The organism is Salsuginibacillus halophilus (genome assembly GCF_003014715.1).
Taxonomy (GTDB): domain Bacteria; phylum Bacillota; class Bacilli; order Bacillales; family Marinococcaceae; genus Salsuginibacillus; species Salsuginibacillus halophilus.
The window spans coordinates 114,422-172,092 of the sequence record NZ_PYAV01000008.1; the positions used below are offsets into that span (position 1 = coordinate 114,422).

50 protein-coding genes and 2 other annotated features (2 of these 52 running past the window's edge) are annotated in these 57,671 nt (G+C 45.1%); of the genes, 38 read left to right on the plus strand and 12 right to left on the minus strand.

Annotated features, from left to right (window positions below; genetic code table 11):
* Positions 1–322 carry the 5' portion of a tRNA 5-(aminomethyl)-2-thiouridylate-methyltransferase MnmM gene (gene mnmM, locus B0H94_RS09300; RefSeq protein WP_106588982.1) on the minus strand. Its footprint begins 251 nt before the window's first position, so 322 of the gene's 573 nt are visible here — the first part of the coding sequence; the start codon lies at positions 320–322; its stop codon lies off the left edge, out of view.
* 134 nt (positions 323–456) lie between these two features.
* On the opposite strand from mnmM, the gene B0H94_RS09305 reads away from it, so the two are divergent.
* Both B0H94_RS09305 and leuS read left to right on the plus strand, forming a co-directional pair.
* Positions 457–1,656 (plus strand): MDR family MFS transporter, encoded by a 1,200-nt coding sequence (locus B0H94_RS09305; RefSeq protein WP_106588983.1) that lies wholly within the window; start codon positions 457–459, stop codon positions 1,654–1,656.
* Positions 1,657–1,723: 67 nt separating this feature from the next.
* Positions 1,724–1,965 (plus strand) — a binding site (T-box leader).
* Positions 1,966–2,037: 72 nt separating this feature from the next.
* Entirely contained in the window at positions 2,038–4,458 is a 2,421-nt protein-coding gene (leuS, locus tag B0H94_RS09310; protein ID WP_106588984.1) for a leucine--tRNA ligase, read from the plus strand.
* Between the two features lie 537 nt (positions 4,459–4,995).
* Here the strand turns inward: leuS and B0H94_RS09315 are convergent.
* The gene (locus tag B0H94_RS09315; protein ID WP_106588985.1) at positions 4,996–6,273 is read right to left on the minus strand and encodes a BaiN/RdsA family NAD(P)/FAD-dependent oxidoreductase; all 1,278 of its coding nucleotides are present in this window, start codon (positions 6,271–6,273) and stop codon (positions 4,996–4,998) included.
* A 139-nt stretch (positions 6,274–6,412) separates the two neighbouring features.
* On the opposite strand from B0H94_RS09315, the gene B0H94_RS09320 reads away from it, so the two are divergent.
* The 5 genes from B0H94_RS09320 to B0H94_RS09340 all read left to right on the plus strand — a co-directional run bounded on the left by B0H94_RS09320 (position 6,413) and on the right by B0H94_RS09340 (position 11,317).
* On the plus strand, positions 6,413–6,814 hold the full coding sequence (locus B0H94_RS09320) for a secondary thiamine-phosphate synthase enzyme YjbQ (RefSeq protein ID WP_106588986.1): 402 nt from the start codon (positions 6,413–6,415) through the stop codon (positions 6,812–6,814).
* 191 nt (positions 6,815–7,005) lie between these two features.
* On the plus strand, positions 7,006–8,634 hold the full coding sequence (locus tag B0H94_RS09325; RefSeq protein WP_106588987.1) for a putative polysaccharide biosynthesis protein: 1,629 nt from the start codon (positions 7,006–7,008) through the stop codon (positions 8,632–8,634).
* A 104-nt stretch (positions 8,635–8,738) separates the two neighbouring features.
* Positions 8,739–9,914 carry a putative lipid II flippase FtsW gene (ftsW, locus tag B0H94_RS09330; RefSeq protein WP_106588988.1) on the plus strand — a complete coding sequence of 392 codons (1,176 nt, stop codon included), beginning with the start codon at positions 8,739–8,741 and terminating at the stop codon, positions 9,912–9,914.
* Between the two features lie 13 nt (positions 9,915–9,927).
* Positions 9,928–10,602, plus strand: coding sequence for a hypothetical protein (locus B0H94_RS09335; protein ID WP_106588989.1), 675 nt, complete (start codon positions 9,928–9,930; stop codon positions 10,600–10,602).
* Positions 10,592–11,317, plus strand: a complete 726-nt coding sequence (locus B0H94_RS09340; RefSeq protein WP_106588990.1) for a pseudouridine synthase — start codon at positions 10,592–10,594, stop codon at positions 11,315–11,317. Before B0H94_RS09335 ends, B0H94_RS09340 begins: the two co-directional genes overlap by 11 nt.
* A gap of 68 nt (positions 11,318–11,385) precedes the next feature.
* On the opposite strand, the gene B0H94_RS09345 is transcribed toward B0H94_RS09340, so the two are convergent.
* The gene (locus B0H94_RS09345) at positions 11,386–11,607 is read right to left on the minus strand and encodes a DeoR family transcriptional regulator (RefSeq protein ID WP_106588991.1); all 222 of its coding nucleotides are present in this window, start codon (positions 11,605–11,607) and stop codon (positions 11,386–11,388) included.
* Between the two features lie 227 nt (positions 11,608–11,834).
* Here B0H94_RS09345 and B0H94_RS09350 point away from each other — a divergent pair, with 227 nt between their 5' ends.
* Entirely contained in the window at positions 11,835–13,235 is a 1,401-nt protein-coding gene (locus B0H94_RS09350) for a Sapep family Mn(2+)-dependent dipeptidase (RefSeq protein ID WP_181315339.1), read from the plus strand.
* A gap of 636 nt (positions 13,236–13,871) precedes the next feature.
* Here the strand turns inward: B0H94_RS09350 and cysK are convergent.
* The gene (gene cysK / locus B0H94_RS09355; RefSeq protein WP_106588993.1) at positions 13,872–14,807 is read right to left on the minus strand and encodes a cysteine synthase A; all 936 of its coding nucleotides are present in this window, start codon (positions 14,805–14,807) and stop codon (positions 13,872–13,874) included.
* 147 nt (positions 14,808–14,954) lie between these two features.
* Between cysK and B0H94_RS09360 the strand changes: the two genes are divergently transcribed.
* Genes B0H94_RS09360 through B0H94_RS09380 form a run of 5 tightly spaced genes read left to right on the plus strand, consistent with a single transcriptional unit; the run spans position 14,955 to position 18,207 of the window.
* Complete coding sequence (locus B0H94_RS09360; RefSeq protein ID WP_106588994.1) at positions 14,955–15,608, plus strand: HAD family hydrolase; 654 nt, start codon at positions 14,955–14,957, stop codon at positions 15,606–15,608.
* 1 nt (position 15,609) lies between these two features.
* Positions 15,610–16,185, plus strand: a complete 576-nt coding sequence (gene thpR / locus B0H94_RS09365; RefSeq protein ID WP_106588995.1) for an RNA 2',3'-cyclic phosphodiesterase — start codon at positions 15,610–15,612, stop codon at positions 16,183–16,185.
* Positions 16,182–16,553: a CidA/LrgA family protein gene (locus B0H94_RS09370; RefSeq protein ID WP_106588996.1), complete on the plus strand. Its 372-nt coding sequence runs from the start codon at positions 16,182–16,184 to the stop codon at positions 16,551–16,553. The genes thpR and B0H94_RS09370 overlap by 4 nt, the downstream gene beginning before the upstream one ends.
* A complete protein-coding gene (locus B0H94_RS09375) occupies positions 16,550–17,239 on the plus strand; it encodes an LrgB family protein (protein ID WP_106588997.1) in 690 nt (229 codons plus the stop codon). The genes B0H94_RS09370 and B0H94_RS09375 overlap by 4 nt, the downstream gene beginning before the upstream one ends.
* A 29-nt stretch (positions 17,240–17,268) precedes the next feature.
* Positions 17,269–18,207: a nuclease-related domain-containing protein gene (locus tag B0H94_RS09380; RefSeq protein ID WP_106588998.1), complete on the plus strand. Its 939-nt coding sequence runs from the start codon at positions 17,269–17,271 to the stop codon at positions 18,205–18,207.
* On the opposite strand, the gene purU is transcribed toward B0H94_RS09380, so the two are convergent.
* Complete coding sequence (gene purU / locus B0H94_RS09385) at positions 18,200–19,069, minus strand: formyltetrahydrofolate deformylase (RefSeq protein WP_106588999.1); 870 nt, start codon at positions 19,067–19,069, stop codon at positions 18,200–18,202. The two genes, B0H94_RS09380 and purU, sit on opposite strands and share 8 nt — an antisense overlap.
* A 489-nt stretch (positions 19,070–19,558) precedes the next feature.
* Between purU and B0H94_RS09390 the strand changes: the two genes are divergently transcribed.
* The 7 genes from B0H94_RS09390 (at position 19,559) to B0H94_RS09420 (ending at position 27,758) form a co-directional block, all read left to right on the plus strand.
* Positions 19,559–20,362 (plus strand): phosphotransferase family protein, encoded by an 804-nt coding sequence (locus tag B0H94_RS09390; protein ID WP_245893947.1) that lies wholly within the window; start codon positions 19,559–19,561, stop codon positions 20,360–20,362.
* 167 nt (positions 20,363–20,529) lie between these two features.
* Positions 20,530–21,375, plus strand: a complete 846-nt coding sequence (locus tag B0H94_RS09395) for a PRD domain-containing protein (RefSeq protein ID WP_106589053.1) — start codon at positions 20,530–20,532, stop codon at positions 21,373–21,375.
* A gap of 232 nt (positions 21,376–21,607) precedes the next feature.
* Positions 21,608–23,044: a sucrose-specific PTS transporter subunit IIBC gene (locus tag B0H94_RS09400; protein WP_106589001.1), complete on the plus strand. Its 1,437-nt coding sequence runs from the start codon at positions 21,608–21,610 to the stop codon at positions 23,042–23,044.
* 11 nt (positions 23,045–23,055) lie between these two features.
* A complete protein-coding gene (locus B0H94_RS09405) occupies positions 23,056–24,015 on the plus strand; it encodes an aminoimidazole riboside kinase (RefSeq protein ID WP_106589002.1) in 960 nt (319 codons plus the stop codon).
* Positions 24,012–25,427 (plus strand): glycoside hydrolase family 32 protein, encoded by a 1,416-nt coding sequence (locus B0H94_RS09410; protein ID WP_245893949.1) that lies wholly within the window; start codon positions 24,012–24,014, stop codon positions 25,425–25,427. Before B0H94_RS09405 ends, B0H94_RS09410 begins: the two co-directional genes overlap by 4 nt.
* Before the next feature lie 70 nt (positions 25,428–25,497).
* A complete protein-coding gene (gene trmB / locus B0H94_RS09415) occupies positions 25,498–26,139 on the plus strand; it encodes a tRNA (guanosine(46)-N7)-methyltransferase TrmB (RefSeq protein WP_106589003.1) in 642 nt (213 codons plus the stop codon).
* A gap of 773 nt (positions 26,140–26,912) precedes the next feature.
* Positions 26,913–27,758: a YtnP family quorum-quenching lactonase gene (locus B0H94_RS09420; RefSeq protein ID WP_106589004.1), complete on the plus strand. Its 846-nt coding sequence runs from the start codon at positions 26,913–26,915 to the stop codon at positions 27,756–27,758.
* A gap of 44 nt (positions 27,759–27,802) precedes the next feature.
* Here B0H94_RS09420 and B0H94_RS09425 read toward each other — a convergent pair whose 3' ends face one another.
* Entirely contained in the window at positions 27,803–28,108 is a 306-nt protein-coding gene (locus B0H94_RS09425) for a PepSY domain-containing protein (RefSeq protein ID WP_106589005.1), read from the minus strand.
* A 235-nt stretch (positions 28,109–28,343) separates the two neighbouring features.
* Between B0H94_RS09425 and B0H94_RS09430 the strand changes: the two genes are divergently transcribed.
* Positions 28,344–29,420 (plus strand): M42 family metallopeptidase, encoded by a 1,077-nt coding sequence (locus B0H94_RS09430; protein ID WP_106589006.1) that lies wholly within the window; start codon positions 28,344–28,346, stop codon positions 29,418–29,420.
* Positions 29,421–29,466: 46 nt separating this feature from the next.
* Here B0H94_RS09430 and B0H94_RS09435 read toward each other — a convergent pair whose 3' ends face one another.
* Positions 29,467–29,913: a YtoQ family protein gene (locus B0H94_RS09435; protein ID WP_106589007.1), complete on the minus strand. Its 447-nt coding sequence runs from the start codon at positions 29,911–29,913 to the stop codon at positions 29,467–29,469.
* Between the two features lie 149 nt (positions 29,914–30,062).
* On the opposite strand from B0H94_RS09435, the gene B0H94_RS09440 reads away from it, so the two are divergent.
* From B0H94_RS09440 to B0H94_RS09490, 10 genes are all read left to right on the plus strand, one after another.
* Entirely contained in the window at positions 30,063–31,073 is a 1,011-nt protein-coding gene (locus tag B0H94_RS09440; RefSeq protein ID WP_106589055.1) for a PTS sugar transporter subunit IIC, read from the plus strand.
* Between the two features lie 67 nt (positions 31,074–31,140).
* On the plus strand, positions 31,141–31,938 hold the full coding sequence (locus tag B0H94_RS09445; RefSeq protein WP_106589008.1) for a DUF1444 family protein: 798 nt from the start codon (positions 31,141–31,143) through the stop codon (positions 31,936–31,938).
* A 110-nt stretch (positions 31,939–32,048) separates the two neighbouring features.
* On the plus strand, positions 32,049–32,660 hold the full coding sequence (gene ytpR / locus B0H94_RS09450) for a YtpR family tRNA-binding protein (RefSeq protein WP_106589009.1): 612 nt from the start codon (positions 32,049–32,051) through the stop codon (positions 32,658–32,660).
* A 236-nt stretch (positions 32,661–32,896) separates the two neighbouring features.
* Positions 32,897–35,659 (plus strand): DNA translocase FtsK, encoded by a 2,763-nt coding sequence (locus tag B0H94_RS09455; RefSeq protein WP_106589010.1) that lies wholly within the window; start codon positions 32,897–32,899, stop codon positions 35,657–35,659.
* A gap of 131 nt (positions 35,660–35,790) precedes the next feature.
* Positions 35,791–35,976, plus strand: a complete 186-nt coding sequence (locus tag B0H94_RS09460; RefSeq protein ID WP_106589011.1) for a hypothetical protein — start codon at positions 35,791–35,793, stop codon at positions 35,974–35,976.
* 57 nt (positions 35,977–36,033) lie between these two features.
* Positions 36,034–37,146 (plus strand): nicotinate phosphoribosyltransferase, encoded by a 1,113-nt coding sequence (locus B0H94_RS09465; RefSeq protein WP_106589012.1) that lies wholly within the window; start codon positions 36,034–36,036, stop codon positions 37,144–37,146.
* Positions 37,147–37,173: 27 nt separating this feature from the next.
* Positions 37,174–37,854 carry a hypothetical protein gene (locus B0H94_RS09470; protein WP_106589013.1) on the plus strand — a complete coding sequence of 227 codons (681 nt, stop codon included), beginning with the start codon at positions 37,174–37,176 and terminating at the stop codon, positions 37,852–37,854.
* A 492-nt stretch (positions 37,855–38,346) separates the two neighbouring features.
* Positions 38,347–39,654 carry a UDP-N-acetylmuramate--L-alanine ligase gene (gene murC, locus B0H94_RS09480; protein ID WP_106589015.1) on the plus strand — a complete coding sequence of 436 codons (1,308 nt, stop codon included), beginning with the start codon at positions 38,347–38,349 and terminating at the stop codon, positions 39,652–39,654.
* A gap of 212 nt (positions 39,655–39,866) precedes the next feature.
* A complete protein-coding gene (locus B0H94_RS09485) occupies positions 39,867–40,310 on the plus strand; it encodes a DUF948 domain-containing protein (protein WP_106589016.1) in 444 nt (147 codons plus the stop codon).
* Positions 40,311–40,333: 23 nt separating this feature from the next.
* Positions 40,334–40,777, plus strand: a complete 444-nt coding sequence (locus B0H94_RS09490; protein ID WP_106589017.1) for a YtxH domain-containing protein — start codon at positions 40,334–40,336, stop codon at positions 40,775–40,777.
* Between the two features lie 57 nt (positions 40,778–40,834).
* Here B0H94_RS09490 and B0H94_RS09495 read toward each other — a convergent pair whose 3' ends face one another.
* Positions 40,835–42,988, minus strand: a complete 2,154-nt coding sequence (locus B0H94_RS09495; protein ID WP_181315340.1) for a cell division protein FtsA — start codon at positions 42,986–42,988, stop codon at positions 40,835–40,837.
* A gap of 189 nt (positions 42,989–43,177) precedes the next feature.
* Here B0H94_RS09495 and B0H94_RS09500 point away from each other — a divergent pair, with 189 nt between their 5' ends.
* The 4 genes from B0H94_RS09500 (at position 43,178) to motS (ending at position 47,123) form a co-directional block, all read left to right on the plus strand.
* A complete protein-coding gene (locus B0H94_RS09500) occupies positions 43,178–44,254 on the plus strand; it encodes a bifunctional 3-deoxy-7-phosphoheptulonate synthase/chorismate mutase (RefSeq protein ID WP_106589019.1) in 1,077 nt (358 codons plus the stop codon).
* 222 nt (positions 44,255–44,476) lie between these two features.
* Complete coding sequence (gene ccpA, locus B0H94_RS09505) at positions 44,477–45,478, plus strand: catabolite control protein A (protein WP_106589020.1); 1,002 nt, start codon at positions 44,477–44,479, stop codon at positions 45,476–45,478.
* Positions 45,479–45,535: 57 nt separating this feature from the next.
* Positions 45,536–46,342, plus strand: a complete 807-nt coding sequence (gene motP / locus B0H94_RS09510) for a flagellar motor protein MotP (RefSeq protein ID WP_106589021.1) — start codon at positions 45,536–45,538, stop codon at positions 46,340–46,342.
* Entirely contained in the window at positions 46,332–47,123 is a 792-nt protein-coding gene (gene motS, locus B0H94_RS09515) for a flagellar motor protein MotS (protein WP_106589022.1), read from the plus strand. Before motP ends, motS begins: the two co-directional genes overlap by 11 nt.
* Positions 47,124–47,199: 76 nt before the next feature.
* Here motS and B0H94_RS09520 read toward each other — a convergent pair whose 3' ends face one another.
* From B0H94_RS09520 to B0H94_RS09530, 3 genes are read right to left on the minus strand one after another with little or no spacing between them, the layout of a single operon-like run.
* The gene (locus B0H94_RS09520; protein WP_106589023.1) at positions 47,200–48,363 is read right to left on the minus strand and encodes an acetoin utilization protein AcuC; all 1,164 of its coding nucleotides are present in this window, start codon (positions 48,361–48,363) and stop codon (positions 47,200–47,202) included.
* On the minus strand, positions 48,360–49,004 hold the full coding sequence (locus B0H94_RS09525) for an acetoin utilization AcuB family protein (protein ID WP_106589024.1): 645 nt from the start codon (positions 49,002–49,004) through the stop codon (positions 48,360–48,362). Before B0H94_RS09525 ends, B0H94_RS09520 begins: the two co-directional genes overlap by 4 nt.
* Before the next feature lie 18 nt (positions 49,005–49,022).
* The gene (locus B0H94_RS09530; protein ID WP_106589025.1) at positions 49,023–49,655 is read right to left on the minus strand and encodes a GNAT family N-acetyltransferase; all 633 of its coding nucleotides are present in this window, start codon (positions 49,653–49,655) and stop codon (positions 49,023–49,025) included.
* A gap of 245 nt (positions 49,656–49,900) precedes the next feature.
* Between B0H94_RS09530 and acsA the strand changes: the two genes are divergently transcribed.
* Positions 49,901–51,619, plus strand: coding sequence for an acetate--CoA ligase (gene acsA, locus B0H94_RS09535; protein WP_106589026.1), 1,719 nt, complete (start codon positions 49,901–49,903; stop codon positions 51,617–51,619).
* Between the two features lie 113 nt (positions 51,620–51,732).
* On the opposite strand, the gene B0H94_RS09540 is transcribed toward acsA, so the two are convergent.
* A complete protein-coding gene (locus tag B0H94_RS09540; RefSeq protein WP_245893951.1) occupies positions 51,733–54,801 on the minus strand; it encodes a transglycosylase domain-containing protein in 3,069 nt (1,022 codons plus the stop codon).
* 140 nt (positions 54,802–54,941) lie between these two features.
* Positions 54,942–55,153, plus strand: a binding site (T-box leader).
* Positions 55,154–55,209: 56 nt separating this feature from the next.
* Here B0H94_RS09540 and tyrS point away from each other — a divergent pair.
* Both tyrS and B0H94_RS09550 read left to right on the plus strand, forming a co-directional pair.
* The gene (gene tyrS / locus B0H94_RS09545) at positions 55,210–56,484 is read left to right on the plus strand and encodes a tyrosine--tRNA ligase (RefSeq protein WP_106589027.1); all 1,275 of its coding nucleotides are present in this window, start codon (positions 55,210–55,212) and stop codon (positions 56,482–56,484) included.
* A gap of 82 nt (positions 56,485–56,566) precedes the next feature.
* Positions 56,567–57,671: the 5' portion of a Bcr/CflA family efflux MFS transporter gene (locus tag B0H94_RS09550; protein ID WP_106589028.1), read on the plus strand. 86 nt of this gene lie beyond the right edge of the window; only the first 1,105 of its 1,191 coding nucleotides appear in the window; the start codon lies at positions 56,567–56,569; the stop codon falls past the right edge of the window.

Sequence of the window (57,671 nt, forward strand, 5' to 3'; positions counted from 1 at the left end):
CTGGCATGTAGCCAAGGTTAAAAACAGCCGCGCGCACTTTTGTTAACTCGGTTGGGCCGAGCTTCCTTACCATGTCAGCGTGACTAACTGCATGAAGTTCGATGTTTTCTAATACTTCGTGATCCACTGCTCTTTTCCGGGTTGCTTCGATCGCAGCTTCCTGAACATCAAAGCTGTGCACCCGTCCTTTTGGTTTCACAAGATCAGCTAAAAAAACGGTGTCATGACCTTTTCCGGCGGTGGCATCGAGCGCCGTATCTCCAGATAGCAAATGTTGAGAGAGCAGGTGGCGTACAAAGGGGAGTATCTGATACAGAGTCAAAGCGTCATCTTTCCTCTCCAGTAAATTTACAGCATTATTATAGCATAAAAATTTTCATAACAAATTTCCGATTGTATGAGCGGCTGAACTCCTCTACAATTAATTCGGGTATCGAAAAGAGAGGAGGTGCGGCTGTGCCAAAAATTTTATGGTTAATTATTTTAGGAATGGCTGTTAACGTAACGGCAGTATCGTTTCTCTGGCCGATGAATACAATCTTTATCCATCAAGAACTCGGTCAGCCGCTCGCAGCAGCAGGTATTGTACTGATGTTTAATGCTGGTGCCGGCGTAATCGGTAATTTAATCGGCGGCCGGCTGTTTGATAGGATCGGTGGATATTGGACGATTCTTCTTGGGCTTGGGATAGCTTTAATAAGCGCTGTACTTTTAGCGTTTTTCCATAGTTATTATCAATATATCGCTTTTCTTGCCGGGATTGGTTTTGGAGGCGGCATGACGTTTCCGGCCTTTTATGCGATGGCGGGAAATGTCTGGCCTGAAGGTGGTCGGCGTCCGTTTAACGCCATTTATGTTGCGCAAAATGTTGGCGTTGCTTCCGGTACGGCCATGGCCGGGGTCGTTGCATCCATTGAGATGGACTACATCTTTTTTGCCAATGCTTTAAGCTATGTGCTGTTAATATTATTTGCAGCAGCAGCTTATAAAGGTGTGGAAGTGAAACGGAGCAGCGCTGGTACAGGTGGGCTGCAGGAAGCAGCAGGTTCACAGAAATACCGGTTAAAAGCTTTGTTCATTTTATGCGGCGGTTTTATCATTTGCTGGATTGCGTATGTGCAGTGGCAGTCCAACGTATCGGTTCATATACAAAGTTTAGGCATTCCTCTGTCTAGTTACAGTGTGCTTTGGACCATTAATGGCGCAATGATCGTTTTGATGCAGCCAATCATGGCTTTTGTCGTGCGGCGATGGGTCACCTCACTGAAAGGGCAGCTGTATACAGGGGTTACAATCTTTGTGATCTCCTTTGCTGTGTTGTCACAGGCGGAAGTGTTTGCTGGGTTTTTAGCAGCGATGATCATTTTAACAATCGGTGAACTGTTTGTTTGGCCGGCTGTTCCGACAGTTGCCTATCGTTTGGCGCCGCCCGGCAAGGAAGGATCGTATCAAGGACTCGTCAATAGTGTAGCTACCGGCGGTCGTATGATCGGTCCGTTGTTTGGCGGGGTCATTGTTGATGCGTTTGGCATGGGCGTATTGTTTTACGTACTTTTGGCTACGTTTGGAATAGCGTTCTTATGTGTTGCCCTGTTTGACCGTCCGTTAAAAAGGCATGGCGAAACCGTTGAGAGGGATGCAGAACAGGCGGCTTAAAAGCAGGCCGTTTCTTGACATTCGATGACGAAATCTCTACAATTATTGTGACAATTGGAAAAGAAGCGAAACAACGATGACAAGGAGTAGTAAATCATCACCCGGGATGTTAGAGAGCCGGCGGCAGGTGCAAGTCGGTCGAAGGGGATGTTTGAACTCGCCTGTGGAGTTGCAGTGGTGAAAACGTACAGTTGATAGCTGCTGTCGTGCCCCCGCGTTAAGGGATTGAGTGAACAGAGCGGCAAATCCGTTTTGTTAATGTGGGTGGTACCGCGGGATTCGTATGCAACGAAACCTCCCGTCCCTAGGCGATGAGCCGGAGGATGGGAGGTTTTTTCGTACGTAAACTGAGCAGTTGTTCATTATAAAGGAGGCGTAATGATGGCATTTTCGCATCAATCGATCGAAGCGAAGTGGCAAAGATATTGGGAAGAAAATAAAACGTTTAAAACATCAGATGATGATTTGGAAAGACCAAAGTATTATGCACTCGACATGTTTCCATACCCGTCCGGATCAGGACTTCATGTGGGTCATCCGGAAGGTTATACAGCGACAGACATCTTGTCTCGCATGAAGCGGATGCAGGGATACCGCGTCCTTCATCCAATGGGCTGGGATGCGTTCGGTCTGCCTGCAGAGCAGTATGCGTTAGAGACGAACAAACATCCACGTGAGTTTACGCAGGCAAACATTGATAATTTCCGCCGGCAGATTAAATCTCTCGGTTTCTCCTATGACTGGGACCGGGAAGTGGATACGACGGACCCGGCTTATTATAAGTGGACGCAGTGGATTTTTATCCAGCTTTACAAAAAAGGCCTTGCTTATATTGATGAAGTCCCTGTGAACTGGTGCCCGGCCCTTGGTACAGTGCTTGCAAACGAGGAAGTTGTCGATGGTGTCAGTGAGCGCGGCGGTCATCCTGTTGTGCAGAAACCGATGAAGCAGTGGATGCTTGCCATTACAAAGTATGCTGACCGCCTGTTAGAAGACCTTGAAGAACTGGATTGGCCGGAAAGTATTAAGGATATGCAGCGCAACTGGATCGGTCGTTCTGAAGGCGCAGATGTTCGCTTTAGCGTTGATGGAAGCGAGCAGACGTTTACAGTGTTTACAACACGTCCGGATACTTTGTTTGGCGCCACGTACTGTGTGTTTGCGCCTGAACATGAATTGGTCGACAAAATAGCGACAGAGTCGCAGCGTGCAGCAGTCAATGCGTATCGTGATGAAGCAGCGGCTAAAACCGAGTTGGAGCGTACAGAGCTTCAAAAAGATAAAACTGGTGTGTTCACCGGGGCATATGCAGTGAATCCTGTAAACGGTGAAAAGCTGCCAATCTGGATTGCAGATTACGTGCTTGCAAGCTACGGGAGCGGTGCGATTATGGCGGTGCCGGCGCACGACGAACGTGACTACGAGTTTGCAACTGCATTTGACTTACCGATCCGTGAAGTTGTTGAAGGCGGTGACATCTCTGAAGCAGCATACACAGAGGATGGTCCGCATACACAATCTGGCTTTTTAAATGGTTTGTATACAGACGAAGCGATCACAAAAATGATTGACTGGCTCGAAAGTGAAGGTAAGGGTGAGCGTCAAGTGACGTACCGCCTCCGTGACTGGTTATTCAGCCGTCAGCGTTACTGGGGCGAACCAATTCCGGTCATTCACTGGGAAGATGGCTCGATGACTCATGTCTCTGAAGATGAACTTCCGATAGAGCTTCCGGAAATGGATGAGTTTAAGCCTTCTGGTACCGGCGAATCCCCACTTGCAAACGCGACGGAGTGGGTAATTGTTGAGGATCCGGCAACGGGGATGAAAGGGCGTCGTGAAACGAATACGATGCCGCAGTGGGCTGGCAGCTGCTGGTACTACTTGCGCTACATTGATCCAGACAACCCGGATGCGTTGGCAGATTGGGAGAAGATGAAAGCATGGCTGCCTGTTGATATGTATATCGGAGGGGCAGAGCACGCAGTACTTCACCTCTTGTATGCTCGCTTCTGGCACAAGTTTTTGTATGATATCGGTGCGGTACCAACGAAGGAACCATTTCAGCGCCTATACAACCAAGGGATGATTCTTGGTGAGAATCACGAGAAAATGAGTAAATCCAAGGGGAACATTGTAAACCCTGACGATATTTTAGAAACACATGGTGCAGATACGCTTCGGTTGTATGAAATGTTTATGGGGCCTTTAGATGCTTCGATTGCATGGTCTTCAAACGGCCTCGATGGCGCCCGTCGCTTTCTTGACCGTGTCTGGCGCTTAGTGGCTGATGAAAATGGGGCGCTTCGTTCTGTGATTCAGAAAGATGCCGACACAGATGCGCTTGCGAAAACGTACCATGAAACTGTTCAGAAGGTCACAGAAGATTTTGAGAACCTCCGTTTTAACACCGGGATCAGCCAGTTAATGGTTTTTATTAATGAGTGTTATAAACAGGAGGCCATCCCGGCTTCGTTTATTGAAGGGTTTGTGAAGCTGCTGTCCCCGGTAGCTCCTCATATCGCAGAAGAACTCTGGTCGATTCTCGGCCATGAGGGTACAATTGCTTATGAGCCGTGGCCGGTTTTTGATGAAAGTTATTTAGTTGAAGATGAAGTAGAGATTGTTGTACAAATTAATGGCAAAGTCCGCTCTAAATTGATTGTGCCTGCGGATATCGATAAAGAAGAACTTGAAAAGCGGGCTTGCGAAGATGAGAAAGTACAGGAAGCGATCCAAGGACAAACTGTGCGAAAGGTCATCGCTGTTCCAGGTAAGCTCGTCAACATTGTAGCAAACTAATTAAAAAATCCCGGCTCCCTTTGAAGGGGGGCCGGGATTTAAGATTATCGACAAAGTACAAAACTTAACATTAACTCGCAACTTACTGCGCCAACCGCCGCGGGCTGCCCGATTAAGAGGGGAAAATCGAACAATGAACGTGACCAACACTACCGACGGGCGCTTTCCCGAGGGCTTGGCTTCAGCTAACTTGTTCGGATTGATTTCCATTCGAACAAGTGGATCTTCAGCCTGCGCTCGATCCTCTGGGAGTCGCCGTCTATCGTTTCGGTCACTTATACATTTAAAGGTCAGCAAGCGTTTCTAATGTATTTGGTTCGCTTGATTGTTCATAAAGCATCGTTATGAAATTCATTCATGTAGCTATTTCTTGATCAAAGGATCTCTACAATTCATACCATCAAATGACGAAAGGTTGACGAGCATCGGCGGCGACGCCACCAGGAATAGCGCGAGCCGAAAATTAACGCGCAGCTCACTGCTCACTTATTCTGGGCAGTGCCTCAGCCGAAATGCGAAGTCAGCTGAAAAAGGCAGCTAACCTTTATTCGCTAGAACTTCAAGCGCCGCGCCGCGCCCAGCTGTGTAGCCGGTGGAGAACGCACAAGTAATATTAAAGCCGCCGGTGTAAGCATGAATATCAAGCAGCTCGCCGGCAAAGTACAAGCCATTTGTCTTTTTAGAGCCCATCGTTTTTGGATGAACTTCTTTAATTGAAACACCGCCGCCTGTGACAAATGCATCTTCAATAGAAAGGGTGCCGTCAGCGTGTATTTTAAACTGCACCATTTCCTGTGCGAGTGCACGGAGCTCGTCTTGGTTAACTTCCGCTGCTGATTTTTGCGGGTCAATCCCTGCCTTTGTTAAAAGAAGCAGCAGAAGACGTTCCGGTGCCCAGGCTTTGAGCGCATTTTTTACTGCTTGTTTACCGCTTTCCTGTAAAGTACGGTTGAGCTGTTGAAATAAGCTTTCTTTATTGTCATCGGGATAAAGCGAGAGTTGCATCTCCACAGGGGGTTGATTTTGTTTTTTTAGTTGTTTGACGACGTATTGACTGCAGCGAAGCACGATCGGCCCGGATATACCAAAATGGGTGAAGACCATATCCCCGCGGTGGGCTTTAATTTGCTTGCCGTTTGGTTTATGAACAGATAACTGCACATCTTGAAGTGATAGCCCTTGCAGTTCCTTTGATTGAATAAAAGCATCAGGTGAAGTAATCGGTACTTCGGTTGGGTAGAGTTCCGTGATCGTATGACCGGCCGTTTCTGCCCAAGGATAACCGTCCCCTGTACTGCCGGTGTGCGGCACTGATTTACCTCCTGTTGCTAAGATGACCGCACCTGCTTCAAAAAAACGGCCGTCTTTCATCTTAAGGCCTTGCACCTGGCCGTCTTCATATACTGGATGGTCAATTTCTGCTTTTGTTTGCATTTCAACACCGAGGTCTTCAAGTTTATTTAAGAGTGTACGCACGACAGTCACTGCTTTATCATTAACCGGAAACATCCGTCCCATATCTTCCTCTTTTAGTGGTACGCCGAGCTCTTCAAAAAATGATATGATATTTTCGTTGTGAAATACTGAAAATGGGCTGTGCATAAACTTTCCGTTACCAGGAATGTGTTCAATCAACCGGTCGAGCTCCATCCGGTTCGTGACATTGCAGCGCCCGCCCCCAGAAATCGCGAGCTTACGGCCGAGCTTTTTACCTTTATCGACGATTAACACACTTGCACCGTGTTCGGCGGCACTAACACCGGCCATTAAACCGGCCGGTCCGCCACCGGCAACAATGACATCATACGTACGCATATATAAAAATCCTTTCTAACTTTTCGTATTTCTGCATTGCTTATTGTAGTGAACATCAAGCCTAAAGGCAACCGCATGTGCATGTTGAAGTGGATGTACGGGTATAAAGATAAAGGAGTAAGTTTAAGGAGGTAATACATTGTTAACAGCAGTGACGGTTCAAACATCAGCTCGTGACGATATGATCGATGTAACAAACCAAGTAAGAGAAGCGGTGCAAAAGAGTGGAGCAAAGCAGGGACTTGTGACCGTATTTGCTACACATACCACTGCCGGAATTACAGTCAATGAAAATGCAGATCCGGATGTAGAGCGGGATATGCTGCGCCGACTTGATGAAGTGTATCCGTGGCATCATGACAAGGACCGGCACGCAGAAGGCAACACGGCCTCCCATTTAAAAGCAAGCACGGTCGGCACAGAGCAGACGTTAATTTTAGAGAGCGGTGCGCTTGTACTCGGTACGTGGCAAGGTGTGTTTTTCTGTGAATTTGACGGTCCGCGTGAGCGTAAGTTTTACGTGAAAGTGCTTGAAGGGTAAAATCAGTGGCAGCTGAACTGTTCATATGAAAAATGAAGGCAGGGGGAGCGGGTGCTTGTTTTGAATTTGCATGCACAAACCCCCGGCCGGATTTTTGTATAAGAAGAACATGTTTGTCAGTCATTTGACAAACATCGTTTTACGCATTGTGATAAAATGCAGACGCATACGTTTACATAGGGGCTGAAAATATGGCAAATGGTTCATTATTGCGGGGGACATTAATTCTTACCCTTGCAACATTTATATCAAAAACACTCGGGTTAATTTATATTTTCCCATTCACAGCCATGGTTGGACAGCAAGGGCTGGCATTATATACATACGGATATCTTCCTTATACGATTTTACTTAGTTTAGCAACGATGGGTGTGCCGATGGCAGTATCGAAATTTGTTTCAAAGTACCGGGCTTTAGGTGACTATGAAACCGGCTACCGCTTATTCCGTTCAGGAATTGTCGTCATGGCAGTTACAGGGTTTGTCGCTGCGGCCGCGTTATTTTTACTTGCTCCGGTTATGGCCGGCTGGATCATTTCTAACCCAGATGAACTTGAAGGTAATCAAATGTCGGATGTCGTCTTTACGATTCGAATGGTCAGCATTGCACTGCTGATTATTCCGGCAATGTCGATCGTCCGTGGTTTTTTTCAAGGTTATCAATCTATGGGACCGACAGCTGTTTCACAAGTCGTTGAACAAATTGTACGGATCGTGTTTATCCTTGCGAGTGCTTTTTTAGTGTTATATCTATTAGAAGGGACCCTTGGAACGGCGGTTGGACTTGCTGTATTTGGCGCATTTATTGGCGGGCTCGCATCAGCTGCAGTCCTCTGGATGTTCTGGCGACGCCGGCGTGAAGGGATTTTAGCCGATGTGCGCGCAAGTACGGTGCAGCACAACTTAAGTTATCAAACAATGTACAAAGAATTGATCGCTTATGCGCTGCCGCTTTCATTTGTAGGTCTTGCAATTCCGTTGTTTCAGTTTGTTGATTTATTCACATTTAACGATTTACTCCAGGCAGGCGGTTATTCCCAAGGGGAAGCAGAAACAGCTTACGGGGTTTTCGCTCAATCTGCACATAAGCTGATTTTAATTCCGATGGCGCTTGCAACAGCGATGTCGATCAATTTAATTCCATCGATCACTAATGCCTATACAGAAGGCAGCCGCGAGCATTTGCATCATCAAATGACACAGGCTTTTCAAATTGTGTTGTTTTTAACAATTCCGGCAGTTGTGGGCCTGTCAGTACTCGCACTTCCGGCATTTGGTACATTGTACGGTTTTGAGGATCTTGGTACCGGTAGTACAATCTTGCGTCATTATGCCCCGGTTGCTGTACTTTTTGCTTTGTTTTCTGTGTCTGCAGCTATGCTGCAAGGGTTGAATGAACAAAAATACGCAGTTGCAGCTTTAATCATTGGAGTCGTTGTGAAGTTGGGACTTAATGTATGGTGGATCGGTTTGTTTGGTCCGCTTGGTGCTGTTTATGCTACAGCTGCTGGTTATGTTGCAGCAATTGCGATTAATTTCTGGGCACTGCGTAAAACTGCCGACTATGCATTTGGTCACCTTGTCAAACGATCCATTTTGTTTGTATCTATGGCAGCGGCTATGGCTGCAGCTGTATGGGTGGTACGTGAAGGTGCCGTTGAATTCTTCGGGTTCTCCGGCTGGAGCGATGCTTTTCTCGTACTTGTCTTCAGCGTAGCTGCAGGGGGGCTACTGTATTTTGTTTTATCCTACCGTACAGGTGCTGCTGGTGAAGTATTAGGTTCACGTTTTGCGTTTCTGCGGCGCCCGCCGCGCTCGTAAGTTGACAATCCGAGAAGAACCGCCGCTTTCGGCTCTTTTTTGGCCGTCATCCTGGTGGTATAATAGATTCAATTCCAATTCATGGTTTTTAGAGGAGGGCTGTTATGCTGAGGTTTTTAAAAGATTATGATTGGGTGCTTATTTCAGCAGCAGCCTTGCTTACAGTGTTTGGCATCTTAATGGTTTATAGTGCGAGCTATCCTTTGGCGATTTCAAATGGGCAAGCACCTTCACATTATGCGGTGCGGCAGCTCATGTGGGCAGGGATTGCAGTCTTTGTGTTCATTGTTCTGCTTTTATTTCCGTATCGTAAACTAAAGTCATTAAGTCCGTGGTTAATCTTTGCTTCAATCATTGCGCTTTTACTCGTTATTTTGATCGGCACAGAGATCAACGGCGCACAGCGGTGGATTTCTCTAGGACCGCTGCAAGTACAACCATCAGAATTTGTGAAGCTGACTGTTATCATTTACTTAGCTCAAGTTTACTCACAAAAACAGTCATATATTGATAAAATTGGCTCAGGATTAGCCCCGCCACTTGGCATTGTAACTATCATTTTCACGTTCATTTTATTGCAGCCGGATTTAGGAACTGGCGCTTCAATCTTATTAACTTCAGGTGTCATTGTTTTCTTATCCGGTGCTCGCATGCTTCATATCATTTCAATTGGTCTGGCCGGTACTGGTGCTGTTGTTTTTGTGGCCCAGTTGGCAGATTACCGTATGGACCGTGTTGTTGCCTTTCATGATCCATTTTCTGTACAGATGAACGAAGGCTTGCAGTTAATTCAATCTTATATTGCGATTGCTCACGGCGGGCTTACCGGCACAGGTTTAGGGGAAAGTGTACAAAAAATGTCTTACCTTCCGGAGCCGCACACAGATATGATTTTAGCCATTGTTGCTGAAGAACTCGGCTGGCTTGGGATCGGTTTACTGCTTGCATGTTTTTTAGTTGTCGGTGTACGCGGTCTGTTGATTGGCACACGCTGCCGTAATATGTTTGGAAGTCTGCTTGCATTAGGCATCGTTTTTCAGTTGTTTGTGCAGTTTGCATTTAATGCAAGTTCTGTCGTAGGTTTAACACCAATCACAGGAATTACTGTGCCATTTGTTAGTTACGGAGGTTCATCGCTTCTTGTTTCGATTGCAGGTATTGCGATTTTGGCAAACATATCAAAAGCAAATGCCCGTGAGCGTCGAGAAGAAGAAACCTACGATGATGGTGAACCGGAAAAGGCAGCGTCAGTACCGGAAGAATCGGTACGCAAAGTGTGAGGAAGGTGATTAAATGCTGGTTGTAGGTTACGGTCGGCTCGGGCAGCTGATGGCTCACGTTTTTCAAACACAGCCTGCTCCAGTGTTCAACCGAACGCGAAAGCATGTAGATGAAGCATCTAATGCCGTTTATGTTGGGCCGGAGGACTTTGCTAAGCATCATACTGTATTTCTTGCCTTACCGCCGACGGCTTACGAGTCGTTTTTTCAAACGTACGGGCCATATTTTGCAGAAGAGACGATGTTTTTTCATATGGCAACCGCTTGTAATGTTGAAGAAGCAGCCGCAATCGCTTCGCCGTTTTCGGTCGTGCCTTTAAAGCTTGCCGGACACGCAGAGACATCCCTGCAAGCAGATGAGGCCGTTTTTGCACTGCCTGCAGCTTACCAAATGTATCAAGCTGAAGTTAAGTCTGCTTTAAACGAGCGGGCAGTTGTTGTGGAAGCCGAGGAGTCTGACGTCCGTGAGGGAAATATGGCTGTAACGAAGGCAGTCATTCTTATGATGCGTCAACTTGAAAAAACATTAGAAGAAGAAGGTGTAGCTAACGAGCTGCACCGCGGCATTTTACGAACAATTCCATCGGGGGTGGCTGCAGCTTATATGGAGAACAAGCTGGGTGGCTTCGCTCGAAAAATCATTGAAGAAGAGGACCGAAAGCAGGGGAGCGATAACGATGCGACTTGATAAATGGCTTGCTCATATGGGTTATGGAACGAGAAAAGAAGTCAAGCAGATGTTAAAAACCGGTGAGGTTACTGTAAATGGAGAAAAAATTAAAGATCCAGGCTTTCAAGTCACCCCGGATGAAGATGAAGTGTTCGCCGGGAGTGAAGAAGTGGTTTATCAGTCAACCTTGTATGTATTGATGCACAAGCCTGAAGGGGTTATAACAGCAACAAAAGATGAGGAGCATGAAACGGTTCTCGATTTATTAGAAATTGATGATGTCATCTTAGAGCCGTTTCCTGTTGGGCGGCTTGATAAAGATACGACAGGCCTGCTGTTATTAATGACAGACGGTAAGCTTGCACATGCGCTAACTTCCCCTAAAAAAGAGGTAGCAAAAACATACGAGGCTGAACTGGCCCAACCAGTGAGTGAAAATGATATACAAAAGCTTGAACAAGGTATTGCACTTGAAGATGGGTTCATCACTGCGCCAGCTCATATTGAAGTGATGAATGAAACGAAAAACTTGGTTCATATTACCATTATAGAAGGAAAGTATCATCAAGTAAGACGGATGTTTGGTGCAGTTAGTAACCGTGTAGAGAGATTAAAGCGGGTGGCGTTCGGCCCGATCACACTTGATGAGCAAGATTTAGAGCCAGGTGAATACCGAGATTTAACGGAGGAAGAAGTGGAGCAGCTGGTTAAGGCGGTTCAATTGAATGGATAACAAACGGCAAAAAGCTGTCCTGTTCGCAAAAGGACAGCTTTTTGCCGTAACATCGCCCGTGTTTAAGATCACGAGGAAATCTTCACTTTTCGCGTCGTCACCGCCCAAGTGCCGCGGTTTGGACTCTCAACCAATTCGTTGTATTCCAGCACGTTCAAATCGCGCTGAATGGTCCGCTGTGTGATTCCGAATTCATCAACCAGTTCCTCTGTTGTCACCGTCCCTTTCTCTTGAATATAAAGATAAATGGACTTGACACGGGTGAGCATCCGGTCGGTTGAAGTATTCAAAAAACCACTCCCTAACCAAGTGTATAATGGAACGCAAAACAGGGGGGCGGTGTATGAAAACTGGTTGAGGTTTAACAAGTTTGTTGATTACGAATGTTAGTATGAATATTGCTGCGTCTAAAGTGTATTTTTGAGAAGTTCAAAGAACAACCCTGTTTGCATTTATTATATAGTATTTTTTCATAATTCGCAAAAGAAATGTACTTCGTGAGAAAGAGGCGATGATTGTGGAGCGATTTGAACAAGAGTTTCTAACAAAGCTTGATGAACTGGTCTCGATTGAGAGTGTTTATCATGATGCTGAAGCTACAAGTGAAGCCCCGTTTGGTAAAGGGCCGGCAGAGGCGTTAAACTGCGTATTACGCTGGGGAGAAGAAGACGGGATGATCGTGAAAAATGTCGACGGTTACGCAGGCCACATCCAACTTGGTGAAGGGCGGGGTGAGGACGCAGCTAGTGTGCTTGTACATCTTGATGTCGTACCCCCGGGGCCAGGATGGACGAAAGCCCCATTTGCACTTACAGAAGAAGATGGGCGTTTGTACGGCCGCGGTGTTCTCGATAATAAAGGCGCAGCAGTTGCAGCGTATATGGCATTAAAACAAATCAAAACGGAAGGTGTGGCGTTAAAGCGTCCTCTTCGCTTTATTGCAGGTATTGATGAAGAACGGCACTGGGCATGTATGGATCATTACTTTCAAGAAGAGCCACAACCAAAGACAGGCTTTGTCCCGGATGCAGACTTTCCAGTTATTACAAAAGAAAAAGGGATTCTTGACGTTGAAGTTACCCAGCCGTTATTTAACATTGAAACGAGTGCACCTGTTTTCCTACAGTCCCTGCATAGTGGGGAGCGTGAGAATATGGTTCCTGCAGCAGCTGAAGCTGAACTTGTAATGTATGATGCTGCTGAACTCGAACGTTTATACAAGCTGCTCGAACATATGCTTGCTGCGGATCAATTTAAAGTTGAGGCACACGGGTCAGTGCTGCGATTAGACGTTTACGGTACGCCTGCTCACGGGGCGGCGCCGGATCTTGGGGATCATGCAGCAGTAAAGCTTGGCCAGGTGCTCGAACAGCTGCCGCTTGATCAAGCCGGGTTAACATTTGTCCAAAAGCTGCTTGCTGAATGGGGTGATTCAACAGGACGCTTGCTTGGTGTTCAGAAAGAGACAAGCGATGCTGTATTAACGGTAAATGCAGGGGTGGTGCGTTATGATGCATCTACAAAACAGGCAAAAATCGTCGCTACTGTCCGCGCACCGGCAGAAGTACCACTCGCCGAGCTCCGTGCACAGCTAGACACTTGGGCCGAGCGCCGTGGTATGGATCTCCGTGTACTTGATGAGCTTCCGGGACACTCGCTTCAATCGGATCATCCGCTTGCTCAAATGCTGTTAGATGTCTACGAAGGGCATACAGGCGAGCGCCCGGCGCCTCTTGCCATTGGCGGTGCAACTTATGCCAGGGTTTTAAAAGATGGGGCAGCTTTTGGACCGTTATTTCCAAATCGGGAAAATACAGCGCATCAAGCGGATGAGTGGATGTATTTTAAAGATTTATTGTTATGTACGAAAATGTATGAAGATGTCTTGCAACGCTTGGGCCAAGCTGAGAACTTATAAGTTGAATGAATTTCATCATTCGTCATAAGAGGATAAAATCGAACAATTAAGGTAACCTTCACTTCAGCCTGCGCTTCATCCTCTGGGAGTCGCCGTCTTTCGTTTCGGTTACTTTTACATTTGTCTTTTGTGTATGGTTTGCTTGATCGTTCATGAAGCATCATGATGAAACTGATTCGTGTAGATATCGCTTGCTCAAAAAGATCTCTACAATTCATGACCATCAAATGATGCAAGGCTGACGAGCATCGGCGGCGACGCCACCAGGAACAAGCCTAGCCGAAAAGCGACGTCAGCGCCCGCTTTTCTAAAAAGTTTGTCAACATGCTTGAGCTGTCTCAAAAGATTTATAAATATTCGATTTAAGAAAAAGGCACAGGAAATATACGAGGCTCCTCCAGGAAACCGGGCAACTGAAGCTCCCGCAATGAGTGGTTTTTTCACGCGCAAGCTGAAGCGTTCCCCGGCAGCAAAGCAGACACGATTCAATCAAGCGTAAGCGCTGACTGAGTCGATGTCGCATTTGTGCCATTGGTGAAAGTGAGTATATTTCCCATGCCTATCATTTAAATCATATCTTATGGGACAGCCTCAGACTGTCGAACAGGGAAAGTGAACATTAGTTATTAAACTTTATTAATCATCAAATTCGAAAAGGTCTGTTGATAGGTAACGTTCGCCTGTATCGCAGGCAATGGCCACAACGACTTTATCTGGTGATAGCTGCTTTGCTGTTTCAATAGCGGCAAAGCAAGCAGCACCTGAGGATGGTCCGACAAGAATACCTTCACGGGCTGCTAAATTGCGCGCAGTTGTGTAAGCATCTTCATCTGTAATTTTGTAAATATGGTTGTAAACATCTTGATTTAAAATTGGTGGAATAAAACCAGGCGATGTCCCGACAAGTTTGTGCGGACCAGGTTTTCCACCAGAAAGCACAGGTGAGCCATGTGGTTCAACGACATGTACTGCCAAGTCCGGGTACACATTGCGAAGCGCTTCACCTGTACCGGTAACTGTTCCGCCAGTACCAGAAGCGGCTACGAATGCACCAAGAGGCTTGTTGATTTCTTTCATGGCTTCAATGATTTCCGTGGCTGTTGTTTCACGGTGAGCATCCGGATTATCCGGGTTTTCAAACTGCATCGGCATGAATCCGCCGTCAATTTCTTTTGTCAGTTCGTGAGCTTTATCAATCGCACCTGGCATTTTCTTTTCGCCTGGCGTGAGAACAACTTCAGCACCATAAGCTTTCAACAGGTTAATCCGCTCCTGGCTCATCGTGTCCGGCATGGTTAAAATGGTACGGTATCCTTTGGCCGCAGCGTTCATAGCCAAGCCGATCCCTGTGTTACCGGAAGTAGGTTCGATAATGACAGAATCCGGGTGCAAATCACCGCGAGCTTCAGCTTGTTCAATCATGTTTGACGCAGCACGGTCTTTTACGCTGCCGCTTGGGTTTTGGAACTCAAGCTTTAAATAAACATCAGCACCGCCTTCAGGCGCAAGTTTGTTTAAGCGTACGAGGGGGGTGTTGCCAACGAGTTCAGACATATTATTTGCTACGCGCATGAATCGTCACATCCTTTGTTTATGATTTATGGTTCAACTGTTCATAGTTTACCACATATAAGTGCATTAACCCTATCATTTAACTATGATTATCATACAAGATGAAAAACTCGAACGTAAATGGAATAGAAGAGGAGGCGTTGTTAAATGTATCAAGGGGTAATGTTTGATATGGATCAAACCCTTGTCGCGTCAAATTTAAACTTTGCTGAGATGCGTGCCGGGTGTTTTCGGATCTTAAAAGAAGCAAAGATTCATGTACCGGCGGCATACGGAGAGGCGCCCCCGCCGGCTTCGTTGATTGAACTCGCTAGAAGCTATGAAATCAACGAAGGTTTCAGCGGACTCGTTGAAAAAATGTTCAGCTGGGTTGCCCGTTGTGAGGCTGAAGGCATGAAGGAGGCGGTGGCAGAGCCAGGGGCGCTTGAAACTGTTTCTGCATTAAAAGGAAAAGTTCCGATGACTGTTGTCACAAATAATGCAAGTGCATCCGCCCGTAAGGCACTTGATACCACCCAGCTGGCACCTTATATTGATTTTGTTATCGGCCGCGACGACATGAATGCTTTAAAGCCGGCCGCATCAGGCATCGAAGCTGTACTTGAGGCTTATCCGCATATTGAGCCGTCAGCCTGGGTCATGGTTGGAGACTCTTGGATTGACGGGAAGGCAGCAAATGAAGCAGGTGTTCCGTTTGTATCTTATTGTGCCTCTGACTTAGAAACCAATGGTGTGGAAACGGCTCACACCATTGATCACTTAACTGAATTGATTCAAATGACTGCTCGAAAAGAGGTGTAGTATGGTAGAACAATCCCATTATTTTGTCGCTGTTCAACCCCCGTTACAAGTAAGAGAGCAGTTAAAAAAAGATGCAGAAGCACTTCGTCCTCATGCGCCGTTTAAGCACTGGGTTCATGTGAATGATTATCATATTACGTTAAAGTTTCTCGGCTCGATTCGGGGTGTCATGAATGAAGATGGGTTGATTGATGTTCTCAAAGAAGCTGCACAAGCGACTGTGCCTTTTCAAGTCCGGCTTCAAGGTATCCACACGTTTGGTCCGGCTCATGCACCGCGCGTTCTTTGGTACAGTGTGCAAGCTGATGAAGCGCTTAGTCAACTTCAACAGTTTGTAGACGATATATTAAGCAAGAGAGGTTTTACAAAAGAAAAACGGTCATTCACCCCTCATGTGACTTTAGCAAAAAAAAATAATGATCAACCGGTAGCGTATAAACTCAGCTTGGCTGAACGAAAGGCAGAAGATTTGCATTTTTCGGTGGATCAATTTTCATTGTTTAAAGTTCATCCGAAAAAAGCGCCGATGTATGAACAGGTGGAAGCCTTTCAATTGCATGGGGGCTATGATTCATGAAGTTCAAAGGGAGCTTTAAAATCGCCCTTCATTTAACGGTTATTTATGTCATTTACCGCCTCGGAAGTTGGTTGCAGGAAATGCTTCAGCTTCCGGTGCCCGGAAGTATTATTGGATTTGTATTGTTGTTCCTTTTATTTCAATTTCAAATTCTTCAGCCTGCGTGGATTGCAGAAGGTGTTGAGTTTTTGCTCAAGCATATGCCTCTGTTATTTATCCCGGTTACAGCAGGTGTCGTAGAGCACTTCGGGTTGTTTCCATTACCAGGGCTACTACTTGTAGGTGTCGTTTTTATTAGTACGTGTATTGTACTTATTATAGCCGGCGGGGTGACTCAGTGGATGCGTAAAAAGGCAGGAACAGTATGATGTTCGTTTATAGTTTGATCATCGTTTGTGCGACGATTTGTATTTACATTGCCAGTCGATTTTTATATTTCAAAAGCGGGCGGCATCCATTGTTACTGCCTGTGCTTACAAGTACAGCAGTCATCGTCATTTTGATTTCGATAACAGACTTAACGTATACGTTTTACATGAACGGTGGTGCATGGCTGGATCACTTTCTCGGACCGGCAGTGGTCGCACTAGCTTATCCGCTCTATCGTCAAAAAGCACGTATTATTGCATTGTTTCGCCCTTTTGCTGCAGGGATTGCGCTTGGGGCGGCAAGTGGTGCATTTACAGGTTTTTACGGCGCACGCATGTTAGGAGTGGAAAATTATTTATATTATTCAGTTGTGCCAAAGTCAGTGACGACGCCTGTAGCGGCTGAAGTTTCCGAATTAATCGGTGGAAGCAGTTCAGTTGCGGCACTGTTTGTTATGGTTGCCGGCATTGGTGGAGCAGTGATTGGCCAATCACTGCTTAGGAGGATCGGTGTGATTGACCCATTCAGTCAAGGCTTAGCACTTGGTGCAGCTTCACATGCGATTGGCACTGCAAAAGCATTGGAAGACAATGAAGAAGCAGGTGCTGCCGGAACGATTGCGATGACAGTTAGTGCTGCAGTGATGGCGCTGTTGATTCCGGGACTTATCGACTGGCTCCCATAAGGGCCAGGTTGAAGAAGAGGAGAGAGTTTATGGCGCAGTTAATCAAGCTTCAAGACTATGTATCTCGTTATGAAATAGATGTTTATCATTACCCGAGCCGGTTTATCCGATTAAAAGCAGAGCGCTGGCGTCAACTTGAACAAACTTGGCATCGGGCGAATCACGCAAACCTAGGAGAAGAGGGTCAAGAGAGCTGGTTTCCTGAACAGTCAGGCGGAATTATCCGGGGAACTTGGGATCGTCTTCGTCAATTTTATAGCCGCTCATCTCCTAAAGAAGAGGTGACAGAAACCCTGCCGCTGAACCAGCAGTTTAAGGATATGTCTTATGAAACGTTGATTGAGACGTACCGTCAAGATTTGTTTCATTCGCAGTTAAAGTGGGCCAGCTCCTCAATGCGTGAAGTGTCTGAGGTGGATGTGAAATACCGGTTTGATCCGTTATTGTTTGAATGGCTCTGGAAGCTGCCTGATAATTACTTTCTTTTATATTATCCAACTTTGCAGACAGCGCGGACAGCTGTAGATATGGACATCATTTTAATTAGTCCAGTGGAAGTGTATGCGATCGTTGTTTTAGCTGGTGGTGAAGGTAGTGTCTATGAAGGAGGTTCGGGCCGTTTTTGGACCGAACGAAGAAAAGATGAGCAGAAAAAGCGGGTCAGTCCGTTGCTTTCATTAAACCGGATGGAGACAGTTGTGCAAGATTTACTTGATAAAACCGGCGTACAAATGCCAGTGAAGCGTATTGTGGTCGCCCCAAATAGTTATGTAGACGCCGGCCCGCTCGGGGCTTCGGCATCGGTTGTTGACGAACGGAACTACCAAGCCTGGCTTGAAAAAATGAAGCGGCAGCCATCACCTGTAAAAAGTGTGCAGTTAAAGACTGCGAAACTGCTTTTAGAGCACGCAGAAACAACTTCTCGGTTACGTGGTGAGTGGCTGCCGGATGATGACCGCCTTAGTTAAATACGACCGTTTTATTTCCAAAGACGAGAACTTTGTCATCAACGTGCCATTCAACAGCCCGGGCAAGTGAAATTTTTTCGACATTACGTCCGGCCACACGGAGGTCTTCTGCACTGTGCCGGTGATTGACCCGAAGTACATCCTGTTCGATGATCGGTCCTTCATCAAGGTCGTCAGTCACGTAATGGGCGGTTGCACCAATCAATTTCACACCGCGCTCAAATGCTTTTTTATACGGGTTTGCCCCAATAAAAGCAGGGAGAAAAGAATGGTGAATATTAATGATCTGGTTTGGAAAACTTTCGACAAATTCAGGTGATAAAATCTGCATGTAGCGGGCTAACACAACTACGTCCACATTGTGTGCGTGCAGCACTTCAACAGCCTGCTGTTCAGCTTCTCGCTTACGTTCTTTTTGAACGGGGATGTGGTAAAAGGACAAGCCATAACTTTCCACTGTGGATCTTAAGCTTTCATGATTACTTACGACCACGGGAATGTCAACGTTCAACTCACCGTTTTTGTGCCGCCATAACAGCTCAAGAAGGCAGTGGTCTTCTTTTGAAACAAATATCGCCATCCGCTTTTTTTCAGCAGCTAACGTCATCCGCCAGTGCATTCCAAACTGAACGCCAACTTGTTCGAATGCTGTGCGGAGTGCTTCAATCTTTTGTTCGCTTGGAAAGTCAAATACCACCCGCATGAAAAACATGCCGCCTTTAGGATCGGTGCTGTATTGATCGGATTGAACAATATTTGCCTCTTCTTGATGCAAAAATGTAGATACCGCACGGACAATGCCCGGACGGTCCGGGCAGGAAATTAATAGGCGGGCCCGTTCTTGATGTATCGCTTCACTCATGATTTGTTCCTCCTTGCTGTCGTTTCAGCAGTATAATATATCATGTCTTCATGCGAAAAAAAATGGTTAAAAATTGAAATGCTCAGCTATAATCAGCTCATGATGTGAGAAAGCCCTTTTTTTGGTGCTTGTGCTGACGCACACTCGTGACTTCAGTTGTGAATTAGTCGGTCAAGTGTTGAAAAGGTTAAAAAGCGCTGTCCTTTATTGACGGGGTCTGTCAAACTTTGATACGATATATATCGATTCACTTAAAAAGATACGACAAAGTGCAGACGTATTAGAGAAATGTAAAATGACAGATTATACTTGCCAACTATAGACATGTTCAGTTGTACAAAGCGACGGCTGAACGAACAACGAAAAGCAGAGCCTGCCTCATGGAAGGCTCTGCTTGCTGTTCATATGGAGCTTTCTCCACTTATTTCATCGTAAAAGGATAACGCCATGAATTATTCGAACCATCTTACGCAAACGAGGGTGAAGCTATTGGAATTGCTAATGGGAGAAGGCTGGAATGTGGAGCCGGCAGGCGGAGCCACAGGCGAAGCCTATATCGCACATGCCGGAAATCATAAAGTCTTTTTAAAACGTAATTCCTCACCGTTTCTTGCTGTACTTTCAGCGGAAGGTATTGTTCCGAAGCTGCTTTGGACGAAGCGTCTAGAAAACGGTGATGTGGTAACGGCTCAGCGTTGGGTGCCTGGACGTGAATTAAAGTCCTATGAAATGGGACGGCCCGATGTTGCGCAGCTGTTAAGCAAGATTCATTCTTCAAGCGAACTTTTAGATATGTTTAAGCGGATTGGTAATCAGCCGCTTACCCCGGGTTGGATTGTGGAGGACCTGCAGGATCAGCTCGCCCGTGCAGGGGTGACACATCCGCTTTTACACGAAGCAATCCGTTATTTGTCAGCCAAGCGCGATGAAGTTATTCCGCCACGAATGGTCGTCTGTCACAGCGATATCAATCATAATAATTGGATGCTTAGCGAAAGTGATCATTTGTATTTAATTGATTGGGATGGCGCAACAGTTGCAGACCCTGCTTTAGATCTTGGCTTATTATTGTACGGTTATATTCCCCGCAGCGAATGGAACAACTGGCTTACTGAATATGGTACAGTGCTTGATGCGGGCCTTTTAAAGCGAATGCACTGGCACGTTGTATCCCAAACGGTGAGTGCGATCATTTGGCATTTTAACAGGGGTGAAATGACCGAAGCTGGTTCCTGGACGGATGATTTAAAGCGGTTGTTAAATGAAAATTTATTTTTCCCACCGGGGGAGTAATTGCAAGCGACGAATCATTTGTATGATTAAAAGCCAATAAGCAAGAAGGAGCCGCCGGGATGTCGCTCGGCGGCTTTTTATGCGCTGGGCTCGGCGCATAAAGCTTGATTTTTAAGTATGAAAATGGTCTATTTTAAGAAAAACAGTGGAGGGGAGGTTTGGATGGCTTGCGGATATTTAAAGTGTTAAATAATAACGCTGTCGTAGTTAAGGAATTTGGCCAGGAAAAAATCGTGATGGGGCCCGGCATTGCTTTTCAAAAATCAAAGCATGATATTGTTCCGGAAAGCAAGGTTGAAAAAATCTTTTTGCTTCAAGATGAAAATGAACGTTTCCAGCAGCTCCTTTCAACGCTGCCTGAAGACCGGATCGACTTTGCGGAAAAGGTGATTAGTTATGCCGAAGGGGAACTTGCTGCTCCCTTAGACGATCACCTGCATATTGCGCTTGCCGATCACATCTCCTTTGCACTTGATCGCTTGGAGGCCGGATATCCTATAAAAAACCGGCTGCTTAGTCAAATTAAAGTGTTGTACCCTGAAGAATTTCAAATTGGTCTTTGGGCGGCTAAGGAAATGACAAATGATTTTGAGGTGAATGTGCCTGAGGACGAAGCGGCTCATATTGCGCTGCACATTCATACAGCGAAAACCGACAGCCGTTCGATGGAGGATACGCTACATCATGCCGAGCAGGTGGATGAAATGATTCGTCTTATTGAAGGTTGGACAAAGGTTAAGGTGCAGCAGGATGATATTTCTCATCAGCGCCTGCTTACACATTTAAATTTCGCATTAAATCGTCTCCGTCAAGGTGAAGCGCTGCATGGCATGGATCCTGATATGCTTGAGCTGATTCAAACAAAATATCAAACCGCGTTTCAATGCGCGTCTGAAGTGGCTGATTTTATGGCTTCTTCTTACCAGCTTTCATTTCCGGAAGAAGAAAAAGGATACATTGCACTACACATTCAGCGGATCATTGATAAAAATGCAACCACATCAACCACATAAAAGTTTGTTATAAAGATTGAAGAATTGAATTGACGAAAGCGTTTACTTTATATATAATGATATCGAAAATTATAAATCGGGGATTGTGACTGGCACGCAGGCAAGACCTAAAGAACATGTGAGGGGAGACCTCTATGTTTCTTTAGGTCTTTTTTTGTGTACTTTTTCAACAGTCTCCATGGTATAAGCCTGGATAAACAGGCGGAGATTAAATATGAAGGAGGAACAGCTGATGGATCATGCAAAGGTAGGAAAGCAGCTCGTCGAACTTGTCGGAGGAAAAGAGAATGTTGTCAGTGCAACCCATTGTGCAACACGACTTCGCCTTGTGCTCCATGATGATGAGAAGGCAGATAAATCTGCTATTGAAAAGCTAGATGGGGTAAAGGGTGCATTTGCAAGCTCAGGTCAGTATCAAGTCATTCTCGGGACCGGTGATGTGAACAAAGTGTACCGCTATTTTGCGGACGAAATTGGTGCTGAACAGCTTGAGTCTGCGGATCATAAGGAAGCGGCTCGCAAAAACATGAATCCGGTGGCACGTTTTGCAAAAACGCTATCGAACATCTTTGTGCCGATTATTCCTGCAATTGTAGCAACGGGTCTTTTGATGGGATTGCTCAGTCTAGTTGATGCGTTTGATTTGATGGGCACCGATGCAGGGCTTTATCAAATGCTTGATATGTTCTCAAGTGCTGCCTTTATCTTTCTTCCGATCTTAATCGGGGTGAGCGCAGCAAAAGAATTCGGCGGTAATCAGTACTTAGGTGCGGTCATCGGCGGGATTATGATTCACCCGGAACTTATGAATCCATGGGGACTTGATGACCCTGATGCCCAGCCGGATGTTGTCACTGTACTAGGCTTTGAAGTGGAAATGCTCGGTTATCAAGGGACTGTCATTCCGATTTTACTTGCAACGTGGATTATGGCGATGATTGAAAAGCGGCTTCACAAAATTGTTCCAAATGCTGTAAGTTTGCTCGTTGTTCCATTTGTAACAATTATCCTGACAGGCTTTGTTGCTTTAATGGTGATGGGTCCAATCGGAAATATCATTGGAGAAGGGTTAACCGTTACATTAAATTTCCTTTATGATTACGGCGGTGCGCTTGCTGGTATTGTCTTCGGCGGTTTGTATTCAACCATTGTTATCACAGGTGTGCACCACAGTTTCCATGCGATTGAAGCGAACCTGCTTGCAACTGAAGGTATTAACTATCTGCTGCCGATCTGGTCGATGGCAAACGTTGCTCAAGGCGGCGCCGGCTTAGCTGTGCTGTTTTTAACTCGAAGTAAGAAAACGAAAGAAGTTGCTGTACCTGCTTCAATTTCATCCTTTCTCGGTATTACTGAACCGGTCATTTTCGGGGTGAACTTAAAATATCGTCGTCCATTTATTGCAGCTGCCATCGGTGGTGCTGTCGGCGGCGCTTACGTTGTATTCATGAATGTAACGACCGTCGGTATTGGCATCACTGGACTTCCGATGTTTGCCATTGTAGATCCTGAAAGTATAATGAATTATGTTCATTACGGTATTGGTTTTGCGCTCGCGGTTATTACTGCGTTTGTGATGACGTATATTCTTGGCATTACAGATGATCCAGATGAAATTGAGCAGGGCAAAGGGAATGAGCAAAATACCGAAGAGGAAGCAAAAAGCTAAAAGGGGGAAGCATTGTGCAAAAGCAGGGCGTCATTTCGTTAGGGGAAGCGCTGATTGACTTTATCCCACTAGATGAACAAGATGAAATGTTTCAAAAGTGTCCGGGAGGTGCGCCGGCAAACGTTGCTGTCGGCCTCGCTCGGCTCGGCCTTGCCTCAACATTTGCCGGCAAGCTCGGCGATGATGTACTTGGCCGCTATTTAAAAGATACGCTGAAGGCCTTTGGTGTCAACACCAATGAAATCGTGTTGACAAACGAGGCGAAAACGGCAATTGTTTTTGTCACACTTGGTGAAGATGGGGAGCGGAGCTTTGAATTTTACATTAACCCGAGTGCCGACCAGCTCTTAAATCCAGAAGATCTTCAAGAGTCGTTGTTTACCTCGCATCGGGTGCTTCACTTCGGCTCGATTTCAATGATTCATCCAGAAGCACGCCGAGCGACAACACACGCCATTGAGCGTGCCAAGGCAAATGGATTGTTTATTTCTTTTGACCCAAATGTCCGTCTCGGCCTGTGGGAAAGTGAAGAAGAGTGCCGCGAACGAATTTTACAAACGTTAAATGAGGCGCATCTTGTAAAAGTTTCAGAAGAAGAAGTCGAATTTCTAACCGGGGAAGCTGAGATTTCCGCTGGTGTCGCTAAGCTGAAAGATTACAGCTGGGATGTGCTTGTTGTTACAAAAGGGGCAGCAGGCAGTGAAGTCTTTACAAAACATGAACATCGTACCGTTTCAGCTGAAATGGTAGAAGCTGTGGATACGACAGGCGCCGGCGATGCTTTTGTTTCTGCCCTATTGTATAAAGCTCATGAACATCCTGGCGGGCCAACTGCGATGACAGCCGACGACTGGGCGGAAGCCGCTCGCACCGCAAGTTTATCTGGAGGTATGGCTGCAGCAACAAAAGGTGCGATGACCGCGCTGCCAACAATTCAGCAATTAGAAGACCGGCAGGAGGAACGCTCATGATGAGTGCACGTGAACAAGAGCTGCGCAATCAAGCCGAAAGGGCGCTTCAATCTGCCGCTACTGACGACTACCGCCAACATTTTCATATTCAGCCGCCGGTGGGATTATTAAATGATCCGAACGGTTTAATTGAGTTTCAAGGCGAATATCACGTTTTTTATCAGTGGAACCCTTTCGAAACAGCTCACGGAGCAAAGTTTTGGGCGCACATGACGTCAACGGACCTTGTACACTGGCAGTGGCATGAGCCGGCACTCGTCCCTTCAGAATGGTATGAAAAAAACGGCTGTTACTCCGGCAGTGCAGTGGTCGTCGGTGATGAACTCTGGCTGTATTATACCGGTAATGTTAAGGGTGAAAACAATGAACGATTTACGTATCAATGCTTAGCTGTATCCGCAGATGGACGTACATTTCATAAAGAAGGTCCTGTTCTTAACCTTCCTGACGGATACACGCCGCATTTTCGGGATCCGAAAGTATGGCTCGAGGATGAGACATTTTATATGGTAATCGGTGCACAAAATGAACAAGAGACAGGCCGGGCCCCAGTATTTACTTCAACAGACGGTCGGAGCTTTGAGCAGTTAGGTGAAGTCTCCGAGAGCGGAACAGAATCGCTCGGTGCGTTCGGCTATATGTGGGAATGCCCGGATTTATTCTCGTTAAATGATACGGACGTACTTCTCTTTTCCCCTCAAGGGTTGGAAGCTGATGGGACAAAGTATCAAAATGTTTTTCAGGCAGGTTATGTGGCCGGCACATGGGATCAAACAACGGGCCGACTTCATCACGGAGCGTTTCACGAACTTGATGAGGGTTTTGAATTTTACGCTCCCCAAACGTTTACAGATCGTTATGGCCGCCGTTTAATGTTCGGCTGGATGGGTGTACCTGAACAGTATGAAAAGAGCCAGCCGACAGTCACAAACGGCTGGGTGCACTGCTTAACCTTGCCGCGGGTACTAACGTACAGTGGCGGCCGGATTTATCAGCAGCCGGCCGAAGAGTTGAAGAAACTGCGCCAAGATCAGCAGCATTTCGTAACGACGGGCGAAGGTTTAGAGATTCATGCAGGCTCTGCCTATGAATTTGAATTTGAGCCTAAGCAAGATAGCAGATGGTCGTTAATGTTCGGCGACGGCGCATTGCTTGAGTGGGATCCAGTGAAACGACGCTTAATATGTACGCGAACCAATTGGGAAACAGGTGAAGAAGAGAAACGAGTCGCAGAAATATCAACAATGGAGAAACTGCAAGGATTTGTAGATGCCTCTTCCATTGAGCTGTTTATAAACAACGGTGAAAAAGTTATGACTGCCCGAATTTTTCCTAATCACCGGGCGTTTCGTTATGAAGGAAAAGCTGGTAATCAACTCACCTTATACCCTTTTGCTGCATTAGACGAGTAGTCAGCACCGGCGTATTCTTGTACAATCATAGACAGTACGCGACAGTCCATCGTAAAAGGGGAATTTGAGCATGAGAGTACGTCGGAAACCATGGGCATCACAATATATCCAAGCCCACCCGGAAGTCGTAACTGATCAGCCGCAAATGCTGAAAGGAAGCTGGCATGAAAAAACGGGTGGTGCACAGCTTCACGTTGAAGTAGGAACGGGTAAGGGCCGATTCGTAACAGAGATGGCTGCAAAGCATCCAGAGCTCCATTTTGTCGGGGTTGAGCAGGTGGAAAGTATTATTGTAACAGCTGTGGAGCGGGTCGTAGAAAAAGAGCTTTCCAATGTGACGCTGATCCATGGGCAGGTAGACGAGCTTGAGGAAATGTTTGCGCCAGGTGAAGTTGACCGGTTGTATATGAATTTTACAGACCCATGGCCGAAAAAAAGGCACGAGAAACGGCGGTTAAGCTATAAGGATTATTTGACCAAGTATGACCAAGTGTTAAAAGCTGCCGGTGAAGTTCATTTAAAGACAGATAACCAGCAGTACTTTGAGTATTCGCTCGGATCATTTTCCGAAAACGGCTGGAAGCTTAAAAATATCAGCCTTAATCTCCATGAGAGTGAATGGGAAGCGGACAATATCCATACCGAATACGAAGAAAAGTTTGCTGCTAACGGCTGGCCGATTTACCGGCTCGAAGCATATCAATATAAGTAATCATAATAAGTAATCATAAAAAATCCGCTGCGGGCACAAAAAGCCGCAGCGGATTTTTTAATAATTAACAACAGTAAAATGAGTGCCCGTTCAAGCAAGCGCTTCAGCGTGTAGACAAACCCTTGAAAAAGCTAAGGCTGACATCGCTTTTCAGCGGACGACTGCACCCGGAGGGCACAAGTGCGACTTCGGCTTGATCTGTGCTAAAGCTTGATTTCACCGTGTCTTCTTAGCCTCTTGTGCCGGTTCAACTTTCTCGGCAGAAAGTCACTGCCTGCGGGATTTTCGGCTCGTTGTTCTGCGTAGGCGTCGCCGCCGATGCTCGTCAGCCTAGCGTCATTTGATGGTCATGAATTTTAGAGATCCTTTTGATTAAGCAATATCTACATAAATCAAGTTCATAACGACGCTTTATGAACGATAAAACAAACAATGATGATCCGTAAATGGACAAGTGACTGAAACGAAAGACGGCGACTCCCAGAGGATCAAGCGCAGGCTGAAGATCCACTTGTTCGAATGAACCATTCGAACAAGTTAGCTGAAGCCAAGCCCTCGGGAAAGCGTCCGTCTGAAGTGAAGGTTACGTTCAATATCCCGTTTTTATCTTCTTAATACGGCAGGATGCGGAGCTCGGAGCAATAATCTGTCCATGAATGTTAGGTTTTGTACTTTGTCGACAGTTTGAACGCTCGTTCAAGCAAGCGCTTTCTTTTTCGAGATCCATACGATACACTGAAACTAGCAATGTATGGATGGAGGGTGACAAACGAATGGAACAATTAAAGCTAGGGGACTGGACATTAACGTGGTTGAACGGCGGGGTGACCCATCTTGATGGTGGTGCAATGTTCGGGGTGGTACCTAAGCCGCTTTGGAGCAAAAAATATCCGGTTAATGAGAAAAATCAAATTGAACTGCGGACAGATCCGATCTTAGTACAGGCTGATGGGAAAAACTTTTTAATTGAAGGCGGGATCGGCAGCGGCCGGTTAACTGAAAAACAACTCCGTAATTACGGAGTACACGAAGAATCAAAGGTGGAACAGGATCTTGAGGCACTTGGATTACAGCCTGAAGATATAGATGCTGTATTAATGACGCATTTACATTTTGATCACGGCACAGGATTAATCAAAAATACTGATCATGGTGAGGAGCCAACTTTTCCAAATGCAGTCATACATACGTCTGATGTGGAGTGGGAGGAGATGAAAACGCCAAATATCCGCTCGCAAAACACGTACTGGCAGCAAAATTGGAAAGCGATCGAAGACAAAGTGGAGCCTTTTCATCAAGAGCTTGAAGTTATTCCAGGTTTAAAAATGATCATGACCGGCGGGCATAGCACCGGGCACTCGATCATTAAGATGGAAAATGGCGGGGAAACGCTTTTGCACATGGCGGATTTAATGCCGACGCATGCACACAGTCCGGAATTGTGGGTCATGGCTTATGATGATTATCCGCTCGATTCAATTGCCGGCAAAGAGACTTGGTTTGCACACGGCCGCAAGGAAAATGCGTGGTACACGTTTTATCACGATTACAAATATCGAGCAGTTAAGTGGAACGAAGAAAATGAAATTGTTGAAAGCGTAGAACGTAACACAGACTAAAATAAAAGCCCGGTCTGTTTAAGTAACAGACCGGGCTTTTGTCATTAAGAACTCATTTCTAGAATAGTCCCAGTTTGAGCATCTACAACGAAATCAAACTGCTTTGTTTCGCCATCAAGTGTACTGGAGATGCCGCCTTTGTAAACTTCATAAGCTAAGTCGTCTTTTTCGTACGTTTCCGGTTTCATGTGAATCCAGGAGCCGTTAATCGGCAAGGTTTCCTGCACATTCTCTTTCACGTGCTTTAATGCTTTTTCAGGGGATACAGGCTGCGTTTCTAGCGCTTCTTTCAATGCATAGCCGGCAACAAAGCCAAGGCCAGCACCAATTAATACGTCTTTCAGTCTCATTCGCGAAACCACCCTTTCTTGGCATCTCATAATATTAGTATATCCGATTTGTTCCATTGACGCCAACAAAAGAATTGAAACACTATGCGAAAGGCTTAAGCTTTCCATGAAGGGTCACGGAATATATGTTTTCAAGCAGCATGAATAATCATCCTGTAATTTTTATAGCAAAAATTCAGTCCATTCGATACAATAGTTTTGAGAAAAATTTCACGGAACACGAAAGGAGTATTTGATGAAGCAGGAAACGCGTCAAATGTTTGAGACATTAACGAATTTACCAGGGGCGCCGGGTTTTGAACATGAAGTCCGCGCTTATACGAAAGGCATGTTGCAAAAATACAGCGATGATGTTGTTCAAGACCGCCTCGGTGGTGTATTTGGAGTGAAAAACGGACCTTCGGATGGACCGAAAGTTATGGCAGCCGGCCATATGGACGAAGTAGGTTTTATGGTCAAGTCGGTGAATGAAAAAGGCTTGATTAAATTCCAAACGCTCGGAGGCTGGTGGAGTCAGGTGCTATTGGCGCAACGCGTGCAAGTGCTAACAGATAACGGACCTGTCATGGGAGTCATTGGTTCTACACCGCCGCATTTACTGGAGGAGGACCAGCGGAAAAAGCCGATGGATGTGAAAAAAATGTACATAGATATCGGCGCAGATGACAAAAAAGATGCTGAAGAAAATATCGGCATCCGTCCAGGCCAGGCAGTTGTGCCGGTGTGCCCATTTACACCGATGGCAAATGATAAAAAGATTATGGCAAAAGCTTGGGATAACCGTTACGGTGTAGGGTTGTCGATTGAGCTGATGAAAGAGCTGCACGGTGAAAACATTCCAAACACCCTTTATGCCGGATCAACTGTGCAGGAAGAAGTCGGGCTTCGCGGGGCACAGGTGGCAGCACAAATGATTCAGCCGGACGTATTTTACGCGATGGATGCATCCCCAGCTAATGATGCTACTGGTGGGAAAGATGCTTTTGGTCATTTAGGCAAAGGTGCACTAATCCGGATTTATGACCGTACAATGATTACACATCGCGGGATGCGTGACTTTGTTCTTGATACGGCTGAATCCAATGATATTCCGTATCAGTTCTTCGTATCTCAAGGCGGAACAGACGCCGGGCGTGTGCATATGGCAAATGAAGGGATTCCGTCTGCCGTCATCGGCATTTGCTCGCGCTATATTCATACATCTGCTTCAATTATTCATACTGAAGATTATGAAGCGGCAAAAGAGTTATTAAAGCAGCTTGTACGTAACACAGACCGTTCAGCCGTAGAACAAATTCACGACAACGTTTAAAAAAGTCTAAGAGCCGGCTTTCACCGGCTCTTTCTTGTGCAAGCAGTTATTCAGTTTCAAAAACGTAGGCCAGGGCTTGCAGGGCCTGCTCTTTTGTTTCTACGACAACTTGTGCTTTTTCAGCGAGCTCTTTCGCCGGATGGTGAAGGTTGGCCGGTCGAATTAAAATGACTGGTTTACCAAGGGTCATTGCTGTTGCAGCATCCATTGCAGTGTTCCATTGTTTGTAGTTCTCCCCGAACAAGGCGATGACAACATCTGCTTTTTGCATTAAAATCCGGGTACGCAAGTTGTTCATGCTTGAGGCAGCATCATCTTTTGCAATCGCATTCGGCTGCTCACCTAAAATTTCTTCTCCAATATTGTCGGACCGGTCGTGATTTTCCATTGGTGCAAAAAAGTCGAGGGGCAAGTTCATCTCTTCCGCTTTCGTGCGGATCTCGCTTCGCCAATCATCATGAATTTGACCAGCTAAGTAAACGTTAAGTTTCATGGCTACATACCTCCTTGGCTTATTACGTTTAAATCATTCCTGTTTTGAAGTTTCGACAAACCCGCAAAAAATCCTTTCTTAAGAACTTTAGATTAAAAAGCATGTAAGATTTTTCGTTTCGTCGTGACCTTAGGGGGAGGTGAATGTGTATGCAGGAGTTTTTAAAGCGAAAAGATATTGAAGTATCTTTTCGCGCCTATATTCTCACCGCTTTAAGTTATATGGCGCTTGGCTTGTTCTCTTCACTCATTATTGGTTTAATTATTGAAACAATCGGTGAACAGCTCGGGATTCCTTTCTTCGTAGAAATGGGTACGCTTGCGATGAGCCTTGTAGGTCCGGCAGTTGGGGCCGGAATTGCCTACGGCTTAAAAGCCCCGCCGCTTGTTGCGTTTGCTGCTTTGGCAGCAGGGGCCGCTGGTAATGAGCTGGGAGGACCGGCCGGTGCATATGCAGCTGCACTACTTGCGGTTGAATTTGGGAAGGTCGTATCAAAAGAAACACGGATTGATATATTAGTAACACCTTTTGTTACCATTTTGATTGGTTTTGTCACAGCCTCGTTGATTGGACCGGTGCTTGATAATGCACTGCGCGGCTTTGGGGGTCTTGTGAACTGGGCGACAACGCAGCAGCCACTGATCATGGGTATACTCGTTGCAGCTTTTATGGGCATTGCCTTAACTGCGCCGATCTCAAGTGCAGCAATCGCAATTATGCTTGATTTAAGCGGCTTAGCCGCTGGAGCGGCAACGGTCGGCTGCACGGCACAGATGGTTGGTTTTGCAGTCAGCAGTTACCGTGATAACGGCGTCTCCGGTTTGGCAGCGCTCGGGGTTGGTACATCGATGCTGCAAGTGCCAAATGTTGTACGCAAACCGCTCATTTTAATTCCGCCAACGCTTGCTGGGGCACTTGCAGGGCCGGTGGCGACAGTTTGGCTGCAGCTTGAAAATAATGCTGAAGGCGCCGGCATGGGCAGCAGCGGATTTGTAGGGCAGATTATGACCTTTTCTGTTATGGGTTTTTCAACGTCTGTAGCTGTCGCTATACTTGCAGTTCATTTTGTGATGCCTGCTGTACTTAGTTTTGCAGTGGCTCGCGTGATGTTTGCCAAAGGCTGGCTGAAGCCTGGGGATATGAAGATTGAACAAGGTTAAAGGTGTGCGATTTTCCCCCCGGCTGTCAGCGTGTTAAAATATGAACGGTGCGAGAGGAGGTCAATGAATGGAAATCAACGAAGTGAAAGACGCATTGTATGAACGTCTCGCCTCGAGTGAGCGTACGTTGTCGTTTGATGAAGAGACAAACGAACTGCGGGTGGAACGGACACTAGACGGTGAAGGCGTAACCCTCGATGTAAGTAAAGTTCATGATAAATATCAAAGTGCAGGTGAGCAGGCGCTTGAAGATATGGTCATTTACATTGACTCAACATTTCAGGCGATGGATCAGCCGAAACAGCTTTCAGGACAAACAGCGCGCTTATACCCGGTTATCCGTTCCACGTCTTTTCCGACAGAGGCCCCGTCAGGACGTGAGCTCTTATATGATGAGCATACAGCAGAAACCCGGGTGTACTATGCACTGGATCTTGGCTCAACTTATACACTGATTGATGAAGGAATGGTTGAACAAGAAGGGCTTGAGGCAGGCCAGGTGAAGGAGACAGCGCGGTTTAATGTACGCCGCCTTCCCGTGGAAATGAATGAAGACGAAGTTGCCGGCAACCGTTTTTACTTTATCAATACGAATGATGGCTATGATGCAAGCCGCATTTTAAATGACAAATTGCTAGCAGACACAGCGCAGCAAATTGAAGGGGATATGACGGTTGCAGTACCTCATCAAGATGTTTTGATTATTGGAGATATCCGTAATGAACAAGGATATGATGTACTTGGTCAAATGGCGTTTCGCTTTTTCACCAATGGGCGAATTCCGGTAACTGCACTGCCAATGATTTATGAAGATGGCACCTTAGATCCGATTTTTATTATGGCCCGAAAAAAACCGAAATCTTAATACATCGATCTGCTTTGTCAGTTGTCTTCAGCATGATGGTTGTAGCATAAGGCACTGGCGAGACTTATATTTGAAGAGAATGTAAATGAAAAATTTAAAGGGTGATAAAGATGAACGTTTTTTACAATCCTAATGCTTTAGGAGACGTTTTGCTTGTAGCTTTTGAAGAAGTGAAAAAGGACGAGCGTATCGTTCGTACGTATGGTGATGTAGCCGTCCTTTTGCATACAGCATCAAACCAAGTATGCGGCTTAAATATTTTTCACGCATCTCATTACGGAAAAGTGAGCGGAAACGGTATGATCCCGGCAGATGAAGCGATCCGTGAATTGATTCAAAAAGCAGTAACCTCGAATAAAGTTGAAGGCGAAGTACCAGTGCCACAAGCTTCGAGCTTTGTTGTAGGTTACGTCAAAGAAAAGAAGAAACACCCGGAAGCAGATAAGTTAAGCATTTGCCAAGTAGACACAGGTGAAGATACATTGCAAATTGTGTGTGGTGCGCCAAATGTGGCAACTGGTCAAAAAGTACCTGTAGCCCTGCCAGGTGCCTTCATGCCTTCTGGGATGAAGATTGAAGATACAGAGCTGCGCGGCGTTCCTTCTTCGGGCATGATTTGTGCAGCCCGTGAACTGGCGCAGCCTAATGCCTCTAAAGAAAAAGGAATTCTTGTTTTAGACGAAAGCGCGCCGGTCGGTGGCGATGCCATCGCTCATTTATAGCAAGCACTTAGTTTTAAATCACATTACGACACGTTTTGAAAGAAACCAGAAGGGTGCTTTTCTGGTTTCTTTTTCATTTTCAGCTGATTTGTGAAGGGAAGCGACTTTCGCCTAGTTGCCTGATATAATAGGAATTAGTTATTGTTGGTATACAGGTGAATCTAATTTCTACCTGGTGATTACAATCGACGTAAAAAATGTATGATGGATAAACTACTAAAGATAGGTGAATCATTATGGCAAAGCAACGAGGATCAAGCTGGGTGAAACGTATACAGCAATATTTTTTCGGGGCGGAAGAAAAAGAAGGTACTGCCGAAACAGATCATCATTATCATCAATCACCGGCCTCGTCTACGAACAATCGTGAATCTTCTTCTCGTCTTCCTGAAAGCCGAGAGCCGCAAACAAAAATGTCTTACCAATACCCAAAACCGGCTAAATTTAACTTTCCAATGGATGTCACTTCGACTTCATCAGAAGATAACCAGATACTAAAACGAAACCTGCATGCTCGAAAAGAGAAATCCAAAGAGGTTGAAGCTACAACAGAAGAACACGAGAATGCAGTAGAAGAAGACCAAAATGGGTTATTTAAAGGGCAGAATTTTGCGCCGCAGGACATTCCTTCACCTGTGTTTGGGTTTCAACAGCAGTCCCCAATTCTCAACTTGGATGAAGAAACAATAAGCAATACAAAAGTGAGCGATGAAAAAGCACCTCTTACGCCATTTCCGTTGAACAGTGATAATCAAGAACGAGCTCGAAAGAAAGAGGAGCCACCTGAAGAAGAAACGTATGTTGAGCGAGAGGAAGAAGTGCTATTCAACACAGGCTCTACTGAAGAAGCTGCCAAAGAATCGTTAGAAGTGCCGGAGTTGGACGAAGCAGAAACGCAAACAGAGGAAACGTATGTTGAGCGAGAGGAAGAAGAGCTATTCAACGCAGGCTCCACTGAAGAAGCTGCCAAAGAATCGTTAGAAGAGCCGGAGTTGGATGAAGCAGAAACGCAAACAGAGGAAACGTATGTTGAGCGAGAGGAAGAAGAGCTATTCAACGCAGGCTCCACTGAAGAAGCTGCCAAAGAATCGTTAGAAGAGCCGGAGTTGGATGAAGCAGAAACGCAAACAGAGGAAACGTATGTTGAGCGAGAGGAAGAAGAGCTATTCAACGCAGGCTCCACTGAAGAAGCTGCCAAAGAATCGTTAGAAGAGCCGGAGTCGGATGAAGCAGAAACGCAAACAGAAGAAACGTATGTTGGTGATGAGCAAGAAGGGAAGATTGATACTTCTGCTTCACAGTTTTCGGAGCATACGAATATTGTAGAGAAGCATGAAGAAGCAGCAGCGGCGCTTCAGATACAGGCTAGTGATCGTTTGCAACAAACCGAAACAGAAAAGATTTCATCTGAACGAGAAAAGAAAGCTTTAGCAACTGAAGTATCAAAATTGCAAGCAGAAGCGTCACCTGAAAACGTGGAGAAGACACCATTTAATGTCGTTATGAGTGAAGTTGATAAACAGCGGTTGAAAAAGCAGCAGCATCAAGAAGAGGTCATACATTCAATTGAAGAGGCAGAAGTTTATCAAAAACCTTCACTGGCAAAATTAAACAAACCTGCCGCATCCGAACCAGCCTCAGAAGAAGAGTTACAAGCTCAACAGGAGCGGCTTGAAGCTACGTTACAAAATTTCCAAGTGAAAGCTGAAGTGAAAAATATTACGCAAGGACCGAGTGTAACGCGCTATGAAGTCGAGCCGGCACCTGGTGTGAAGGTGAGTAAGGTGAAAAACTTAACGGACGATTTGAAGCTTGCGCTTGCAGCTAAAGAGCTTCGCATTGAAGCGCCGATCCCGGGTAAAAGTACGATCGGTATTGAAGTTCCAAACCCTTCACCTTCACCTGTGTTCTTACGTGATATTTTAAGCCGTCCGGACTTCCGCCGCCATGAATCGCCGCTTACAGTTGGCCTTGGAAAAGATATAAGCGGTGAACCGGTTATTAGTGATCTTGGAAAGATGCCTCACGGTTTAATTGCCGGAGCGACCGGTTCTGGTAAAAGTGTGTGTATTAACACCATCTTGCTTAGTCTGCTTTATAAAGCTGATCCAAATGAGTTGAAGCTGCTTTTAATTGATCCAAAAATGGTGGAGCTTGCTTCATTCCGCGATGTGCCTCATTTAGCTGCACCGGTTGTAACTGATCCAAAAGAGGCCACAGCTTCGCTTAAGTGGGCTGTTCAAGAGATGGAAAACCGTTACGAAAAGTTGGCAGAAGCAGGCGTGCGCGATATTAAAAAATACAATGAGAAATCTGGAGAAAGTGAGCGGATGCCTTATATGGTCATTGTCATTGATGAGCTTGCTGATTTAATGATGGTGGCTGCACAAGATGTAGAAGATGCAATCTGCCGGATTGCGCAAAAGGCTCGAGCTTGTGGCATTCATTTACTTGTGGCGACACAGCGCCCGTCAGTGGATGTCATTACAGGTTTAATTAAAGCCAATATTCCAACGCGGGTTGCGTTTGCTGTATCTTCACAGGCGGATTCGCGAACAATTCTTGATCAATCCGGTGCAGAGCGGCTTATCGGCAAAGGTGATATGCTGTTTTGCGAAAATGGGACGTCTGAACAAAAACGCATTCAAGGTGCTTTTGTTTCTGATGAAGAAATTGACGCAGTGACTGAAGCTGTTAAAGGTCAGAAATCTCCTGCTTACCTTTTAGCACGTGAACAACTTGTTACAAAATCTGATGAAAAGGGAAAAGAAGCCCAAGATGAACTTTATGATGAAGTGCGCCAGTTTGTCATTGAGCAGGGGGCGGCATCTTCCTCTTTGCTTCAGCGCCGGTTTCATATCGGATTTAACCGGGCTGCACGCTTGATTGATACATTGGAGGCGAGTGGCATCATTTCGCCAGCACAAGGGTCTAAGCCACGAAGCATCCTTGTATCCCTTGATGATTTGGACGGGCGTAATGAAGCGTCTGAACCTTAAGTATAAACAGGCTTTACCTTGTGTAAACAGCTTAGGTTCTTTATGATAGGGAGAGAAAAAAGAAAGTTCCGCTTGTTCATGTTCGTGTAAAGTTGAACCACGCATCACCAACTTTTGAGGAGGAGATTGGCGTGCAAAACATTCAAATGGAGTTTTTCCTAGAGATGACTGTCCCGGATTGGTTGTCGATTTTAAAGAAAAACGAACGAACGATTGAACTTGTTCTGCCACATGACTGGGCGCAACTTTCCAAAAAAGATGTCGAGGAAATTGTGCAGAATGTGATCATGGAAAAGAGTGAAAAGCTTGTCCATTAGTATTAGCAGCATAGCGCAGCTTTCAACTACGATGAGAGAACCATAAGGAGCCGAAACATGAAGAAAGAAATTCAACTGAAGCTTGAAGGGGAAATTAAGCGGCTGACAAACCGTACATTTAAATTCGATGAACGAATCGGAGAGGGTTGGTTTTCAGCCGTCTATTTCTTAAAAACAAAAAAAATTGTAGAAAACTACCGTCCAAACCACACTGTTACCATGCAGTTTTTTCAAAAGGAACATGCGGTGTTATGTGGTACAGATGAGGCGATTGCGCTCGTGCAAACGTTTGCGGAGAGCCCGGAAGAACTTGAAATTTATTCTTTAGAAGATGGAGATAAAGTTGAACCTTTTGAAACTGTCTTAACGATAACTGGACCTTATCAAAACTTTGGTTTTTTGGAAGGAATTATCGACGGGATTCTCGGACGCCGAACATCTGTTGCGACTAACGTTTATCATGTTGTGAAAGCAGCACGGACTTCTGGTGTAGAGAAGCCTGTCATTTTTATGGGTGACAGAGATGACCATTTCACCCAACAAGCCGGTGATGGATATGCCGCATTTATTGGCGGATCGAAAGCGCAGGCAACACACGCGATGAACGAATGGTGGGGCAAAAAAGGAATTGGAACGATGCCGCATGCACTTTTGCAGCTGTATCGCGGGGATGTCGTTGCGGCAACTGAAGCATATCAAGCCACCTTTCCTGAAGATGAACTGATGACACTTGTTGACTACAACAACGATGTGATCGGTGATTCATTAAAAGTTGCCCGGGCATTTGGCGATGATTTAAAAGGTGTCAGGCTTGATACGTCCAATTACATGATTGATCAATACTTTTGCCGTTACCCTGAAGTTATGGGTGATTTTGATCCCCGCGGCGTTAATGATCGTTTGATCTTTGCGGTACGTGAAGCTCTCGATCAAGAAGGGTATGAGCACGTTAAAATTGTAGTCAGCGGTGGTTTGAATGCAGAGCGGATCGAAGCATACGAGCGCGATGGTGTTCCGGTCGATATTTACGGGGTTGGCAGCAGCCTGCTGAACATCCATATTGGTTTTACAGGAGATAATGTGTTAATTGATGGGGAGCATGAAGCAAAAGCAGGTCGTGAATACCGTCCAAATCCGCGCTTGGAGCGGGTTGAATATAATGAACAATAAGGATTGAGATTGCGGGGGACATGCATAATGGAACTCGGGCATGTTGTGAACTTTGAGCGACTGCGAAACGATAAGCAGCAAAAAGCTGATGAAGCGCTTTTATCAGTGTACCACCATTTTTTTGACTGGCTGCAAACAGGAGCAAATCTTCGTGACAAAGTGCGGGCAAAGCATATGTTTAAAACGATTGCTAGTATCGATCCGGATGAAATGGTTCGTGAAACAAGCCGTTTTCAGTTTGAACACTGGTTTGCTTTTGATTACAGTACGATTATCGGAGCTCATTTGTTTGATTTATTTATACGGCAGGAAAGCCAAGCTTTAACATCGCAGGAGCTTGAAACGAGCGGTGTCATTATGACGACAGCTCTTGAGCTGTTTCAAATTGAGCATGTGGATCATGAAGGTTGTATGACGGGAAAGTACCCACTTACAGGAGAAGAGCGCACCATTACACCTACACCTTTGTTTGCTGGTGAATTACAAAAGCTAAACATAAGTGAAGGACTCTGTTTGCTGCGGACGGTCCAAAACGGTTTCAGCCCGAGGCTCTTAACGCCGCCTGCTCCAATACAAGAAGATTATACAGATACGGTTATTGATCATTTGCAGGCACTGCGACCGGAAAAGGTGCACAGACAAACGTTTATGAGAAAAAATAGTCTTTATTATTTATCTTTTGTAGATTGGGGCCATTTGCAACAATAAATTAGCCTGTTTTTCTTAAAAATAAGAAGGTCGTCAAAAGTATAGGATCTAAGTAATGGGTGTAAGTAATTGCGTTGAATTTTTTCTTATTTGCTAAAACAGACTTACCGGTAGAACATTGAGTGAAACAATTCAGCAGGAAGCGATTGTCTATTGGAGCTGCATGTGCAGCCAGAGACAGGCGCGAGCAGGGACTTCTGCAAGGTTGCGCTTATACTGGCTGAGTGAAGCAAGTCATGGAAAGTCTGCCAAACGCTTATATATTAGGTCTTATTTATGCGCTGGCTCCGGCGATGCTGGAGTTTTTTAAGTTTGTGCACTTTTTTTGTGAAGCAACTATCGTTGGTTTTTATCATACAATGTTAAAAGCAACGGTTAGAAGACTTCATTTGTTACAACCGAATGATCTGCTATAATGATACAAGTGCAGAATTGCGCCTAATTTTCGCTTGAGGACTTAAATAAGCAGACCGTAAAAATGGAGGTCCAATCATGACAACGTATCATTTTGTTGGAATTAAAGGATCGGGGATGAGTGCACTTGCCCAGATTCTTCATGATATGAATGTAAACGTACAAGGTTCAGATGTTGAAAAGCACTTTTTCACACAGCAACCTCTTGAAGCAAAAGGAATTCCGCTGCACCCGTTTGCAGCATCGAACATTACGCCGGAACAAACCATTGTCGCTTCGCCGGCGTATGGGGAAAATCACCCGGAAATCGCCAAAGCTGCAGAATTAAACTTAGACGTACAAATGTATCCTTCGTTTTTAGGAAGTTGGTTGAAGCAGTACACTTCAGTGGCTGTAACAGGAGCACATGGTAAAACGAGTACGACCGGACTCTTATCTCACGTACTTGAACCTTATCGTCCAACGTCTTACTTAATTGGCGATGGCACGGGTAAAGGCGAGCCGGACAGTCATTACTTCGTATTTGAGGCTTGTGAATACCGGCGTCATTTTTTAAATTATGAGCCGGATTATGCGATTATGACAAATATTGATTTTGATCACCCGGATTATTTTACAGATATTAATGACGTCGTTGATGCATTTGAAGGTATGGCTAAAAACGTGAAAAAAGCAATTATCGCCTGCGGGGACGACGAGCATCTACAGGCATTAAACGCTCCAGTACCAATTATTTATTACGGTATTGAAGGTAAGCATGATTTCAATGCAGATCGAATTGAGGCAACACCAGAGGGCACAAAATTTGATGTGACCGTCCGCGGCGATTTTTACGGAACATTCATGATTCCTCAGCACGGGGAGCATAACGTTTTAAATGCCCTGGCTGTTATTGCGTTAAGTCATTATGAAGAAATGCCGATGTCACTTATGCAGGAACAGCTGCGCTCATTTTCTGGAGTGAAACGTCGTTTTAGTGAACGTACGTACAATCGTCAAGTTGTTATTGATGATTATGCCCATCATCCGACAGAAGTGCAGGCAACTGTTTCTGCCGCAAAGATGAAATACCCGAATAAAGAAATTGTTGCAGTCTTTCAACCGCATACGTATACGCGGACAAAAATGTTTTTAGAAGAATTTGCAGCGTGTTTACAAGAAGCTGACCATGTCTATTTATGTGATATTTTCGGTTCAGCCCGCGAACATGATGCAGCATTGTCAATCGAGGATTTGCAAGCTCGCGTACCCGGGGCTCAGCTGCTCCCCGAACAAGATGTAGCTTCACTTTCCAATCATGAAGACAGTGTGCTTTTGTTTATGGGAGCTGGGGATATTCAAAAATATCAATCAGCATACGAGGCAACAATTGTTTCAGAGCAATAATAGCATTTGCGCCTCAGCCCGTTACGAATCGTCGTAACGGGTTTTGATTTTTGGTAGAATGACTGCAGTTTTTTAAGTCATGAGGAGGAATTAGCTAATAAGAGCACGAATTGTGATATTATGATAAGTAGTTAAGCTTAACTCTCAAAAGTTTGAAATGTTTATCATCTTTTAAACCGGGTATTAGTTGAAGAGTAGGGGGTGAACTTTGAATGGAGTTTGTTTACATAAGTTTATTAATTATTGCTGTAGCGTTTGCGGTTCTTGTGATCTTCTTAATTCAAACGCTGCGGTCTGTATCAGCAACATTGAAAGAGACTTCAAACACGATTGCAAAACTGGAGTCCCAAGTTGAAGGCGTTACGAAAGAAGCAGAACAGTTGATGCAGACGAGTAATCAGTTGGCCGAAGATCTGCACCATAAGTCAGAGACGTTGAACAGTGTCTTTTATGCTGCTCAAGAACTCGGAGATTCTGTAGAAACAGTGAATCATTCATTGAAACACGTTTCTGAAACCGTTAAAGATCAATCGACGCGCCAGTCTGATCAAGTAGCGCAGGCCGTTCAATGGGGCAATGCAGCGATCGATCTTTATACAAAATGGAAGAAAAAGAAAGCTGAAATTCCAAGCGAAGAAAACCATACTTCGTCTTAAATCTGATAAGGAGGGACTTTAAAATGGGAACAATGAACACAAAAGATTTTATGATTGGTACATTAATCGGGGGGATTGTAGGTGCGGCTACGGCACTCCTAACTGCGCCGAAACCTGGAAAAGAACTGCGCACGGATATTAGTGAAGGTGCGCAGTCAGCATATGACCGTACGAGCGAATGGACGAACAATGCTTATGAAAGAAGCAGTGAATGGGCAAATGTCGCCAAAGAAAAATCTTCTAACATTGCAAAAACAGTGTCCGAGCAATCTACGCAAGCTGTAGATAAAGTGAAAGATGCAGCTGATACTTTGCGTGGCGAGGCAGAGGAAGTAGAAAAAACAGCTGAAGAGTTAGCAGAAGACTTGGCAGAAGACTTGGATCAATCGAAAGAAGAAATTAAAGCTTCTGTTCGCCAAGAGGTTGAAGACCTTGAAAATCAAGTGCGTAATGAAGAAGCCAAATAAAAAGAAAAAGTGTCCGCTTATGAAGCGGGCACTTTTTATGTTCAGTAAAGATGGATATTACTTGTTAACTTCGATCATTTGAATGTCAATCCGATCACCCTCGTTTAACGTTTCTGTTAGTTGCGTAGCTGCGCCGTTTTTTTCTAGCAGCAATTTGTAGCCAGGTTGGGGTTCAAGATGGAGATCAACTTGACGGAATAAATCTTGAAAGGTAAAAGTGACAAAAGTTTCATGGGTATGAAGCTGGTCGCCGGGTTGCACGATGTCTTTGGGGCTCAATTCAACCCCGTCTTTGTATAAAGTTGTTTTCGGTTTTGTAAGCTGTAGATTTTCCCCGTTTAAAATAAGATTGATTGATGTTTCAATGGGAATTTCCATTAACGTACATAGATCTTCTATTGTGATCTCATCCGGTTGCTGCAGTGGTTTTGTTGCGATATGGTCGCCTTCATCAATCATTTCTTCACCGGTACAATTCACCCCGTTTTTCGTTAAGACTCCGGTAGGGATGGTTAGATTTGAGTGATCTACATTCACCGAGCGCGTACTTTTACGCAGCACTTCATTCTCTTTCAAGTATAGAAGGGCGTCCCGGATGGTTCGTACCGGGTATGTTTGGATCCTGTCCCGATCTTGTACGATCTGTTCGGCTTTACCGTGAGATCCATTAATATATATGAGTTCCGGAAGGTACACAGATTCATTGTTCCATTGGATATGAACCGTTCGGAAGCTTTCACACAGTTCACCAGCAGTTACTTCGGCTTCAGTCCCGTTGTTGCCCGGCTCAACTTCAAGTATATCTTTCGAGCGAATGGTGTCATTTAATGAAGCGGGTGCGCCGTTTTTCATTATTGAAGCAGGTGTTCCATGACTACCAGCGAGGGTTACATTTTTGCCGTTTACGTGGACGATTTTTGCTATCCCGGGCCGGCCGTGCAGCCGTGAAATGTCAATACCACCTGCAACGAGTGCATCACCGACGGTTAAATCTTTAATGTCAAACATGCGCAGTCGTTCATGATTTAATGTAAGTGTGACGTATTGTATCGGATATTCCTGGCTGGCGATTGCAATCCCTGCCGGTGTTACCATGTCCGGCCCGGTACCTTTATTTGATTCCACAGTTAATGATGCAATCGCGTTCATATCACGAACGGCAACACGCTGCGCCGGGAGCTCGAGTGCCTGTTCAAGCATATCGGTAAGTCCTGGTGTCAGGCTGCCGCCACCTACAAGCATGACTGCCCGGGGTGATTTGCCGTTTAAGCGAAGGATTTCATGGCTAATCTTGCTTGCAAGCTCCCCAACACTCGTTTGAATCGCTGTTTGGATGTCTGATGTATGGTACGTATGCTCAAAACCCAGAATATCTTGAATGGTTACTTCTTCTTGGCCATGGATACGACGCTTTAAATCTTCAGCTTCTGGAAAGTCGAGAAGATAAGCATCGCTGATGGCTTCTGTAATTTCGTCTCCTGCAACAGGTACCATCCCGTAACCGATAACGGTACCGCCTTCAGTTACCGCAATATCCGACGTGCCGGCGCCAACATCCACAAGGGCAACATTTAAGCGACGCATTGAGGGTGGGACCAAAACATTAATAGCAGCGATCGGCTCGAGGGTGAGCCCTTCCATTTCAAGGTCTGCTTTATGAAGTGCAGATGATAAAGAATCAATGACCATGCGAGGTAAAAAAGTGGCGATGACTTCAACTTCAGCTTCTTCACCCATCTGGTCTTCAAGACTTCCCATAGGTTCCTTATCTAAATAGCGATTCATTACTGAATAGCCAACACATTGATACTTTAAGCGGTCGTCAGTCTCACCTTGGAGTGCAAGGTCATATTGAGCGCGCTGAACAGCACTAAGTTCAAGCTGGCGGATGTCATCTGTTGTCATGTGGTGTTCTTTCGGCAGCGGCAGTTTTTCTACTGCACGCATCGTTTTTAATGCACGGCCTGCAGCTGCAACTGAAGCTTTTTGAATCGGGCCATGAACAGCTTCAATTCGCTCTTTAATTTTGTTTATTAATGAAGCAACGGCGGGGATATTATGAATTTGTCCATCAAGCATGGCGCGTTCTTCATGTTCAAGTACTTCAATTTGTTTTAATGTATAACCGGATTCGTCTTTCACAGCATATAATCCAACAATGGAACGGGTTCCGATATCAAGGGTGAAAAACGATTGGGTGTGATCATTCATCATTAATGCACCTGCTTTCGTATGATAAGTCTAATGTCCCACTTCCGCTTTAGTGCTTAAAAGCGTTCAAGAAATAAAGAAAAAATGGGTGACAGGCGTTAAATGTTTCGTTATAATAGGTTCTAATCATTAAGAAATGTACCATAATTTCTAATCAATTGAAAATCGGAATAGGAGTTGAGTTGAGTTATGAGTAACGAACAGCTAGATCAACTGCGCGGACAGTTAGACGAGGTAAACTTAAAAATTCTTGAACTAATTAACGAGCGTGCCGAACTCGTTCAAGAAATCGGTCAATTAAAACGCAAAGCCGGCCAGAACCGGTTTGATCCAGTACGTGAACGTGCAATGCTTGACCTAATTGCTGAAAACAACCAAGGGCCTTTTGAAACGTCAACGCTTCAACATTTGTTTAAACAGATCTTCAAAGCGAGCCTTGAGCTGCAGGAAGATGATAATAGTAAATCTTTATTAGTTTCCCGGAAAAAGCGTCCGGAAAATACAGTCGTACAATTAAATGGAGATAAAATCGGAAACGGCGATCCAAAATTAATTGCCGGTCCTTGCTCCGTTGAGAGCTACGAGCAAGTTTACAGTGTGGCTAAAGCAATGAAAGATCAAGGTTTAAACCTATTGCGAGGCGGCGCCTACAAGCCGCGTACTTCGCCGTACGACTTTCAAGGTCTCGGCCAGGAAGGTCTCGAGATTTTAAAGCGTGTTGGTGATGAATTGGATATGGTGACGATTTCTGAAATTGTCAGCCCGAAAGATGTTGAAAATGCACTTGATTACATCGATGTGATTCAAGTCGGTGCGCGTAACATGCAAAACTTTGAGCTTTTGAAAGAAGTCGGTGCTGTAGATAAGCCAGTGCTTCTAAAGCGCGGTATGTCAGCAACAATGGATGAATTTATTAAAGCAGCTGAATATATTATTGCAAACGGCAACGAGAATATCATGTTATGTGAACGCGGCATTCGGACGTACGAAAATGCAACCCGTAACACGCTTGATATTTCCGCTGTGCCTGTGTTGAAACAAGAGACGCACCTTCCAGTTATGGTGGACGTTACCCATTCAACAGGCCGTCGTGATCTGTTATTGCCAACGGCTAAAGCAGCTTACGCAGTCGGCGCAGACGCTGTGATGACAGAAGTGCATCCAGATCCTGCAGTTGCTTTGTCTGATTCGGCCCAGCAGATGAACATCCCTCAGTTTGAAGAGTTTCTCGGTGAAATTCGCGAACAAGGTGTGTTCAAAGGTTAAAGTGATAATTGTCCGACCATCGTCTGTATTTCGTACAGACGATGGTTTTTCTTTTGTTTAAAAAACGATAAAAATTTATGATTATCGGTCAAAATACCTGCAAATTATGTCGATGCTGCCGATATAAATAAGGATAGGAATTGCGGAACCTCCTTAAAGTATCGTATGATAGCGTTACATTATGAAAACAATGTTGAAAGGAAATATGAGGAGGACTCCCCGTTGAATACAACAATTTACGATGTGGCACGTGAAGCAGCTGTCTCTATGGCGACTGTATCGCGTGTAGTGAATGGCAACCCAAATGTAAAACCAGCAACCCGAAAAAAAGTGTTAGACGCCATAGAACGTTTAGGTTATCGCCCAAATGCGGTTGCACGTGGGCTGGCGAGTAAAAAAACGACGACAGTTGGCGTTATTATCCCTGATATCTCAAGCATCTTTTTTGCAGAGCTTGCTCGGGGAATCGAAGATATTGCAACGATGTATAAGTACAACATTATTTTATGTAACTCGGATCAAAACAAAGAGAAAGAGATTCATCTAATTAACACGCTGCTTGAAAAGCAAGTCGATGGTATTTTGTTTTTAGGCGGCGAAATTACCGAAGAACATGCGGAGCAGTTTAAGCATGCATCTGTACCGATTGTTCTTGCAGCTACTGTAGATGAAAATAAACAATTCCCGTCTGTAAATATTGATTATCAGCAGGCCGCGTTTGATGCAGTTACTGAACTTATTGAGCGTGGACATGAGCGCGTTGGTTTTGTGAGTGGACCAATCGATGATCCAGTTACAGGCTATCAGAAATATACGGGCTACAAAGAGGCACTGAAAAAACACAGCCTTGCTTTTGATGAACAGCTGGTGGCTGCAGGTGAAAACACATATGATGACGGTCTTGAGGCGGTTGACCGTATTATGAAGGCTGATCAAATGCCAACGGCAGTCTTTGCAGCTACAGATGAAATGGCTTTAGGTGTGATCCACGGTCTGCAGGATGCGGATTGGCGTGTACCAGATGATGTTGAAGTTATTGGCTTTGACAACACGCGTCTTGCAACAATGGTTCGTCCGACGCTCACAACTGTTGTACAGCCAATGTATGACATTGGAGCTGTATCAATGCGTTTGCTTACGAAATATATGAATCAAGAGGACGTAGGCGACCATATCGTGGAACTGCCGCACCGCCTGGAATACCGGATGTCCACCCGTGCTTAAAGCCGGGTGGGCTTCACCGTTTTTGCAGTTCGATTTAAAAAGGGGTAGAAAAATGACATGAAAAAATTTGATATTTTAACACCTGTGGGCGTTGTGGTGGGCATCACGGCGTTATTGTTTGCAGTATTTACAAATGAAGGCCTTGGTATGGTCGTATTCTTTATTCAAATTACGGCATTTTTAATTGTATTTGGTGGATTAACGGCAGCCTTACTTATTAACTTCTCTACAGATGACATAAAGTTGTTACCGCGTGTACTTAAAGAAAGTTTTCAACATGAAAATCATGATTTAAAAAGTTTAATTGATACTTTTGTCGATTTATCCACAAAAGCGAGGCGCGAAGGTCTGCTGGCGCTTGAAGCCGGTATCGAAGAAGTTGAAGACCCTTTTATACGTAAAGGTGTCATGCTTGCCGTTGACGGAATAGAACCAGATATTATTAAAGATATTATGATGGCTGAAGTCGTTGCCATGGAAGAACGACATAAAAAGGGTCAGGCTTTAATGCAGAAAGCGGGAGAATATGCGCCGGCCTGGGGAATGATTGGTACCTTAATTGGTCTTGTACTTATGCTGCAGAACCTTGATGATCCTGAAACACTCGGTCCGAATATGGCCGTGGCATTATTAACAACATTGTACGGTTCTGTTCTAGCAAACTTACTTTTCATACCAATGGCTAGTAAACTAGAAATCCGGACGGAAGAAGAAGTTTTCGTTAAGCAAGTTGTAATTGAAGGTGTGATCGGTGTACAGTCCGGTCAAAACCCAAAAATTCTTGAAGAAAAGCTAAGCGCCTTTATCCGTCAGGAAAACCGCGGCAATGATGAAGAAGCGGAGGAGTTTACGAATGAAGCGTAAACAAAAGACGCCCGAAAAAGGCAGCCCACGGTGGATGACAACTTTTTCGGACATGGTGCTTTTAATTCTCGTTTTTTTCGTTATGCTCTTTTCCATGTCCGAAATTGAAACGGAGCAGTTTCGTGCGATTGCAGAGTCTTTTGATGACCGTCATATGTTTGATTTTTTACCGGCGATGATTGAGCGTGATCAGCCGGGTGAAGATGAAGACGTTGATGAAGATGAATTTGATGAAGAGTTTGAAGAAGAAATGGATTTTGAAAATGAATTCGAAGAAGAGATCGAGTCTGATCCGGCAGATGATGAAGAACTCGAAGAGATGATGGAAGATATTGATGAATATTTAGAAGAAGAAGATATGCAGGACGTCATATCAGCGACACGTGATGATCGCGGAATTGTGCTTGTTTTACAAGAGCGCTTATTGTTTGAAACAGGGGAAGCAGAACTGCTCGAAGCTGCCGAACCTTTTTTAAGCCAAGTAGGGATGCTCTTAGAAACGATTCCAAACATGGTTGAAGTTGAAGGGCATACAGACAGTCGGCCCATCTCGACTTTTCGCTATCCATCGAACTGGGAGCTTTCCGGTGCACGGGCAAGCAGTGTAATCCGTTATATTGAGGAGAATCACAATGTGAGCCGTCAGCGCCTGAACGCTGTAGGTTATGCGGATACGCGGCCGGTAGCACCAAATGATTCCGAAGAAAATATGCAGCAGAACCGCCGTGTTGTAATGATTATTAATGACCCTGATTATGCAGAAGATCGACAAGCGCAATAAATTCACAGCCCTCAGCCGTATTCGGCCGAGGGCTGATTTTTTAAATAATGAGTATAAAATAATCGAGGCAAAACCGTTATCTGTTCTTTTCGTTTCGAATATGGAATAATGCTTTATCAAGCGACTTTTTATTTTTTTCAGTAATCTCCGGCTTGCGCGGGATGGGTGGATATAAATCAGCAGGGTCTGTCCAAAATGTTGGCAGCGGAATCGGTGATTGATCTTTCCAAGCTTCGAGCCAAGTTTCCGGAAGGGACCCTTCAGCAATATGACGTTGATCGCTCATTTCCAACCAGAGCAGTGACCAAGCACGGGGGACGACCCGCCAGTGGTCATATCCGCCGCCACCGACGGCCACCCAGCGTCCGTCACAAAAGTCATGTGCAACTTCGTGGGCAATCCGCGGTACTTCACGGAAGAATTCGATAGAAGCTGAAAGGTGCGTTAATGGGTCATAATAATGAGCATCTGCCCCGTTTTGGGTTAAGATGATATCCGGCTTAAAAAACTCTGCGACTTCCCAAATTGCAGCTTCATACACTTCTAGAAACGAATGGTCTTCTGTAAAAGCATCAACCGGAACGTTAATCGAGAATCCAAACCCTTGCCCATTTCCTTTTTCATTCACAGCACCTGTGCCAGGAAAGAGGTAACGGCCCGTTTCATGAATAGATAATGTACATACATCAGGGTCTTCATAAAAAGCCCATTGAACGCCATCGCCGTGGTGAGCGTCTGTATCGATATACAGCACCCGCATACCGTAAACTTTACGTAAGTATTCAATTGCTATTGAACTGTCGTTATATATACAAAAACCTGAAGCTTTGCCACGAAAACCGTGATGCAGCCCCCCACCTAAGTTTAAAGCGTGGGTGGCCCGGCCTTCCATAACTTCATCAACTGCACTTAATGTCCCTCCAACGAGTAGGGCTGCAGCTTCGTGCATATTATGAAACATAGGTGTGTCTTCGGTGCCGAGTCCAAAATTGTTTGCCAGGCCCGGGGAAAGCTCACCGCGGCCGGCTTTTTTTACAGCTTCAATATACGCTTGATCATGGACAAGTGCAATTTCTTCGTCACTTGCCATGCGTGGTGTAACAAAATCGTCCGGCTGCAAAGCATCTTCAGCTTCAAGCAGACTTTTTGTTAACTGCAGGCGAAGATGATTGAATGGATGGTCATCGCTGAACTTATACTTCAGCATATCTTCTGAATATATAAATGCATGATTTCTCATGGTGACATCCCCGGCATACGTGGCCACATGACTTCGTAGCCGCTGGATTCAAGGGTTTCAATGATACGGCGCGGATCCATTGTTTGTACCCGGAACACAAGAATTTTGTATTCAGGGTCTTCACACGGGTAGACGAGCACACTCGTAACATTTTTATTATTTGCTTTAAATAAGGCAGCAACATCTGCAAGCTGGCCGGATATATTAGGAACCCGGATTTCAATTTGCGAACTTGGCTGATGGGCACCTGTTAGTTTCACCAAGGTATGAAGGATGTCAGTTTCAGTAATCATGCCTACAAGCACGTCATCTTCGGTCACCGGGAGGGAGCTGATGTCATGCTCATACAAAGTTGAGGCAGCATCTTCAACAAAGTCAAGTGGTCCAGTAGTGACGACATTCGTTTTCATGATGGAAGATAAAGGTTTCTGTAAGTCTTCTAAATGTTCATCAGCATGAAAAATAGATGGACTAGCATCACGAATATCCCGGTCGGAGACAATAGCTATTAATTCATGTTTGTCGTTTACGATGGGTACATGCCGGATTTTTCGTTCGTGCATAACGTTCATTGCCTGCTCAATCGTATTTTCTGCAGTTAAGTAAGCAACATCTTTGTGCATAATTTCTTCGATCAGCATAAAGAAATCCTCCTTTCATTAAAACATAAACCGTCCGGAAAAGCGGACAGCGTCGAACTGTTGAATGCTATCATTATCAACTCTATCTCCAATACGCACCATTAAGCAGTTGGCGGGATGACTGCTGATTTCCGGGTCATCTGTAGCCATCCACTCAAGCCCGCCAGCGTTCATCATTTTTTCCATAACTTTGCGGTAATCCCAAATTGATAGGCCGCTTCCTTTTAAGTCCCAATGCCAATAATACTCTGTTGTGATGATAATGTAATCCTCCATTGCATCATCAAGCATTGAGAGCTCTAAAAGGTGTGAACCGATCTTTGCTCCACGGTATTCCGGAGCAATCTCAATAGCACCAAGTTCAAGCAGGTTATCAAGTTCTGCCTCAGACCAGCGCTCAAGTGGATCAGGGTATAAAAAAGTAACATAACCGATAACCTGGTCACCATCAAGCGCCACATTGATTCGACCTTCTGGAAGATCAGCAATTCCAATTAATGCTTTTTTCTGCTCATCAGGCCGTCGAAAAGCAACCAATCCTTCATTAAAACTAAGTTCGTGAATTTTTTTGCCAGAGATAGGTCCTTCAATTGTAATGGTCCGGTCTTGAAAAGGAATTTCTCTGGAAAAAAACATTTTTTTGTGTTTCATTTTTCCCGAGGCCACCTTTATCAGCAGTTTAAGCGTTTCCTTATTCGGGCAGAGGATAACAACTACCTACATTATACATAATCACCCGGAATTTGAACACCGAACTTCCTTTTGTAAGCCTATACATGACAGTCGATTCGGAAATTTCTTATTTAAATGGCAATGTAAAATTGAAGAAAAATTCATAATATATTATAATAGCATTGTGGAAACGCAATCATGCTTGAAAGAGAGGAAGATGGTATATGAAGGTGCAAACGCTTCCGGCAAAAGAAGGACAACACAATCTCGCAAATTATGATGAAGCAGTTAAAAATTTTGACTGGTCTCAAGTCGAAAAAGAATTTTCGTGGTTTGAGACTGGGAAAGTAAACATGGCACATGAAGCGATCGACCGCCATGCCGACTCTCCAGATAAGAAAGATCAAGTTGCATTGTACTATAGTGATCAAGAGCGTGATGAGGAGTATACGTTTCAAGATTTAAAAGAAAAGTCCAACCAGGCAGCGAACATGTTCAGAGAAGCAGGTATTACAAAGGGAGACCGCGTGTTTATCTTCATGCCGCGCTCGCCTGAATTGTACTTTGCTTTTCTCGGTGCTGTGAAAGTTGGTGCAATCGTTGGGCCTCTATTTGAAGCTTTTATGGAAGGGGCTGTCCGCGATCGCCTTGAGGATAGTGAAGCGAAAGCTTTAGTTACAACGCCGGCACTTTTAGAGCGTGTTCCGGTTGATGATCTGCCATCTCTTGAAGCTGTATTTATTGACGGCGGTAAAGTAAAAGAAGAAGGACCTTACTATGATTATCAAACCCGCTTGCAAGCGGCTTCTACGGATGCAGAAGTAGAATGGGTAGATAAAGAAGACGGTTTAATTCTACATTACACATCCGGATCTACAGGTAAGCCAAAAGGTGTTTATCATGTCCATTATGCGATGGTACAGCATTATCAAACTGCTAAATGGGTACTTGATATTAAAGATAACGATGTATTTTGGTGTACAGCTGACCCAGGCTGGGTTACAGGCACATCATATGGCATTTTCGCTCCGTGGCTTGCAGGTGTAACAAATGTTGTTCGCGGCGGGAGGTTCAGCCCGCAGGATTGGTACGCAACACTTCAGAAATATGGTGTAAGTATTTGGTATAGTGCACCAACAGCTTTTCGTATGTTGATGAGCGCAGGGGATGAAGTGATTAAGGAGTATGACCTTTCCTCTCTCCGTCATATTTTAAGTGTAGGTGAACCGTTAAACCCTGAAGTTGTACGCTGGGGTGAGAAGGTATTTAACCTCCGTATCCATGATACATGGTGGATGACAGAAACGGGTGCACAAATGATCGTTAACTTCCCGGCAATGGATATTAAAGCCGGGTCGATGGGTAAACCAATCCCAGGTGTGAAAGCTGCCATCGTTGACGATCAAGGCAATGAACTACCACCAAACCGTATGGGTAACTTAGCAATTGCTAAAGGCTGGCCATCGATGATGCGTAAGATCTGGAATCAACCTGAGAAGTATAACAGCTACTTTGAGTTAGGTGACTGGTACGTTTCCGGTGATTCGGCTTATATGGATGAAGACGGCTACTTCTGGTTCCAAGGCCGGATCGATGACGTTATTATGACTGCCGGCGAACGTGTAGGCCCATTTGAAGTTGAAAGTAAACTCGTTGAGCATCCCGCTGTAGCTGAAGCCGGGGTTATCGGGAAGCCAGATCCTGTTCGCGGTGAGATCATTAAAGCATTTGTGGCTCTTCGCGATGGGTATGAAGTGACTGAGGATACAAAAGAAGATATTCGTACCTTTGTTAAAAAAGGTTTAGCTGCACATGCAGCACCGCGTGAAATTGAATTCCGTGATAAGCTGCCAAAAACGCGTAGTGGTAAGATTATGCGCCGCGTGTTAAAAGCATGGGAGCTGGATCTTCCAACAGGTGATCTATCAACAATGGAAGATTAAGGTTAAAAGAAGCTGCCTTTAAGGCAGCTTCTTTTTTTAAGATACAAATACAAAGAAAAGGCCGCTGCAATTCGATTTGCAGCGGCCTTTTCTTTGTAAATTAGAAGTTTTACTTAATCTTCACCGTTTTCCTCACCGCTACCTTCCTCGGCAGGTTCTTCTTCTACTGGCTCTTCTTCAGCAGGCTCTTCTTCAGCAGGTTCTTCTTCTACAGGTTCTTCTTCTACTGGCTCTTCTTCAGCAGGTTCTTCTTCAGGTGGTGGATCCTCTTCGGCAGGAGGATCTTCAGAAGGTGTCTCTTGTGGCTCTTCAGTTTCTTGCCCATTGCTGCCACCATTTGAAGCTCCATTGCTTCCTTCACCATCCCCAGGCTCAGTGGCACCAGGCGAACCGCCATCAGATCCACCAGTATCATTTTCAGTTTCCTCTGGTGTTTCAGTTTCAGGTGAGGAACTTTCTCCTTCATTCTCACCAGCATCTTCATCATCCTCGCTAGGAGTGTCTGTTATTGAGGATGACGCTGATTCACGGCCAAGCGTATCAACGGCTGTAACGTAATGAGATTGACCTGCACTAACATTGTAAGACGTTTCAGCACTATCAATGATGCTGTCAACTTGAACCCCGGATTCTGTATAAATTCGGTAACCGACAATATCATTATCGGGGTGCTGATTCCACGTAAGTGTGGAACCACTTTGTGAAGTTCCAGTTACAGCTCCTGGTGCATAGCCGTTTGTAGGTGCTTCACGGTCAGGCACAATGTTATCAGTTATGCTTTCAGGTAAATACTCATTAATGTTGTCGACGTCAAACTCATCGTCGTCAAGCAGAATCCCTGTTTGTGTGAACTCAGCAGGAGTTTCACTTAAGGCACGGTAAGTTGTACCACCGATGGTTACATAGCTTGCGTCTTCAAGACTGTCGTCTGTCGTCGTCGGGATGTGCTCATTAATCATTAAATCTGTATGAACAAAGCCAGCCTCACTACAGCGGTTTGAAGGCAGTGTGTCTGTTAAGCCGCAGATAGATTGACTTACGACGCCTTCTGGCTGCGTGAACGTTTCATCAGTAATAATTTGCTCATACTCAACTTCAGAAGCATGGTTAATGATTTCTGCCCAAATGCGCTGGGTTCGTTGACTTTGACTCCAGCCGTTCACTCCATGATCAACGCCAAGCTGGCTGGAATCATAACCAAGCCACACACCAAGTGATACGTTAGGGTTGTAGCCGACAAACCATAAATCTGTATAATCTCCAGTGGTTCCTGTCTTCCCTGCCCAGTCACTGCTATGATTTAAATAACCTGGCATACCGGCCGCTGTACCTCCAGGTTGAAGGACATCGCGCAGCATATCGGTCATAACGTAGGACGTCTGTGGCGAGAATACTTCATTTGTTTCTGGTTCGTGCTCGTAGATTGTATCCCCATCACGAGTTTCAATACTTTCAATCATATAAGCATCTCGGTGTGTACCTTCGTTTGCAAATGTTGAATACGCACTCGTTAATGCTTCAGGAGTCGCTCCAAATGAACCAATGGCATCACTTTCATATGGACGGCTTTCTTCAAGCCAGATGCCCATATTTAACATATCCTGTCGCGCTTCAGGCAGGTCCAGCCGCATCATAGAACGAACTGCCGGCGTATTCCTGGATTCTTGGAGTGATTCACGAACTGTAATTAAGCCGCGGTGCTGATTATCAAAGTTTGTAATTTCCTGATCGCTTCCTTCAGGGTAATACGGGATATCCGGTACAATTGAATTTGCGTGTACTGCACCACGTTCAATGGCAGGTGCGTAAGAAATTACCGGCTTGGATGTCGAACCCACATCACGGTTGCTGTCGGAAGCATGGTTCATCTGCTGGCGTTCAAAGTCACGCCCGCCAACGAAGCCGAGCACCTTACCGGTCGCATTGTCGATTAAACTAGCACCAACTTCTTCTTGATATACGTGTTCTTCTTGATTCTCTTCATCCCAAATTGTTTTGTCCGGACCGAACATACTGTCATCAGAAATGGCATCTTGCATTGCATCGTAAATGTTTTTATCGATCGTTGTACGTACCTTTAAGCCTTGCTGGCGCAAAAACGTTTGCGCATCCTGTGTATAGGTTAAGGTTGTTTCCTGCAGTTCTTCACCTTCTAATTCGCCAAGGTCAATCCCATCTTCTTCTAGCATTTTGTCACGGATGATATTTCGAGCTTCGCGTTCAGCAGCATATGTGATGTATGGGTATTCTTCATATGCGCTTGGCGCAGCTTCTGTTAAGCTGTCGCGAATATCATAAGCAAGTGCCTCCTCGTGCTCCTCTTCATCGATGACATTGTTGTCTTTCATACGGTTTAACACCGTACGCATTCGGTTGAGGCCGCTTTGCATTTCTTCTTCAGATTTAATTTCTCCATTGTTATAAAATGGTGTGTGAGAAAAAGGACTTTGCGGTATACCGGCAAGAAAAGCAGCTTGCGGTATATTTAGTTCATGCACTTCAACACCGAAAACACCTTCAGCTGCAGCTTGGATACCGGCGATGTTTTCTCCAGAGGCATTGCGGCCAAACGGCACAATATTTAAATAAGCTTCAAGAATTTCATCTTTATCCATGTAATTTTCAAGCCGCATCGCAAGCACAATTTCGTTTGCTTTACGCTCAAATGATACTTCATTAGAAAGCAGTTGGTTTTTTACAAGCTGTTGTGTCAGTGTACTTCCTCCGGTTTGGTCCCCTGTGCTGGAAAACTCTTGATAAGTCGCACGAAATAAAGCTTTTGGCACGATACCGTCGTGTTCGAAAAAATATTCGTCTTCAGTGGCAAGAACCGCATCGATGACTTCATCTGAAACATCTTCAAGCGGGATTTCACGGCGTTCCAGGTCAGTTCGAAGCTCTCCTAAATATTCGTCATTAGCAAAATAGACTTCGCTGATCTCTTCAAAGTTATAAATCTCTTCTCTCATTTCGTCGCTGCCATGAGCTTCTTCCTCTTCTACGAGCGAGAGAAAATATCCGGCACCAGCGCCTCCTACAAACAGTACAGCCATGATGATTAAAATGACAAAAAGTAAAATAAGATTCCAAAAGACTTGAGAAGTAATGTTCAAACTACGAACAACTCGGTTTTCTCCCCATTTTCCGACCGTTTCATTGAATTTTTGAAAAAAGGTACCCAATGGTTTAATGACCTCCTTATATCATTGTTATTATAGCATAAGTCAAAGGCGAGCTCCTATCATTCAAGACACTTTTATATTGATTTGACATAGCCGTTCAGCCTATGATAAAAAGTGTTTAGATGCAACGTAACTGAATATTGAATGCATTGAATGAGTGAAGTAGTGCATGGAACCACTGCCTTAGAGAACCGGCGGCTGCTGAGAGCTGGTGCAAGTTTCAGCATGAATTACCCTCTGGAGCACTGCCGGGCAGCCGTCCGGTGGCGGTATGCCTACGATACAGGTCCAAAGTGGAAAGTTGTAGTCAACTTTCAAAAAGGGTGGTAACGCGACCGCAAACGTCCCTTTCCGAATGGAAAGGGACGTTTTTTTATGCAGCGTGGTAAACTTAAAGGAGGAGATTCAATGAATATTTTGCACGATTTAGAAAAACGCGGTTTAGTGAATCAAGTGACAGACCGCGAGAATTTAGCGAAGTTGTTAGAAAATGAGCAGGTGAAGTTGTATTGTGGTTTTGATCCGACAGGAGATAGTCTGCACATCGGTCATTTGTTAACGATTATGACTATGCGCCGTTTTCAGCTGGCGGGTCATCGTCCTTACGCCTTGGTAGGAGGAGCGACAGGTTTAATCGGAGACCCGAGCGGTAAATCAGCTGAGCGTACATTAAATGAGGAAGATGTTGTTCAAACTTGGGTGAGCCGGATCCAAAGCCAGTTGGCAAAGTACTTGGATTTTGAAGGTGGTGCTGAAGCGAAGCTTGTGAATAACTACGATTGGCTTGGAGAGCTTCGTCTTGTGGATTTTCTACGCGATGTCGGTAAACATTTTAGTGTGAACTACATGCTTGCAAAAGAGACTGTAGGTGCACGCTTAGAAAGCGGGATTTCTTATACAGAATTTACGTACATGATGCTTCAATCTTATGACTTTTACAAGTTGAATGAAGAAGAAGGGATTAAACTGCAGATGGGTGGCAGCGATCAATGGGGCAATATCACGGCCGGCTTGGAGCTAATGCGCCGAATGAATGGCCAGGATGAAGATGAAACACCTGAAGCGTTTGGTTTTACCATTCCGCTTGTGACTAAAGCAGATGGCCAAAAATTTGGTAAGTCAGAAGGTGGAGCGATTTGGCTTGATCCTGCAAAAACATCCCCTTATGAGTTTTATCAATTTTTAATTAATACAAGTGATGATGATGTCATTAAGTTTCTTTGGTACTTCACATTTTTAGATGAAAGTGAAATTGAACGTCTGTCTGAAGAAGTACAGCAGCGTCCGGAAATACGCGAAGCTCAAAAGAAACTTGCTGAAGAAGTGACACGCTTTGTTCACGGTGAAGACGCACTTGAACAGGCACAAAATATTAGCCGGGCTTTATTTGGTGATAAAGAGCTTACTAGCTTAACTGCTGATGAAATTGAGCAAGGTTTTAAAGATGTACCTGGTGCAACCGTAGAAGATGCAAGCCGCCCGCTCCCGGATCTTCTTGTTGACACAGGAATCGCTGGTTCTAAGCGGCAGGCACGGGAAGATATCCAAAACGGTGCCATCTACATTAACGGTACGCGGGAGCAGTCACTCGACAAAGTGCTAGAAGAAAGTGATCAGATCGGTGGGAAGTTTACAATTGTCCGCCGCGGAAAGAAGAAATATTACTTGCTTCGCTACGCATAAGTGATTTAGCCCTCTGCTTGAAGTTGATACATCAAGCAGGGGGCTTTGCGTTGAAGAAATCAATGAGAAAGGTGTACAACAAATGATGGAAAACCCGGAAGGAAAGCAGCGCTTAGGGCTTGCGGTTATGTTGAGCATGCTGGCTGTACTAGGCCCATTAAATATTGATATGTATTTGCCTGCGTTTCCGGAAATTGCAGAAGATCTTGGTGCAGAGGTATCGATTGTACAGGCAAGTTTAACAGCCTGTTTAATCGGTCTTGCTGCCGGGCAGCTTGTTATTGGGCCGATGAGTGATGCGCGCGGACGGCGAAAACCGCTGCTTTTGTTTATTTCTTTATTTGCAGCTGCTTCAGTCCTGTGCGCAGTTGCACCATCCATTGAATGGCTGATTATTGGGCGCTTTATTCAAGGTTTTACCGCAGCAGCAGGCATTGTTTTATCTCGAGCTGTTGTGCGGGATGTGTTTAGTGGCAAAGAACTAACAAAGTTTTTTTCTTTATTAATGGTGATTAACGCAACAGCACCACTCGTTGCCCCGTTAGCTGGCGGCGGACTTCTTTGGTTTGCTTTTGCTGATTGGCGTACGATTTTCTTTGTGCTGGCTTTGATCGGTGTCGCCATTGTTATAGTTGTCTATTTCCGCTTAGAAGAAACGCTCCCGGTTGAACGACGTATGCCGAGCTCACTCGGTCATTCGCTACGGACAATGAGAAGTTTAAGTACCGACCGTTCGTTTATTGGTTATGCTTTAGCGCTTGGGTTTGTTCATGGCGGAAGCTTTGCTTACGTGTCAGGCACACCTTTTGTATATCAAGATATTTATGGGGTTTCGCCCCAAATGTTTAGTGTTTTGTTTGGTATCAATGGTATAGCAATTATATTAGGCAGTTTTTCTATCGGTCGTCTCGCCGGGATTGTGTCCGAGCAAAAGCTTTTACGTACAGCTGTTCTAATCGCAATTTCAGCTTCAGGCTTTTTATTTATCATGACCTTAGTTGAAGGTCCGCTTGCTTCCTTAGTTGTTCCGATCTTTATTTATATGACTGGTATGGGCATGGTTTTAACAAGTTCTTTTACAGTCGCGATTTCAAAACAGGGGCACCGGGCAGGCAGTGCGAGTGCGCTCCTTGGCATGTTTCCGCTTTTAATTGGAGCGTTGGTTTCGCCGCTTGCCGGGATCAATG

Excerpts from the sequence above, each read along its gene's own strand:
- leuS (WP_106588984.1), top strand. The coding sequence starts at position 2,038 with ATGGCATTTTCGCATCAATCGATCGAAGCGAAGTGGCAAAGATATTGG.
- B0H94_RS09315 (WP_106588985.1), bottom strand. The coding sequence starts at position 6,273 with ATGCGTACGTATGATGTCATTGTTGCCGGTGGCGGACCGGCCGGTTTA.
- B0H94_RS09325 (WP_106588987.1), top strand. The coding sequence starts at position 7,006 with ATGGCAAATGGTTCATTATTGCGGGGGACATTAATTCTTACCCTTGCA.
- ftsW (WP_106588988.1), top strand. The coding sequence starts at position 8,739 with ATGCTGAGGTTTTTAAAAGATTATGATTGGGTGCTTATTTCAGCAGCA.
- B0H94_RS09335 (WP_106588989.1), top strand. The coding sequence starts at position 9,928 with ATGCTGGTTGTAGGTTACGGTCGGCTCGGGCAGCTGATGGCTCACGTT.
- B0H94_RS09340 (WP_106588990.1), top strand. The coding sequence starts at position 10,592 with ATGCGACTTGATAAATGGCTTGCTCATATGGGTTATGGAACGAGAAAA.
- cysK (WP_106588993.1), bottom strand. The coding sequence starts at position 14,807 with ATGCGCGTAGCAAATAATATGTCTGAACTCGTTGGCAACACCCCCCTC.
- B0H94_RS09360 (WP_106588994.1), top strand. The coding sequence starts at position 14,955 with ATGTATCAAGGGGTAATGTTTGATATGGATCAAACCCTTGTCGCGTCA.
- thpR (WP_106588995.1), top strand. The coding sequence starts at position 15,610 with ATGGTAGAACAATCCCATTATTTTGTCGCTGTTCAACCCCCGTTACAA.
- B0H94_RS09370 (WP_106588996.1), top strand. The coding sequence starts at position 16,182 with ATGAAGTTCAAAGGGAGCTTTAAAATCGCCCTTCATTTAACGGTTATT.
- B0H94_RS09375 (WP_106588997.1), top strand. The coding sequence starts at position 16,550 with ATGATGTTCGTTTATAGTTTGATCATCGTTTGTGCGACGATTTGTATT.
- B0H94_RS09380 (WP_106588998.1), top strand. The coding sequence starts at position 17,269 with ATGGCGCAGTTAATCAAGCTTCAAGACTATGTATCTCGTTATGAAATA.
- purU (WP_106588999.1), bottom strand. The coding sequence starts at position 19,069 with ATGAGTGAAGCGATACATCAAGAACGGGCCCGCCTATTAATTTCCTGC.
- B0H94_RS09400 (WP_106589001.1), top strand. The coding sequence starts at position 21,608 with ATGGATCATGCAAAGGTAGGAAAGCAGCTCGTCGAACTTGTCGGAGGA.
- B0H94_RS09410 (WP_245893949.1), top strand. The coding sequence starts at position 24,012 with ATGATGAGTGCACGTGAACAAGAGCTGCGCAATCAAGCCGAAAGGGCG.
- trmB (WP_106589003.1), top strand. The coding sequence starts at position 25,498 with ATGAGAGTACGTCGGAAACCATGGGCATCACAATATATCCAAGCCCAC.
- B0H94_RS09420 (WP_106589004.1), top strand. The coding sequence starts at position 26,913 with ATGGAACAATTAAAGCTAGGGGACTGGACATTAACGTGGTTGAACGGC.
- B0H94_RS09425 (WP_106589005.1), bottom strand. The coding sequence starts at position 28,108 with ATGAGACTGAAAGACGTATTAATTGGTGCTGGCCTTGGCTTTGTTGCC.
- B0H94_RS09430 (WP_106589006.1), top strand. The coding sequence starts at position 28,344 with ATGAAGCAGGAAACGCGTCAAATGTTTGAGACATTAACGAATTTACCA.
- B0H94_RS09435 (WP_106589007.1), bottom strand. The coding sequence starts at position 29,913 with ATGAAACTTAACGTTTACTTAGCTGGTCAAATTCATGATGATTGGCGA.
- B0H94_RS09440 (WP_106589055.1), top strand. The coding sequence starts at position 30,063 with ATGCAGGAGTTTTTAAAGCGAAAAGATATTGAAGTATCTTTTCGCGCC.
- B0H94_RS09445 (WP_106589008.1), top strand. The coding sequence starts at position 31,141 with ATGGAAATCAACGAAGTGAAAGACGCATTGTATGAACGTCTCGCCTCG.
- ytpR (WP_106589009.1), top strand. The coding sequence starts at position 32,049 with ATGAACGTTTTTTACAATCCTAATGCTTTAGGAGACGTTTTGCTTGTA.
- B0H94_RS09455 (WP_106589010.1), top strand. The coding sequence starts at position 32,897 with ATGGCAAAGCAACGAGGATCAAGCTGGGTGAAACGTATACAGCAATAT.
- B0H94_RS09465 (WP_106589012.1), top strand. The coding sequence starts at position 36,034 with ATGAAGAAAGAAATTCAACTGAAGCTTGAAGGGGAAATTAAGCGGCTG.
- B0H94_RS09470 (WP_106589013.1), top strand. The coding sequence starts at position 37,174 with ATGGAACTCGGGCATGTTGTGAACTTTGAGCGACTGCGAAACGATAAG.
- murC (WP_106589015.1), top strand. The coding sequence starts at position 38,347 with ATGACAACGTATCATTTTGTTGGAATTAAAGGATCGGGGATGAGTGCA.
- B0H94_RS09485 (WP_106589016.1), top strand. The coding sequence starts at position 39,867 with ATGGAGTTTGTTTACATAAGTTTATTAATTATTGCTGTAGCGTTTGCG.
- B0H94_RS09490 (WP_106589017.1), top strand. The coding sequence starts at position 40,334 with ATGGGAACAATGAACACAAAAGATTTTATGATTGGTACATTAATCGGG.
- B0H94_RS09495 (WP_181315340.1), bottom strand. The coding sequence starts at position 42,988 with ATGAATGATCACACCCAATCGTTTTTCACCCTTGATATCGGAACCCGT.
- B0H94_RS09500 (WP_106589019.1), top strand. The coding sequence starts at position 43,178 with ATGAGTAACGAACAGCTAGATCAACTGCGCGGACAGTTAGACGAGGTA.
- motP (WP_106589021.1), top strand. The coding sequence starts at position 45,536 with ATGAAAAAATTTGATATTTTAACACCTGTGGGCGTTGTGGTGGGCATC.
- motS (WP_106589022.1), top strand. The coding sequence starts at position 46,332 with ATGAAGCGTAAACAAAAGACGCCCGAAAAAGGCAGCCCACGGTGGATG.
- B0H94_RS09520 (WP_106589023.1), bottom strand. The coding sequence starts at position 48,363 with ATGAGAAATCATGCATTTATATATTCAGAAGATATGCTGAAGTATAAG.
- B0H94_RS09525 (WP_106589024.1), bottom strand. The coding sequence starts at position 49,004 with ATGCTGATCGAAGAAATTATGCACAAAGATGTTGCTTACTTAACTGCA.
- B0H94_RS09530 (WP_106589025.1), bottom strand. The coding sequence starts at position 49,655 with ATGAAACACAAAAAAATGTTTTTTTCCAGAGAAATTCCTTTTCAAGAC.
- acsA (WP_106589026.1), top strand. The coding sequence starts at position 49,901 with ATGAAGGTGCAAACGCTTCCGGCAAAAGAAGGACAACACAATCTCGCA.
- tyrS (WP_106589027.1), top strand. The coding sequence starts at position 55,210 with ATGAATATTTTGCACGATTTAGAAAAACGCGGTTTAGTGAATCAAGTG.